This window comes from Rathayibacter rubneri (genome assembly GCF_023743255.1).
GTDB classification, from domain to species: Bacteria; Actinomycetota; Actinomycetes; order Actinomycetales; family Microbacteriaceae; genus Rathayibacter; species Rathayibacter rubneri.
On sequence record NZ_JAMRYM010000006.1, the window covers coordinates 1 to 56522 of the forward strand.

Sequence of the window (56522 nt, forward strand, 5' to 3'; positions counted from 1 at the left end):
GAGCGAGCCGCCGCTGCCTCCGCCCCCACCGCCCCGCCGGGAGCCGGTGCAGCCGGAGTGGGCCTCGCCCACCGCGGCGCCGTCTGCGGCGTCCGCCCCGCCGGCTCCGTCTGCCCTCGAGCGGATGCCGTCGGGGCTGGGCACTCCGTGGAAGGCGGCGCGCCTGCGCCGTCCGGTGCGCGTCTGGGACCTGGTGCTGACGATCGTGCTGCTGGCGGGCGAGTTCTTGCTGACCGCGCTGCTGTCGTACTTCGGGCTGTTCCTCGCGATGGCGAGCGACGCCTGCATGGGCGGCAACGACTGCGACTCCGGATTGATCGGCGGTGGAGTGCTCGTGGCTGCGGGCGGGGTCTGGATCGGGATGCTCGTCGCGCTGGTGGTCTCGATCGTGCTGCTGGCGCTGCGGAGGATCGCGTTCTGGGTGCCGATCGCCGGCACGGTGCTGTCGTTCGCCGCCACGATCATCGGGTCGTGGATGGCGATGGCCGGGACGGGGACGTGAGCGGAGCGGCGGCACCGCAGCGGCGCCCGGTGCGCGTGTGGGACCTCGTCCTCACGATCGTGCTGCTCCTGGCCGAGGTCTGCGCGACGCTGCTGCTGACCTACGTGGGCCTCTTCTCGAGCATGGCGAGCGACGGCTGCCTCGGCCGCGACGACTGCGACTTCACCCTGCTGAACTGGGGGGTCCTGATCGCGGCGGGCGGGGTCTGGATCGGGATGCTCGCCGCGCTCGTCGTGTCGATCCTGCTGCTGGTGCGGCGCCGGATCGCCTTCTGGGTGCCGATCGCCGGCACGGCGCTGTCGTTCGCCGCCACCGTGATCGGCATCTGGATGGTGACGGTCAGCACGGACTGATCGACGCTCAGTAGCTGTCCCAGCCGGGCTCCCAGTCGGGCTCCTCCGGCGGCACCCAGTCGTCCTCGGGCGGGGCGGAGGAGACGGGCGGGCCCGCGGTGCGCTCGGCGGAGCCGCCGGCGAACGCGGGGCGGGCGCCCTTGGCGGCGCCGGAGCGCGCGGTCTGGGCGCGGGCCGGACGCCGGGGGGCGGGCTCCTCCTGGTTCGCATCGGGCTCGGCGATCTCGGGCGTCTCGCCGGCGACGACGGCGAGCACCGCGGCTCCGTAGGTCACGAGCTTCTTCTGGCCGACGCCGCCGATGATGCTGAGCGCGTCGATCGTGGCGGGCTCGGCGGTGGCGATCTCGCGCAGGGTCGCGTCGTTGAAGACGATGTAGGCGGGGACCGACTGCGCGCGCGCCTGGGCGGCGCGCCACTCGCGGAGCCGCTCGAACAGCGGCTGCGCCTCGGTCGGAAGGTCGGACACGGTGGAGCGGCCGGAGCGCGACGAGCCGCTGGAGCGGGCGGGCTTCTCGGGCTCCTGGCGCAGCTCGACCGTGCGCTCGCCGCCGAGGACCGACCCGGACGCCGGGGTGATGACGAGCGTGCCGAAGCCGTCGTCGTTCACGCCGAGCAGTCCCTGCGCGAGGAGCTGGCGGGCGACTCCGCGCCACTGGGTGTCGCTCAGGTCGGCGCCGATGCCCCAGGTGGAGAGCGCGTCGTGGCCGTGCTGCGTGGTGCGCGGGGTGGTCTTGCCGCGGAGGATGTCGATGACGTGCCCGGCGCCGAACTGCTGGTTGCGCTCGCGCTTGAGCCGCACGACGGTCGAGAGGAACTTCTGCGCGGCGACCGTGCCGTCCCACGAGGCGGGCGGCTCGAGGCAGGTGTCGCAGTTGCCGCAGGCCGTGCTCTCCTGGCCGAAGTAGGCGAGCAGGTTCACCCGGCGGCACTGGACGGTCTCGGAGAGCGCCAGCATCGCGTCGAGGTGCGCGGACATCCGCCGACGGTGGGCGAGGTCGCCCGGCGACTCGTCGATCATGCGGCGCTGCTGCACGACGTCCTGCAGGCCGTAGGCGAGCCAGGCGGTGGACGGCAGGCCGTCGCGACCGGCGCGGCCCGTCTCCTGGTAGTAGCCCTCGACCGACTTGGGCAGGTCGATGTGCGCCACGAAGCGGACGTCGGGCTTGTCGATGCCCATGCCGAACGCGATGGTGGCGCAGACGATCACGCCCTCCTCGCGGAGGAAGCGCGACTGCGCGGCGGCGCGGACGCGGGCGTCGAGGCCCGCGTGGTACGCCACCGCGTCGAAGCCGGCGCCGCGCAGCGCCTCGGCCGTCGCCTCGACGCTCTTGCGCGACAGGGCGTAGACGATGCCCGCGTCGTCGGCGTGCTCGCGGCGCAGGAAGTCGATCAGCTGCTTCCGCGGCTCGACCTTGTTGACGATGCGGTACTGGATGTTGGGACGGTCGAAGCTCGAGACGAAGTGCCGGGCCGCGCCCATGTGCAGGCGGGTCGTGATCTCGCGGGGTGTCGCCTCGGTCGCGGTGGCGGTGAGCGCGATGCGCGGCACGTCGGGCCAGCGCTCGGCCAGTTCGCCGAGTGCGAGGTAGTCGGGGCGGAAGTCGTGGCCCCACTGGCTCACGCAGTGCGCCTCGTCGATCGCGAAGAGGGCGATGCGGCCGCGGGCGAGGAACTGCTTCATCCCCTCGTTGCCGAGCCGCTCGGGCGCGACGTAGAGCAGGTCGAGCTCGCCGTCGAGGTAGGCGCGCTCGACCCGCGCGCGCTCGCCCGAGTCCTGGGTGGAGTTGAGGAACTCGGCGCGGACGCCGTTGGCGCGCAGGGCGTCGACCTGGTCCTGCATGAGGGCGATGAGCGGCGAGACGACCACTCCGGTGCCCTCGCGGACGATCGAGGGGATCTGGTAGCAGAGCGACTTGCCGCCGCCGGTGGGCATCAGGACGACCGCGTCGCCGCCCTCGATGACCTGCTCGACGATCTGCTCCTGCTCGCCGCGGAAGGAGGAGTAGCCGAAGACGCGCTCGAGGATCTCCTGCGCGGGCGTCTGAGTACCGGGCTGCTCGGCGAGCGGGAGGGCGGTCGCGGTGGGCTCTGTCACCCGGGGAACTCTACCCGCCGCCTCCGACTCCGCCCCGGGCGACGGGGACGGCTGGGGACGGAGCGGGAGCACCTCGGGTGGGGAGGAGAGGTCAGAGCTCGGTGATCGTCTTCGTCTCGCCGTTCCAGAAGCGCACGGCCGAGAGGCCCACCGGGAACGGCTCGCCCAGCAGGGGCACGGCCGCACTCAGCTGCTCCGCGCGCAGGCGGCGCGAGACGCTCACGTGCGGGGTCCACGCCTCCGGGAGCGACGTGGGCACGCCGCCCGGGACCGCGGCGACGGTGCGCCGGTGCAACGCGTCGAGCGCGGGTGATCGGACGGCGCCCCAGGCGAGCACGAAGCGGCCCGCGTGCGGGAAGAGGAGGACGGCGCCGAGCTCGACGCTCGCGGGGAGCGGGCCGAGCGCACCGGGCTCCGGGCACTCGAGCTCGGGGCCGGCGACGAGGGTGATGTGCGGCCGGTTGCTCTCGGAGCGGTGCAGGGCGAGGCTCGGGACGCCGGCGGCCTCGAGCGCCTCCCACTGGCCGCGGACGCGCGCCTCGGACTCGGGGTCGAGGAGGAGTTCGACGCTGCGCATGCGTCCTATCCTCCCGCGGAGGGCGGAGGCGGGCTCGGACTGGCCGTTCCGCAGAAGTTGCGGTAGCCGCGCGCGCTCACCGCAACTTGAGGAGGACCGCGAGCCCGAGGACGGGCGACTCCGTCGAGTACGCAGAAGTTGTCGTACTCGAGCTCGAGTACGACGACTTTCGAGGAGTGGGGGCCGGGCGAGGCTCAGCCGACCGTCACCAGGGTGGCGAAGAGCTCGGGGGCGCGGCGGTCGACCAGGCGCCCGCCGAGGCGGATCCCGAGCACCGCGAACAGCCCGCCCAGCACGAGCGCGAGGGCCAGCGACACCGTTCCGAGGACCGGATCGCCGCCGACCAGGGAGATCGCGCCGACGACGATCGACGGCAGCGACAGCAGCGCGGTGGCGCCCATGCTGCCGAGCATCACGACGCTCGAGATCATGCCCGAGCCGGGCGGGGTCTTCAACGGGCTGTCACCGGGCGCCGGCACCGGGTAGACGACGAGCGCCGACGCGATGCTCGACACTCCGAAGCCGCTGAGGACCAGCGCGAGCGAGACGCCCAGGATCGCGGGGATCGCCTCCGGCTGCCCGGCGTAGAGGCAGGTGCCCACCGCGACGATCACGACGGCCGGGACGCCGACGATCGCGGCGGCGATGACGCGGCCGGCGCGGTCGGCCGCCCCCGTCACTCCGGAGCTGACGTGCGCGGCCCATGCGGTGCCGTCGAACGAGACGTCGGCGCAGAGCGTCACTCCGAAGATCAGCGCGATGAAGACCGCCGAGAAGGTGGCGAACGCGCTCCCGCCGCCGCCGAGAGCGCCGTAGAAGATCGTGAGGACGACGACCGCCGGGATCACGAGCAGGCCGCGGCTGTAGCGCGGGTCGCGCCACCAGTAGCCGAGGGCCCGCGCGGCGATCGCCCCGGTCGGGGTGCCGGGGAAACGGCCGAAGAGGCCGATGCCGGCCGATCCGGAGGCGGTGCCGGATGCGGACGCGGCGGGCTCGCGCAGGGCGCCGCGCAGCGCCCGCGACCAGGCCCGGACGACGACGGCCAGAGTGGCGACTCCGATCGCGAAGCGTGCGAGCGCGGCGAGCCACTCCCCCGCCACGATCGACCCGGGCACCGCCCAGATCGCGCCCAGCGGCGACCAGCCGAGGGCGGAGGCGACGACGGGGAGGACGTCGAGGCCCTCCTGGAGCACGCCCATCACCCCGATGAGCAGCGGTCCGAGCAGGATCATGACGACGAGGACCACTCCGCCGATCACCTCGCGGTAGCGGCGGCTCGAGCCCAGCCCGGTGGTGAGTGCGCCGATCAGGCGGGAGGCGACGACGCAGGTCGCGACGCCGATCACGGCGCAGACGAGCGCGGGGACGATGCCGATCGGCTGCCTCCACCAGGCGGCCGCGGTCGCGAGGGCGGCGAGGGAGCTGACGATGCCGGGGATGCCCGCGACGCCGGCGGCCGCGAGGCCCAGCATCAGCGTCCTCAGGGGGATCGGGAAGGTGGCGAGCGTCGAGAGGTCGAGGCTCTGATCCGAGCCCGACACGAAGATCGGGCCGAGCACCCAGCCCAGCAGAAGGACGGAGCCGCCGAGCACGATCGCGACGTTCACGAGCACGGGATCGGTGCCGCCGAGCGCGACGAGGCCGACGACGACCAGGCCGAGGACGAAGACCGCGTACAGCCCGCCGAGGATCACGCCGATCAGCTGCCAGACGTTGCGCGTGAGGGCGTTGCGCAGCAGCAGCAGGCGCAGCCTCAGGAGATGCGCAACCATGCCGGGCCCTCCTGGTGGGTGCGTCCGCCGACGAGCTCGACGAAGCGCTCCTCGAGGCTGGACCCCGCCCGCACCTCCGCGAGCGTGCCTGCGGCGAGGACGCGGCCGTCGGCGATGACGGCGACGCGGTCGCACATCCGCTCGACCAGGTCCATGGAGTGGCTCGAGACGATGACCGTGCCGCCGGAGGCGACGAAGCCGGTCAGGATGTCGCGGATGTTGGCCGCGGAGACGGGGTCGACCGACTCGAACGGCTCGTCGAGCACGAGGAGCCGCGGCGCGCGCACCAGGGCGCAGGCGAGCGCGATCTTCTTGGTCATGCCCGCGGAGTAGTCCACGACGAGGGTGCGGTCGGCCGGATCCAGGCCCAGCAGCGCCAGCAGGTCGCCGGCGCGCTCGAGCACGGTGGGGCGGTCGATGCCGCAGAGCAGGCCGTAGTAGGTGATGAGCTGGAGTCCGGTGAGCCGGTCGAACAGCTTGACGCCGTCGGCCAGGACGCCGATGAGGCGCTTGGCCTCGAGTGTGCGCGTCCAGACGTCGACCTCGTGGATCGTGACGACGCCCTCATCGGGGCGCAGCAGCGCGGTGGCCATCGAGAGCGTCGTGGTCTTGCCCGCGCCGTTCGGCCCGACGAGGCCGAAGAACGAGCCGGCGGGGACGTCGAGGTCGATGCCCTTGACCGCCTCCTTGTCGCCGAAGCGCTTGCGCAGACCGCGGAGGCGCAGGGCGATCTCGCCGGAGCGACCCGCCGCGTCCGGAGCGGCCCAGGCGGGCGCGGCGGCGGACCCGTCGGTCGCGGCGTCGCGCGCAGTGCCTGTGGTGGGGGTGACGCCGGGCGTGGCGCCGTTCGTCCCGTCCATGGGAGTCCCTTCGGTGCATGACCGCGGGCCGCGGTGGGCGGCCGCTCGCTCCACGGTAGCCAGGCCTCGCGGCGCGGGGCATCCGCCACGGGAGGGATCCGCGCCGCCTACGCTGACTCCATGCCCACGCTCCTCCTCGTCCGGCACGGGCGCACCACCGCGAACACCGCCGGGATCCTCGCCGGCCGCACCGCCGGGGTCCGGCTCGACGACGTGGGGCGCGCGCAGGCCGCGCGCGCGGCGGAGCGCCTGGCGGCGGTGCCGCTGGCCGCCCTCGTGACGAGCCCGCTCGAGCGCTGCCGGCAGACGTCGCGCGCGATCCTCGACCGGCAGGAGTCGCCTCCGGAGGCCGTCGTCGAGAAGGGCGTCACCGAGGCCGACTACGGGCAGTGGTCGGGCCGGCACCTGCGCGATCTGGCGAAGGAGCCGCTGTGGGCGACGGTGCAGAACCAGCCGTCGGCGGTGGTGTTCCCCGGCGGCGAGGGGCTCGCGGCGATGCAGGCCCGCGCCGTCGCGGCGATCCGGAGGCACGACGCGGCCGTCGCCGAGCAGCACGGCCCGGCCGCGGTGTGGGCCGCGGTCAGCCACGGCGACACGATCAAGGCGATCCTCGCCGATGCGCTCGGGATGCACCTCGACCTGTTCCAGCGGCTGTCGGTCGGACCGGCGTCGGTGTCGATCATCCGCTACGGCGCGGGACGGCCCGAGGTCGTCGCCACGAACACCGAGGCGGGGGACCTGGGCTGGCTGCGCGCGGCCCCGGCGCCCGAGGCCGATGCCGCTGTGGGCGGCGGAGCCGGTCACGAGTGAATCCGGGCGGCGGAGCCGGTCACGAGTAGGTCCACGCGAGGAGCCACCCTCCGGGACGCGGCTCGTACACTGGAGTCATGCCCATCGTCCACGCGTTCGACTGGCCCGACCGCGTCGTGGTCGGCACCGTCGGCTCGCCCGGCGCCCGCTCCTTCTACCTGCAGGCCCGCACGGGGCCCCGCGTCGTCAGCGTCGGGCTCGAGAAGCAGCAGTCGGCCCTGCTCGCCGAGAAGATCGACGAGATCCTCGATCAGCTGATGACCGCGGAGGGCAACCCCGCGAGCGTCCCCTCCGGCACCCCCGCGGAGCTCGTCGACAACGAGCCGCTCGACCAGCCGGTCGAGCCCGAGTTCCGCGTCGGCGGCCTCAGCCTCGGCTGGGATCCGACGACCGCCCAGATCGTCATCGAGGCGTACCCGCTGACCGAGGCCGAGGAGTCGGCCGAGGACGCGGAGCCCGAGGAGATGGTCGTGCTGCGGATCCCCGTCGGCACCGCGCGCGCGTTCGCCAAGCGGACCCTCGAGGTGGTCGGTGCGGGGCGTCCGCTCTGCCCGCGCTGCGGAGATCCGATGGACCCCGACGGGCACGACTGCCCGCTGGCATGAGCGAGGTCGCAGGGGAGTTCGACGACGGTCGGCTCATGAGCGGCGTCCTCGAGCTCACCGGCCGGATCACCACCGCCTCCAACGCCACGTTCCTCGCGCGGATCGGCGGCACCTCCGTCGTCTACAAGCCGGTGTCCGGCGAGAAGCCGCTCTGGGACTTCCCCGACGGCGATCTCGCGGGTCGGGAGGCGGCCGCGTACCTCGCCTCCGAGGCCCTGGGCTGGAACGTGGTGCCGCGGACGTGGCTCCGCGACGGACCGCTCGGTCCCGGGATGGTGCAGCTCTGGCAGGACATCGACCCCGAGCAGGACGCGGTGGACCTCGTGCCGTCGGCGGAGGTCGCCGAGGGCTGGCGGCACGTGCTCGACGGCAGCGACGAGGAGGACCGCGACGTCTCGCTCGTGCACGAGGACTCGGCGGCGCTGCGGCGGATGGCGGTCTTCGACGTGGTCGTCAACAACGCCGACCGCAAGGGCGGGCACGTGCTCGCCATGCCGGACGGGCACCGCTACGGCGTCGACCACGGGCTGACGTTCCACGTCGAGCACAAGCTGCGGACGGTGCTCTGGGGCTGGATCGGCGAGCCGCTGACGGCCGACGAGCTCGACGCGCTCGGGCGCCTCCGGAGCGCGATCGACGGGCCGCTCGGCGCGGCGCTGTCGGAGCTGCTGCTGGACGAGGAGATCGAGGTGCTGGGGCGCCGCTGCGACCGGCTGCGCTCGTCGGGCCGGTTCCCGGCACCGCGGGGCGGCATGCCCGCGGTGCCGTGGCCGCTGTTCTGACGCCGGCGCGGGCCTAGAAGGCCCAGCCGCGGCCGAACATCTCGTCGCCGGTCGCACGCCCTCCGTCGGAGCGGTCGCGCGAGCCGAGGTACGAGCTCACGACCGCGGCGCCCAGGTCGTCGGCCTCGGGGTTCACGACCGTGCCGCCGGCCCGCCTCGCGAGCGAGTCGAGGAACCGCGCGAGCCCGGGGTCCTCGCCCAGGCGGAAGAACGTGGTGTGCGCGCCGAGCCGGACGGAGGCGTCGAGCTCGCGCACCGAGACGGCGATGGTCACGGGATCGGGCGGGTAGTCGAAGAACACGTCGCCGGCGGGCTCGAGGTGCGCGGTCGGCTCGCCGTCGGTCACGATCAGCAGCACGGGCTGCGCCCCGGGGTGCTTGCGGAAGTGCCGGTTGGCCAGCAGCAGGGCGTGGTGCAGGTTCGTGCCCTTGTCCCACTCCGCATCGAGGCCGACGAGCTCCTCGATGCCCATCACCTCGGCCTGGCGGCCGAACGCGATCAGCTGGAGCTCGTCGCCGCGGAACCGGCTCGTGATGAGCGTGTGCAGCGCGAGAGCGGTGCGCTTCATCGGCACCCAGCGGCCGTCCATCGCCATCGAGAAGGAGGTGTCGACGAGCAGGGCGACGCAGGCCTGCGTGCGCGCCTCCGTCTCCTGCACCTCGACGTCGCCGATCTCGATGCGCACACCCGTCGCGGTGGACCGGCCCTCGCCGGCGGTCCGGGTGAGCGCGTTGGTGATCGTGCGCGGGAGGTCCCACGCCTCGGTGTCGCCGAACTCCCACGCGCGCGTCGCTCCGGAGCGCTCGCCCGCGGCGCCCGCCCGGCGCACGTCGCGCGGGCCCTGACGACCCGACATCGTCTCGGCGATGTCGCGCAGGAGGGACTTGCCGAGCTGGCGCATCGCCTTGGGGCTGAGGGCGAGAGAGCCGTCGGAGCCGCGGCGCAGGGTGCCGGAGTCGCGCAGCGCCCGCTCGAGCTGCTTCAGCGTCTGCGCGTCGACCGCCGCGTCGTCGCCGATCCGCTTCGCGAGCAGGTCGAGGTCGAGATCGTCGAGCTGCGAGCCGTTCTGCGACTGCGCGAGCTGCTCGGCGAGCGCGTCGAGGTCGGCGAGCTCCTGGAACACGCCGGTGCCGTCGCCGAGTCCGAGTCCCTGCTCGCCGTCCATCCGCTCGGAACCGCCCCAGTCCTCGCCGGGGCGCAGGCCCCGCAGGGTCTCGTCGAGCTTCCCGAGCGACTGCATGAGCTCGGGAGTGCCGAAGGCCTGCTGCGCCAGGGCGTCGAGCTCGTCGCGCTGCTCCCGGGTCATCGAGTTGCGCATCCGCTGCGCCGCAGCCGCCCGGGCGGCGAGGGCGTCGATCAGCTCGTCGACGCTCTCGGGGGCCTCGGGGAAGTACTCGCCGTGCTGCGCCATGAACGCGTCGAACTGCTCCGGGGTGTCCTCGCCGCGGGCGTGCGCCTCGAGCAGGTCGTTGAGGTCGCGGAGCATCGCGTCGATCGCGGCGCGGTCCTCGTCGCTCGCGTTCTCGAGGGCCTGCTTCATGCCGGCGAAGCGCTGCTCGAGCATCTCGGCGCCGAGGAGCTGCTTGATCCGCTCGAAGTCGGCCCGCGCCTCGGGGCTCCGCCAGGAGTAGTCGCCGAGCTCGGACACGGCGGCGGCCGCCGACGGCGGCAGGCTGTCGAGCTGGATCTCGGCGAGCGCGCGGTCGCCGTCGTCCATCTGCGTATCGCGGGCCAGCTGCTTGCGCTCGGCGAGGACCGCCCGATCGAGCAGCTCGCGGACCTCGCGGAGCGTGCCGTCGAGGTTGTGCTTCTGCGCGAGGTCGCGGCGGCGCTCGGCGACGCGGCGACCGAGATCGTCGAGGCCGAAGGTGTCCCGGCCGCCACGGCGGAGGAACTCGCGCAGCGCGCGCTCGGGCGAGGTGCCGGCCATGACGTCCTGGCCGATCGCCTCGAGGGCCTCGGCCAGGTCGACGGGCGGGGCGAGCGGATCCGGGCCGCCCCGGTACTCGGAGTAGCGCGCGTCGCGGTGCAGGCGGCGGTTGGTCCGGCGCCCCGGCTCAGCCATACACGGCCTCGCCGCCGCCGGTCTCCTTGCTGAGCCGGCGCGAGAGGTAGAGGCCCTCGAGCGCGAGCTCGACGGCTCCGGCGCGCTGGCCCTCGTTCGTCGCGCCCAGGCGCTCGGCGAGGTCCTCGTAGACGGTGGCCTCGCCCAGGATCGGCAGCCCGGCGAGGAACTCGCGCGCGGTCACCTGCTCGCCGGTGGTGATCATGGCGCCGTCCTCGACGGCGGTGACGAGCGGGCCGAGGTCGATGCCGCGCAGGTGCGCGCGCACCGTCTCGGCGGTCGCCTGGCGCAGGAGGTGCTCGAGGATCTCCTCCTCGCGCCCCTCCTCCCCCGACTCGAACTCGATCTTGCCGCCGAGCACGTCGACCGCGGTCTCGAGGTCGATCGGGCGGGCGACGGCCTCGGCCTCGCCGCGGCGGACGGCCCGGTGCAGGGCTGCGGCGGCGATGGTCTCGGCGCCGGCGATGGCGAAGCGGGCGCTCACCCCGCTGCGCTGGTCGACGGAGCTCGACTCGCGCAGAGCCCGGGTGAAGCGGGCGAGGATCTCGATGAGCGCGTCGGGCACGGCCGCGACGAGGTCCGCCTCCTGACGGATCACGGCGATCTCGTCGACGAGCTCGGTGGGGTAGTGCGTGCGGATCTCGGCGCCGAAGCGGTCCTTGAGCGGCGTGATGATGCGGCCGCGGTTGGTGTAGTCCTCGGGGTTCGCGCTGGCCACGACGAGCACGTCGAGCGGCAGGCGGAGGACGTAGCCGCGGATCTGGATGTCGCGCTCCTCCATCACGTTGAGCATCGCGACCTGGATGCGCTCGGCGAGGTCGGGCAGCTCGTTGATCGCGACGATGCCGCGGTGGCTGCGCGGGATGAGGCCGAAGTGGATGGTCTCGGGGTCGCCGAGGCTGCGGCCCTCGGCCACCTTCATGGGGTCCACGTCGCCGATCAGGTCGGCGACGCTGGTGTCGGGGGTGGCGAGCTTCTCGACGTAGCGCTCGTCCCGCGAGCGCCAGGCCACGGGCAGCTCGTCGCCGAGCTCCTCGGCGCGGCGGATGCTGACCGTCGTGATCGGCTCGTACGGGTGCTCGCCGAGCTCGGAGCCGGCGATCACCGGCGACCACTCGTCGAGCAGTCCGTTGAGCGTGCGGAGCAGCCGGGTCTTGCCCTGGCCGCGCTCGCCCAGCAGCACGATGTCGTGGCCGGCGATCACCGCGCGCTCGACCTGCGGGATCACGGTGTCGGCGAATCCGTGCAGCCCGGGCCACGGGTCGCGGCCCTCGCGCAGGGCGTCGAGCAGGTTGTCGCGGATCTCGGTGCGGAGGCTCTTCTGCACGTGCCCGGAGGCGCGGAGCTGGCCGAGGGTCTGGGTCGTCGGACGCATCACCTCGGCAACGCTACGCCCGGGTGCGGCCGCGTGGCGGAGGTCTGCGGAAGTCGGCAGGGAGCTCGCGGGGGACTCTCCTCCCGGGCGGTCGGCTCCTAGGCTCGAGGGCATGCGGACCCTCCCTGTGCGCCGGATCGAGCTGCACCGCGCCGCTCCCCCGCCCGACGGCTCCTGGCCCTTCACGATCCCCGCCGTGCGGCAGGTGCTCGACGACGGGCTCGACCTCGGCGCGATGACCGTGCTGGTGGGAGACAACGGCGCGGGCAAGTCGACGCTGGTCGAGGCGCTGGCGATCGCCTACGGACTGAACGCCGAGGGCGGGACGATCAGCGCCCGGCACACGACGCGGCCCTCGGAGTCGGTGCTCGGCGAGCACCTGCAGATCGTGCGGTCCGGCGGCGCCTCGAAGAAGGGCTTCTTCCTCCGGGCCGAGACCATGCACGGCCTCTTCACCTACCTGGAGGACCTGGGCGGCGAGAGCGTCTCGTACCACGACCGCTCCCACGGCGAGTCGTTCCTGGACGTCGTGCTGACCCGCTCACGGATCAGCGGCCTGTGGATCTTCGACGAGCCGGAGTCGGCCCTGTCGTTCTCGGGCTGCCTCGCGCTGCTCGGGCTGTTCCGGGACCTGCTCGCGAACGGGTCGCAGATCGTGCTCTCGACGCACTCGCCGATCCTCGCGGCGGCCACCGGGGCCGACCTCTACGAGATCGGCGAGTGGGGGCTGCGGAGGTGCGACTACGACGACCTCGATCTCGTGCGGAACTGGCGGGCGTTCCTCGAGGCTCCGGGGCGGTACACGCGGTTCCTCGACTGAGCCGGGGAGCACCCCTCAGACCTCGTCGAGGATCCAGTCGGCGATCTCGTCGGGCAGCCGCGGGCTCTGCCGCACCCAGGCGACATGAGGGTCGCGCAGGGGCCGCCCCTCGATGGGATGACGGCGGCGCGTGATCCGAGCACGCGGGACGGCCGCGCAGAGGTGGTCGACCGCGCGGCGGGAGGTCAAACGGTCACCGTCGATGTCGAACACGAGGACCGGGCGCTCGAGTCGGGCCAGGCTCTCGTCGTAGTCCTCGGCGGCACCCGGTGCGGCGAAGAGCCCGGTCCGGCTCTGGCGGGCGCAGTCGATCATCAGGCGCGTCGACTGGCGGTGGGCGAAGCCGAGCCTGTCGCCGGGGAAGTATCCGACGATGTGCGAGAGGAGCACGAACAACTGCGGCACGACGCGGTTGCGCGGTGCCCGCCAGCCGTCCTGCGCCCGGTGCCACGAGGACCCGGAGCCCACGAGCACGACACCGGCGAAACCGGCGTCCGCGGGAGCCTGCGCCGAGCTCGTCCGGGAGTCGGCGATGAGTCCGAGCTGTCCTCCGAGGCTGTGGCCGAGCAGCCAGATCCGCTCGGCACCCAGTTCGCGGCGCAGGTACGCCACCGACTCGGGGATGTCGCGCTCGACGATCTCGACGTAGCCGTGCGTCGTGCTGCGGCTCGCCGACGGGGTCGCCTCGCCCTCGCCCCGCAGGTCGGTCAGCACAACGGTGAAGCCGCGGGCCGAGAAGGAGTCGGCGAGCGCACGGTAGTAGCCGGAGCGGATGCCCATGGCCGGGAGGACGTACACGTGCTGCCCGGTGTCGGGACCGCTCGGCGGCACGACAGTCAGCACGATCCGGGTGCCGTCGCTGATCCGGACGGCGTGCGCGACGGCCGGATCGACCGCTCCCGCCGGGTCGACGAAGGGTGCGTCGGACGGGGGGACAGCGGCGATGCGGGGCATGGGATCCGTTCGAGGACGAGGACGGGGAGTGCGGGGCGGGGTCGCGGAAGGTCGAGGGCGACGGGATCACTGTCCCGGGTCCGGTCCCGGCGCCGCTGCCCCCACTTCATGCCGGACGCGCCCTGCCGGACGCCGGGACGGCCGGCGAGGCCGGCTCGCCCCCGGCTCAGACGCTGCCGGTGAACGCCGTGCGGCGGCCGACCAGCGTCAGGAGCAGCGCGGCGACTCCGAGGACCGCCATCAGGAGCGGGAGCACCGACGCGTCGAAGGAGCCGAGCAGAACGGCGCCCACGATCCCCGCGGCGAAGATCGCGAGATTGAACGCGACCGGGAGGAACGCGTTCGCGACGTCGGAGTCGGCTCCGCCCGCCTTCGTGAGCGCCGCCTGCAGCTGGGCGGACGCGCCGCCGAAGCCGATGCCCCAGAGCACGGCGCCGGCGACGATCGCCGCGGTCGAGTCTCCGGCGAGCAGGAGGATCACGGCGGCGACCACGAAGACGGCGACGCTGCCGTGCAGCAGCGGGCGCGAGAAGCGGTCGATCAGCACCGCGGTGAGCACGACTCCGATCACCGACGCGACGCCGTAGACGAGCAGGGTCGCATCGGCGCCGAAGCCCGATCCGGTTCCGCGGAGGTACGGGGCGATGTAGGTGTAGATCGTGTTGTGGGCGAGCATCCAGACGGCGATGACGGCGAGGACGATCGCGATGCCCGGCTTCGCGATCACCCGGCCGAGGGGAAGCCGCGAGGACGCCTCCTGACCCGGCGCATCGGGGACGACCAGCACGATGAGCACGAGCACGACGACGGCGAGCAGCGAGAGGCCGCCGAAGGACCAGCGCCAGTCGAACGCGGTGCCGAGCCACGCGCCCAGCGGAGTGCCGAGGGCGAAGCCGAGCGGGGCGCCGGTCGACACGATCGCCAGGGAGAGGCCGCCGCGGCTCTCGGGACTGATCCGGCGCCCGTACGCGGCGAGCATCCCCCAGATCACGCCGGTGAAGGCGCCGGCGACGAACCGGGACGCCAGCGAGAGGGCGACGTCGCCCGACAGCGCGGTGACGGTGTTGGCGAGAACGAGGCCGACGATCGCGGCGAGGATCAGCGGCTTCCTCCGGAACCCGCGGGTGAGGCTGATGGCGGGAACGGTGACGACGACGGTGCCGAGCGCCCAGACGCTGATGAACTGGCCGACGACGCCCTCACTGGTGCCCATCCCCTCGGCGATCACGGGCAGCAGGCCCGCGGGCATCGTCTCGGCGGCGACCAGGAGGAAGCCCATCGCGGCGAGGATCGCCAGGGCGGCCCAGGGCATGCGCTCGGTGCGGGAATCGGGCGTCCGGGTCGGGGCGGTGGCGGTCATGGCGTCCTCTCGGGGGCAGCACGAAGAGGCCCCGCGCGGGGGCGTCCAGGGGGAACGGGTGTCAGGAGGCGGTCGCGCGGGCGCGCTCGACGACGCCCTCCGTCGCGGCCCAGCTGGCCAGCAGGCGCAGTCCCTCGTCGGAGGGGCTGCCGGGGACCGCGGGGTAGACAGTGAGCGAGTGGCCGGGGTCCTCGACGAGCTCGACGGCCTGGAAGGTGAGCTCGAGGAGTCCGACGACGGGATGCCGGAACTGCTTGCGGCCGGCGTAGTGGCGGCGGACGTCGTGCGCGGCCCAGAGGGAGCGGAACTCCTCGCTCCGCATCGAGAGCTCGCCGACGAGCTCGGCGAGCTGTTTGTCGTGCGGGCTGCGTCCGGCGTCGCGACGGAGGATCGCGACGTTCACGTGCGCCGCGCGCTCCCAGTCGGGGTAGAAGTCGTGGGCGCGGGGGTCGAGGAAGATGAAGCGCGAGTGGTTCGCGGGTCGCTGCGGTCCGCGGTACATCTCGGAGTAGAGGGCGTATCCGAGCGCGTTGGCGGCCAGCATGTCCATCCGGTTGTTCGTGATGAACGCGGGGGCGCCGGTGACGGCGTCGAGCAGGTACTGCAGCTCGGGGCGGACGGTCGCCGCGACGGGGACGGCGCGCGTGCGGCGGGAGGCCGGAGCGGCGGTGCGGGCGAGGTCGTGGAGGTGATCGCGCTCGACGCGGTCGAGGACGAGCGCGCGGGCGATCGCGTCGAGGACGCTGTCGGAGACGCCCTCGAGGTTCCCGCGTTCGAGGCGGGTGTAGTAGTCGACGCTCACCCCGGCCAGGCGCGCGACCTCCTCGCGGCGCAGTCCGGGGACGCGCCGCCGCCCGCCGATCGGGTCCACGCCGGCCTGCTCGGGGCTGAGGCGCCCGCGGCGGGAGGCGAGGAACTCGCGGATCTCGGCTCGGTTGTCCATGCCGGGAACGCTACGGGGGCGAGCGGCAGGGGTGGGAGGGTCTGCTGGAACCCGTCTCGGTGGAGCCCTGGCTCCGGCGACCGGACGCGCCGTTGACTGAGGCCGTCCTCCTCCGGGACCCGCGCCGAGCACGGGAGCGCTCCGGAGGACCCCCGAGTGAAGGAGAACCATGCGCGCCACCCTGATGTACGGATCCGGCGACGTCCGCGTCGTCGAGGTCCCCGACCCCGAGATCCAGGAGCCGACCGACGCGATCCTCCGGGTCACGCACGCCTGCGTCTGCGGCTCCGATCTGCACCCCTACCACGACCTCGAGAGCGCCCCCGAGGGGCGGCGCATGGGCCACGAGGCCATCGGCGTCGTCGAGCAGGTCGGCTCCGACGTCGCCGTGCTGCAGGTCGGCGACACGGTCGTCGTGCCCTTCGCCTGGTCCGACGGCACCTGCGCGTTCTGCCGCGACGGCATCACCACCTCGTGCGTGCACGGAGGGTTCTTCGACGGCGCGGCCTCCGCGACCCAGGCCGAGAAGCTGCGGGTGCCCTTCGCCGACGCGACCGCCGTGGTGATCCCCGAGGGCACCGACGAGGCGCTCATGCCCTCGCTCCTGGCCCTCTCGGATGTCTACCTCACCGGTCACCACGCCGCTGTGCGCGGCGGGGTCCGCTCAGGGCTGACGGTCACGGTCATCGGAGACGGCGCGGTCGGGCTCTCGGCCGTGCTCGCATCGCAGCGCCTCGGCGCCGAGACGATCATCCTGATGGGCCGCCACACCGCCCGCACCGACCTCGGCCGCACGTTCGGAGCGACGCACGTCGTGGCCGCGCGCGGCGAGGAGGGCGTGGCGGAGGTGCTGGCGATCACGGGCGGCGAGGGTTCGCACGTGGTCCTCGAGGCCGTCGGACACCTGCCCGCCTACGAGCAGGCGTACGGCGTGGTCCGCCCCGGCGGCACGATCTCGAGGGTCGGAGTGCCGCAGTACGAGGACGCCCCGGTCGGCTTCGCCTCGCTCTTCGGCAAGAACGCGACGCTCACCGGAGGCCCGGCGACGGTGCGCGCGTACCTCGAGGCCGCGCTCCCCCAGGTGCTCGACGGCTCGATCGAGCCCGGTCGGGTGTTCGATCGGGAGCTGCCGCTGTCGGACATCGCCGAGGCGTACAGGCTGATGGACTCGCGCGAGGCGCTGAAGGTGCTGATCCGAACGTGATCCGGAGCTGAGCCATCGGTGATCCGCCGGGCGGGGCGGGAGCGCTGGGAGGACGACTCGCCGTGCACTTGCCGAAGCGGTCGCAGCGGAGTAGGTTCCTTGATGATCAAGCTACATCGCACGACTCGACGTCCTCCCCCTCGTCTGCTCCCGCTCCCTCAGCGCATCCGAAGCGCCTGCTGAAGCGAGACGACCGGCCCGAAACCGGTGGGACGATCTCGCGCACTCGCCCCCTCCTCGATCCGTCCACCCTGGAATCGGTCGGATCCTCCTACCCCGAAAAGAGATGCAGCCATGCCCGAGAACGCTGCCACCGAGACCCTGACCATCCTGCGCGACCTCCTCGGCGCGCTCGAGACGCCCGGCGCCCTGAACCCGGCGTTCGCCGCGCACCTGGGCGCGCAGGTGCGCACCGCCCTCGGCGATGCCGGCCACGCCGTGCTGATCGCGCGGGCCGCCTAGGTCCGAGCATTCCCGCGGGGCGCTGAGAACGCGGTCCGCGCCCCACCCTGTGGGAAGTCGGTCAGAACGGGGGCGGGTCGTCGAAGCGGGGACCCCTCTCGCTTCCGACCGTCCGACGTGGTGCGACGAGCGCCGGCGCGCGCGTACTGACCCGACGGCCGGTGGGAGTGGTCCAGTCGGCGGTGCCGTCGGGATGCAGGACGTAGGTCCAGCGGTCGCCGTGTCGGACATGGTGATGGCTCGTGCAGAGCGACGCCAGGTTGTCCAGTGCGGTCTCGCCTCCGTGGCGCCACTCGATCGTGTGGTCGGCCTCGGCGGTGGTGGCGGAGCGGGTGCAGCCGGGGAACCGGCACGTCCGGTCGCGCAGCTGGAGCGCCAGTCTCATCCGCGGCGGAGGCACCCTGCGGGTCCGACCGACCGAGACGACCGCACCCGACTCCGGGTCCGTCAGGACGCGCGTCAGGGAGGCGCCCTCGACGATCAGCTCACGGGCGAGCCCGGCGGGGACGAGGCCGTAGCCGTCGAGCACCGCCGGAGCGTCGTCGTGCCCGATCGCGGTGCTCGCGGCGAGCGTGAGTCGCACCTCCGCTCGCACTCCCGGCACGAACGTCGGAGTGACGGCGTCGCCGGCGTTTCCGACGGTGCGGTCGATGCCGTCGTCGACCCCGTCGGACGCGGAGCACGGTGGTGAGGGGGGCGGCGTACCGGTGACGTCCCCGTCGCACAGCAGATCGGCGCAGGCGTCGGCGCGGAGCTGCGCGAGCGTCCGCTGGTCGCCGGAGCCGGGACCCGCCCCCTCGGCGGCCCCGTCACGGAGGGATCGGGCGATGCGGTCGAGCCGGTGGTACGCGCCGAGTGCGGTGGTCGCCGGGAGCAGAGCGCAGAGGGTGGCCATGCCGTCGATCTCGGGGCTGACCCAGACGCCGCGATCCTCGCGGGCGCGGGCGTGCCGCTGGGCGAGCGGCTGCTCGTGCAGCTCGTCCCGCAGTCGGGCCACGACCCGCCTCAGCTGCGTCGGAGTCGTCGACGGGGCGGCCTCGGCCGCCCGCTCGTCGAACGACGCTCGGGACTCGGCGGGCAGGGTGCTCGCCGTCGCGCAGATCACCTCGCCCGACTCCCAGAGGATCCGGGCCTCCGCGAGCGCGGCGCGGGTGCGCGGGAGATGCTCGATGAGCAGCTGCGCGTGCTCGAGCATCCGGGTGGCGGCCCGCTCCGAGACGCCGAGGGCGACCGCGATCTCGGCGCGGACCGACCGCTCCACGAGGTCGCCCGCCTCACTGCGGGAGAGTCCTCCCCCGCGCGCGAACGACTCCGGCACCGCGAGCGCCGCTCGGTGGGCGGCGTGCAGCGCCGTGGCCCTCGCGAGGAGGATCGGGGCCGTGGAGCGGGCCAGACGTGCGGCGAGATCGGAGAGGGCGCGGACCGTGGCGGGCGCGACCGCCTCGGTGGGCGAGGGGGGAGGTGATGTCATGCGAGCAGTACAGCGGAGACCACTGACATTCGCTCATGTTCGAGGGATCGAGGCAGATCGCGGTCGGTGGAGGTGGGTGCGACGGTGCCGGCGTCGGCTCCGTCAGGGACGCGGGCGTGCGACGTCGGGAGTCCTCGGGTCTCGATACGCCCCTACGGGGCTACTCGACCAGCAGTAAGGCTCGACACGCCCCTGCGGGGCTACTCGACCGGCAAGGAGAGGCGGAGGGCGAGGAAGCACCGGGAGCGGCGGGTCTCGATACGCCCCTGCGGGGCTACTCGACCAGCAGGAACAGGCGGGGCCGCCCGACCAGCAGGAACAGGCGGGGCCGCCCGGCCGGGCGACCCCACAGGTGCGCTACTTGATCGAGCCGCGCATCACTCCGCTGACCACCCAGCGCTGGGCGAACAGGTAGACGATCAGCAGCGGCGCCATCGCCATGAGGTACGACGCGAAGGCGACCGTGTAGTTCGTGTTGAACTGCCCCTGGAACACGTACTCGGCGAGCGGGAGCGTGCGGGCGGCGGGGTCCGAGAGCACGACGAGCGGCAGGATGAAGTCGTTCCACGCCCAGACGCAGGTCAGGATGCCGACCGTCGCGTTCATCGGTCCGAGCAGCGGGAAGATCACCTGCCAGTAGGTGCGCCAGGTCGACGCTCCGTCGGTGCGCGCCGCCTCCTCGAGCTCGATCGGGATCGAGCGGATGAAGGCCGTGTAGATGAACGTGTTGATCGACAGGCCGAAGACCGCGTAGAGCAGGATCAGGCCGACCTGGTTGTCCAGGCCCAGCAGAGCCGTCTCCTTCACGACCGGCAGCATGATGATCGGGAACGGCACGAAGACCGCGGCGAGCAGGTAGAAGTAGACGCCCTTGAAGAACGGCTTGTCGAGGTTGCGGGCGACGGCGTAGGCGACCATCGAGTTCGAGAAGAGCGTCAGGACGACGGCTCCGACCGTGATCAGCGCCGTGTTCACGAACGCCTGCGGGAACCGGGTCGCGGTCCACGCCTCGGCGAAGTTGCCCCACGAGATCGAGGTGGGCAGCTCGAATCCGGTGCCGCCGAGCTGGTCCGGCGTCTTCAGCGCCGTCACGACGGCGAAGTAGAGCGGCAGGAGGATCGTGAGCGAGCAGACGGCGATCAGAGCGGTCGCCCACCAGTTGATCCGGTAGGTGTCGCGGGAGGGACGGCGCGTCCGCCGATCATCGTCCCGGCCGAGAGCGATGGCGGTGGTGGGAGTGACGGTGGCGGTCATCAGAACGACGCCTCTCTGCGGCTGAGGACCCGGAACTGGATCAGCGAGACCACGATGATGATGAGGAAGTAGAGGACGGCGTTGGCCGTCTGGTAGGCGTACTCGCCGCCCTGGAAGCCGCCGCGGTAGATGAGCAGCGTGATCGACTCCGTCGACGTGCCCGGTCCGCCGTTGGTCAGCGCCACGATGTGGTCGAAGACCTGCAGGAAGTTCTTCATCGAGATGACCATGTTGATGGTGAAGAACGAGGCGATCAGCGGGAACGTGATCGACGTGAACTGGCGCCAGGTCGACGCTCCGTCGAGCGAGGTCGCCTCGTACAGCTCCCCCGGGATCGTCTGCAGACCGGCGAGGTAGATGATGATCGAGAAGGCCGAGGCCTGCCAGACCGCCAGGACCACGATCGCGACCCACGCCCAGTCGGGGTTCGCGAGGATGTTCTCCCCGATGACGGGGATGCCTCCGAGGATCTGCGGCAGCGAGTTCGCGAAGAGGTACTGGAACACGTACCCGATGACCAGCGTCGAGAGCACGTACGGGATGAAGTAGATGCCCCGGAACGCGGTCTGGAACTTGATCTTCGCGTTCAGCGCGATCGCGATGGCCAGCGAGATCACGTTGACGAGGATCGTCGCCACGATCGCGAAGCCGAAGGTGAAGCCGTAGGCCTTCCAGACGCGGTCGTCCTGGAGGAGGGCGACGTAGTTGGAGAAGCCGATCAGGTCCCACGCGCCGTAGCCGGCGTAGTTCGTGAAGCTGAAGAAGATGCCGGTGAGCACCGGCACGGTGTGCAGCACGAAGAAGAGGAGGACCGCGGGGATCGTCATCCAGTAGAAGGTCTTCGAGGTGCGGCCGATCGTGCGCTTGCGCGGCGAGCGGGGCGGAGTGGTCGCGAGCGTCTGCGCGGGCGCCGTGGTGGTCGTGGTCATGGGCCGGTCACTTCCTGGTCGTGCGTGCCGCGACTTTGCGCCACTCACTGTCGAGGGTCCGGAGCGCCGCGTCGGCGTCCCCGTCGGCGAGGAACGCCTGGAGGGTGGGGTTGAGCGGGATGCTCGCGGGGATCTGGTGGTCGACGAAGCCGATCAGGCGTCCCTCGGCGAAGTAGGGCTGCAGCTCGGCGAGGGTCGGGTCGGCGTTGGGCGCGGCGTCGACGAGCGGCGAGTACGCGGCCTGGCTCGCGACGTACGGCTCGACGACCGCGGGGGTGAGCAGGAAGTCGACGAAGCGGCGCGCCGCCTCGAGCTTGGGGGTGCCGCGTCCGATCGCGATCGCGACGTCGACCCCGGAGGTCACGCGGGTCTGGGTGGGATCGTCGAGCACCGGGTAGGGGAAGACGCCGAGGTCGATGTCGGGGTTGTTCGTGCGGACCGGGTTGATCGCCCAGATGCCCTGCGCGTACATGGCGGCCTCGCCTGCGGCGAAGGCCTGGTTGCCGTCGTCGTAGCCGCGGCCGAAGGCACCCTCCTGGGTGTACGAGAAGAGGGTGCCGAGGCGCTCCATCGTGCTCGCGTAGTCCTTCGAGAACGAGACGGGAGAGTCGGGGCCGAGGCTCGCCCCCTCCTCCCGCAGCGCCTCGAAGAAGCCCTCGGGCTGGAGCTGCCCGCCGATGGCGTTGAAAGCGGGGGCGCCGGTCCAGTTGTCGAGGAGGGCGCCGTAGAACGGAGTGACCCCCGCGGCGACCAGCGCGTCGCAGACCGCGACCAGCTCGCTCCAGGTCGTCGGCACCTCGAGGCCGTTCTCGGCGAAGATCGTGCGGTTGTAGAGGATTCCGTCGGCGTTGTTCGCGAACGCGAGGGCGTTGATCTCGTCGCCCTCGAAGCTGCCGAGATCGGCGAGGATCTCGAGCGCCGCGGGGTTCACCCGGTCGACGAGCTCGTCGCCCGTGAAGTCGTGGAAGACGCCGGCCTTCGCGAGGTCCGCGTAGTAGCCGCTGCCGTTCAGGGTCAGCACGTCGGGGACCTTGTCCTTGACGAGGAGCGTGCGGATCGCGGTGTCCGGGTCGGGCACGTTGTTGGCGATCACGCGGATGTCGGGGTTCGCCGCCTCGAAGTCGCGGATGATGCGCGCGAAGTCCTCGACCGCCTCGGCCTTGAACTGGAAGAAGTCGAGGGTGGTGACTCCGCTCGAAGCGCCCGGCGAGGCGCAGGAGGCGAGGGCGGCCGCGGAGGCGGCGGCCAGGGGGACGGTGAGGAGGGTCCTGCGCGAGAGGTGTCGTCTCGCGAGGTCTGATCGGGGGGACATCGGCGTCTCCTTGCGGTGGAAGGGGTGTGGTGAGGGAGGGGTGGTGGGGGATCTCGAGACGCCCGCTGCGCGGGCTGCTGGATCAGCGGAGGCGGGTCAGACCGCGGTGAGCACGAGCACCACGAGCTGCTCCGGATCGAGGACGGGCGCCTGGACGCCGACCGTCGCGAGGACGCGGCCGCTGAGCACGGTCGCCCGACCGGCCCAGCCGAGCTCGGACTGCCCGGGTCCACCCAGCGGCGCACTGACCGGCGCGAGGGCCACCGAGTACGACCGCTCCGGGTCCAGACCAGGGAACGTCAGAGGTCCGGGCGGGTAGCTCTCGCTCGTGCGGAGGCGGGCGTAGACGAACAGGGCCCGGGCCCCGTCCGCCGCGACCACTCCCGAGAGCGAGGCGGAGTCGTCGGCGAGATCGGTCCGCACCGCGACGCCCGAGTGCAGCAGCGCGCGGTGCTCGCGGTGGAACGCGACCCAGCGGGCGAGCTCCTCCTCGACCTCCGGAGCGAGGTCGGACACGTCCCACTCGATGCCGAAGTGGCCGGTGAGCGCGGTGCCGGCGCGGAAGGACAGCGAGTGGGTGCGCGACGTCGAGTGCGACCGCGGCCCGCCCACGTGCTGGCCCATCAGCTCCGGCGGCACCACCAGCTGCGTGTAGGGCTGGATCGTCGCGCGCTCGAGCGGGTCGATGCAGTCGCTCGTCCAGATGCGGTCGGTGCGTGCGAGGATCCCGAGGTCGACCCGGGCCCCTCCGGAGGCGCAGGCCTCGATCTCGAGCCCGGGGTGGCGGGCGCGCAGCTCGTCGAGCAGGCGGTAGAGGGCGAGCACGTTCTCGTGCACGGCCGCGCGACCGGTGGCGGGCGAGACGGCCTCGAGCAGGTCGCGGTTGTGGTCCCACTTGAGGTACGCGATCGGGTACTCGACCAGCAGCGCGTCGAGAGCCGCGAGGACGTGGTCGTAGGCCCCCTGCTGCGAGAGGTCGAGGACCTGCTGCTGCCGGCCGGGGAGGGGGAGGTGGTCGGCGGGGCCGAGGATCCACTCCGGGTGCGCGCGGGCGAGATCGGAGTCGGGGCTGATCATCTCGGGCTCGACCCAGAGTCCGAACTGCATGCCCCGCGAGGTGACGGCGTCGATGATCGGAGTGAGCCCGTCGGGCCAGACGGAGCGGTCGACGCTCCAGTCGCCGAGCCCCGAGGTGTCGTCGCGGCGGCCGAGGAACCAGCCGTCGTCGAGCACGAACCGCTCGACGCCCAGGCGCGACGCCCGCTCGGCGAGGGCGGTGAGGCGCTCGAGGTCGTGGTCGAAGTAGACGGCCTCCCAGGTGTTGAGGGTCACCGGGCGCGGCGTCGACGGGTGCTGCGGGCGCGCCCGGACCGAGGCGTGGAAGCGGGCCTGCAGCTGGGACAGTCCGTCGCCCCAGGAGCCGGAGGCGATCGGCGTCTCGTAGCTCTCGCCCTGCGCCAGCTCGATCTCGGCGGGACGCAGCAGCTCACCGGCCGCGAGGAGCGAGACGCCCTCGGGGGTGCGCTCGGCGCGGATCGAGGTGTTGCCGCTCCAGCCCAGGTGCAGGCCGTGGACGAGGCCGCGCTCCCAGCCGAAGCCGGGGGTGCCGACGGCGAGCAGGAGGGTGGAGTCGGCGCCCGGGCGTCCTCGACGGCTGGAGCGCACGTGCTCGCCGATCGTCAGCTCGTGGCGCTGCGGGTGGCGCTCGCGGAGGTGGTGGCCGGTGGTGCCGAGGATCTCGCGGGCGGTGGCCGGCAGGGGGAAGCCGAGCTCGAGGCGCTCGAGGCGGAAGGGCCGCTCGTCGAGGTTCTCGACGCGGGCGCGCTGGGTGAGGAGTCCGGCGGAGTCGACCTCGACGTCGATCGTGACGCGGAGGCGGGCGCCGGCCGCGATCAGCCGGAGCGCGGATCCGAGGACCTCGACGCTCTCGACGGCGAAGCGCTCGCTCGCCGGCGCGCGGCCGTGGGTGCCCTCGAGGGTGGGAGCGTGCTGCCAGCCGTCGACCTCGACGGCCACGAGCCCGAACGGAGCGAAGGCGTCGAGCCCGCCCGAGACGCGCTGCGGAACGGCGGCGTCGGCGAGGGCGGATAGTTCAGCGGCGGAAAGATCACCGAGGTCGGCGCCCCAGTGCGTGATCGAGGGGAAGGTGTCGTTCCGGGCGTCGAGGACGACGCTCGTCCCTCCGTTGCGGAGGTGGAGGACCGCGCGATCCGCGGTGGGGCGGGTGGCGGGACTGCTCGTCTCTGCTGTGCTGCGCTGCATGCGTTCTTTCTACGGCAGAACTAATAGGGGTGTCAAGAGGCTCGACCGAGCTCGCTCCTGGTCGACGACGGGTAGATTGCTACCGGAGTGGAAAGAAGAGGCAGCATGGCCATCACCGACACCATCGCCCCCGAGGACACCGCGGGGACCTCCGCGGAGCTGCTCGCCCGCGAGGTCCTCATCCACGGTCCCATCTCCCGCAGCGAGCTCGGCCGGCGCCTCCGCCTCTCCCCCGCCAGCCTCACCCGGCTCGCGCGCCCCTTCATCGAGGGCGGGCTCTTCGTCGAGGGGCCCGAGCAGAGCACCGGAGTGGGACGCCCGGCCCGCCCGCTCGACATCCGCCCCGACTCCCTCCGCTTCGTCGGCGTCAAGGTGACGGGCACGCAGGTGCTCGCGGTGCGCACCGATCTGCGCGCCCGGACCGAGGTCGAGCTCGTCCGCGACCTCGCGGGCACCTCGCCCGCCGAGGTCGTCGCGGCGATCGTCGGAGTGGTCGAGGACCTCGGCGGGGCCGCCGCCTTCGCCGGTCTCGGAGTCACGATCGGCGGCAGCGTCGACGCGGCCGGCCGCGTGAGCCGCGCGCCGTTCCTCGGCTGGCGCGACGTCGATCTCGCGGGGCCGCTCTCGGAGGCGCTCGCCCTGCCGGTCGCACTCGAGAACGACGTGGTCGCGCTGACTGCGGCGGAGCACTGGTTCGGCCAGGGCCGCGGCGTGTCCCACTTCGCCGTGCTGACGGTGGGCGCGGGAGTGGGCTACGGACTGGTCGTGCACGACCGCGTGGTCGCGCCTCCCGCGGCGGGCCTCGGACTCGGCGGGCACTTCCCGCTCGACTCCGGCGGACCGGTCTGCGAGGCGGGGCATCGGGGCTGCTCCACCGCGATGCTCACGCTGCCGTCGCTGTCGCGGCAGCTCCTGGTGGCGACGGGACGCGCGCTGACGCTGGGCGAGGGGCTCTCGCTCGCGCGGTCGGGCGACCCGGGCGCCGCTCGGATCCTCGGGGACGCCGCCCGCGCGCTCGGCACGATGATCTCGGCGATCGCGAACCTGGCGATGGTCGACACGGTGATCCTGGCCGGCGAGGGAGTGGCGCTCTACTCGGAGCAGTCGGAGCTGGTCGACGCGACCATCGCGGCGACACGGGATCCAGATGCGGCCCCTCCGGCGCTGCTGGTCGACGACGGCGGGCTCATCGAGTGGGCGCGCGGAGCGGCGGCGACGGCGATCCAGCGGCTGCTTCCGCGGATCGCGGGGTCGCCCTCCGCGGCCGCGGAGTAGCGCGGGCGCGTTGCTCGCCCGCGTCTGCGTCTGCCGCGCAGCCGCCCCATCCTCGCTGGTCGAGCAGCCGCGCAGCCGACCCACCCGCTGCTCGAGCAGCCGCGCAGCCGCGCCACCCTCGCTGGTCCAGGAGCCGCGCAGCCGCGCCACCCTCGCTGGTCCAGGAGCCGCGCAGCGCCCACCCTTGCTGGTCGAGTAGCCGCGCAGCGGCGTATCGAGACCCCGCCACCAGGAGGGTGGATCTCGATACGCCCGCTCCGCGGGCTACTCGATCAACAGGGACGCGCCCGCGCCGCGGGTGGTCGATCAGCAGGGATGCGCCCGCTCCCCTGGCTACTCGATCAGCAGGGACGTGTTCATCCGCAGGCTGCGCGGTCGGCAGGGCGGCTCAGCCCTGGGCCGCGACGAGCTCGCGGAGGGCCTGCACGACGAGGGCGTGGTCGTCGAGGGAGGCGAGGCCCGAGACGGTCGCGGCAGCGACCACTCCGACCCCGCGCACGCGGACCGGCACCGAGCCGCCGGTGACGGCGTACTCGGGGCCGAGCCAGCCGCGGTCGGTCGGATCGGTGCCCGCTGCGACGAAGCGGGCGTCGGCGAGCGCGCTGCTCGTCTCCAGGCGGAGGACCACGGCGGACTTCCGGGCGATCCACGACTCCTGATCGGGCGTGCTCCCCGGCAGCGCGGCACGGAAGAGGATCAGGCCGGGGCGGCGGATGTCGACCGAGACGGCCGCTCGGGCCTCGCGCGCCAGCTCCGCGATGCGGCAGCCCAGCTCCCACGCGGTGGTGTGGTCGAAGGAGTCGAGCACGAGCTCGCGCTCCTGCTGCTCGAGTTCGGCGACGAGGGCGGTCGCGGCTCGGACCTGGTCGAGGGTGTCGTCGGTGGTGGTGCTGTCGATGCCGGTGCTGTCGGTCACGGTGTCCTTCCGGAGTGGTCCCCCGACGAAGCCGACCACCTCGGGGGGCTCCGGCGGCGGCGGCGCGCCGACGGAGGGGTCAGCGGCCCTCGTACTCGGCGTCGGTGACGTGCTCGGCCCAGAGGGTGCTCGCAGCGGGATCGTCCGCGCTCTCGAAGAGGGCGAGGTGCTCCATGAAGACACCGGGGGCGCTCGCGTGCCAGTGCTCCTCGCCGGGCGGCGTGTAGAGGGTCTGGCCCGCGTGGACCTCGAGGACCGTGCCGTCGCGGCTGCCGAAGCGGGCGACTCCGCTGGTCACGTGCAGGTACTGGCCGCGCGCGTGCGCGTGCCAGGCGGTGCGGGCGCCGGGGGCGAAGCGAACCCGGGCGAGAGTGGCGCGCTGATCGGCGTCGTGCGGGACCGCGATGAGGTCGAGCCAGACGTCGCCGGCGAACTGCTCGGGCGGGTTCTTGACGGTGGGAGCGGCGGGTTCGATGTTCACGAGGTCCTCTCGGCGGTGCAGAAGTGGCAGCGGTGGCAGCGATGGGAGCGATGGGAGCGGTGGCCGGTCACTCGGGGCTCCTCGGAGTGGTGGGCGGGGAGAGCCGCGCGGCCGGCGCGTCGCGGGTGGCGCCGGACGGCGCATCCCGCTGCCGCGTCGCCCACCACGAGGCGAGCAGGCTCAGCGCGTCGGCGCTCGGCGAGCCCGGCTCGGCGCTGTAGATCAGGAAGCTCAGCCCGGGCTCGCCCATCGGCTCGAACGCCTCGTAACCGAGATGCAGATCGCCGACGACCGGGTGGTGGAAGAACTTGGCGCCGCTGGCGTGGTGACGCACGTCGTGCGCGCCCCAACGCCGGCGGAAGTCGTCGCTCCGGGTCGAGAGCTCGCCGACGAGGGCCTGCAGCCCGGCGTCGTCGGGCGTGCGGCCCGCCTCTGTCCGCAGGATGCCGACGCTGATGTCGGCGGCGGCCGCCCAGTCGGGATGGAAGCGCTCGGAGAGGTCGCGGCGGAGGAAGGTGAAGCGGGCGAGGTTGACCGGGCGCTCCGGTCGCTCGTACTCGTCGGCGTAGAGGGCGCGGAACAGCTCGTTCTCGGCGAGGACGTCGAGCCGGCCGTTGCGGACGAAGGCGGGTGCCGAGGCGATCGACTCGACCGCCTGGCGGAGCGACGGGCGCACCTCGACGGCGCGGCGCGGGCGGCGGCGCACGGGCGAGGTTCCGGAGGCGCGGGCGAGATCGAAGAGGTGCGCGCGCTCGGCCTCGTCGAGCCTCAGCGCCGCGGCGAGCGCCTCGAGCACCGACTCGGACGCACCGCGGAGATCGCCGCGCTCGAGCCGGGAGTAGTACTCGATGCTCACGCCGGCCAGCTGGGCGACCTCGCTGCGGCGCAGGCCCGGCACGCGCCGGACACCGCCCGCGGGCAGGCCGACCAGGTCGGGCGAGAGTCGGGCGCGGCGGGAGACCAGGAAGTCCTTCACCTCGGGATCGTGGGGCATGGCTTCACGCTACGTCGAGGCTCCGATCGGCGGGGTGCCCTGGCGGAGCACCTCGGGACAGAACCTCCCTGGATCGTCCTGGGGAGGAGTTGTCTGGACCCGCGCGCTCCCGTCCCCGCGCCGCGAGAGGATCGCTCCATGCCCCGCACATCCGGCCGCACCGACGGCACCACCCCGCAGCCGCCCACCGGCATGACCCGGGGCCTCACGCTCCTCTTCGCGATCGCCGGCGGCGCCGCGGTCGGGAACCTGTACTGGGCGCAGCCGCTGCTGGGCCTCATCGGCGGGAGCTTCGGAGTCTCGCCGGGGGCCGCGGGACTGCTCGTGACGGTCACGCAGATCGGCTACGCCGCCGGGGTGTTCCTCCTGGTCCCGCTCGGCGACACGCTCGACCGGCGGCGGCTGATCCCCGCCCTGATGACCCTGGCAGCGGTGTTCCTGGCCGCCACGGCGCTGGCACCGGCGTTCCCGGTGCTGCTCGCGAGTCTCGCGCTGATCGGGGTGACGACCGTGGCCGGCCAGCTGCTCACTCCGCTGGCCGGCGACCTCGCCACCGACGAGCAGCGCGGACGGGTGCTCGGCACGGTCGCCTCCGGTCTGCTGCTGGGCCTGCTGATCTCGCGCGCGATCAGCGGGATCCTGGCCGATCTGCTCGGCTGGCGTGCGGTGTTCGGCATCGCCGCCGGGCTGATCCTGGTGCTCGCTCTCGTGATGGCCCGTCGTCTGCCGCACCTGCCTCCGCGCGCCCGGGTGCGGTACGGGAGCCTGCTCGCGTCGGTGCTGCGGACGGTCGGGAGCAGCCGCGCGGTGCGCGTGACGGTCCTGATCGGCGCCTCGGCGATGTGCGCGTTCACCCTGTTCTGGACCGGGCTCACCTTCCTGCTCGGCGCCGAGCCGTACTCCTACTCCGCCACCGCGATCGGGCTCGTGAGCCTCGTCGGCATCGCGGGTGCGGTCTCGGCGCAGCGGGTCGGGCGCCTCTACGACCGCGGGCTGTCACTGCCCGCGATGGGCGTCGGACTCGCGGTGGCGCTGCTCGGGCTCGTGATCGCGGGGATCGGCTCGGGCTCGATCGTGGTGGTGCTGATCGCGGTCGCCGTCTTCTCGATCGGGCTGCAGGGTGTGCAGGTACTCGCGCAGACGCGCATGCTGTCGATCGATCCGGGGGCCCGGAGCCGGCTGAACACGGTGTACATCGTGGGGAACTTCGCGGGCGGGGCGATCGGGTCGGCGCTCGCGGGCGTGCTGTGGCAGGCGGGCGGCTGGACGGCGCTGATGCTGGTGGCCGCGACGGTGCTGGGCTTCGGGTTGACGGTGTGGGCGGTGCAGCGGACGCGGGCGCTGGCGGGCTGAGCGCGGCGCGGGACGGAGCGGGCGTCCCGGCATCGCGAGTCGACTCGCAACGGGGCTCGAACCGAGAAACGCAGCCCGATCCGCGACCACTCGACGACCTGCACAGTCGCGAGTCGACTCGAAACGGGCCCCGACCGAGCAACCCACCCCGATCCGCGACCACTCGACGACCCCACGGCCGCGAGTCGACTCGGAACGGACCCTGACCGAGCAACCCACCCCGCTCCGCGACGACTCGAGGCCCGGGACCGCGCGCCGCGCGTCAGCGGCGGTCGAGTCGCGGCGCGTCGGCCAGCAGCCGCCGCGTGTACTCCGACGCCGGCGCCGTCAGCACCGACGCCGCCGGCCCCGACTCCACCACCCGCCCCTCGCGCATCACCGCGATGCGATCGCTCATGTGCGCGATCACCCCGAGATCGTGGGAGATGATCAGCAGCGCCAGGCCGTGCCTCCGCTGCAGGTCGTCGAGCAGATCGAGGATCTGCGCCTGCACCGAGACGTCCAGCGCCGACACCGGCTCGTCGCAGATCAGCACGTCGGGCCGGGTCGCCAGGGCGCGCGCGATCGACACCCGCTGGCGCTGGCCGCCCGACAGGGTCCGCGGCGAGCGCTGTGCGAGCGACGGAGCCAGGCCCACGCGGCCCAGCAGCTCGCCGACGTCCCCCGCCCCCGCGTCGCGCAGCAGGCGGCCGACGCTCCAGCGCGGGTCGAACGACGAGAGGCTGTCCTGGTAGACGGCTCCGATGCGCGGTCGCAGCGGGCGCCGGTCGCGTTCGCGCGCCGCCGACCACGGCCGGCCGAGGAACTCGACGCTCCCCTCCTGGGGTTGCCGCAGGGCCAGCAGGAGGCGCGCCACCGTGCTCTTGCCCGATCCGGATTCGCCGACCATCCCCAGGGTCTCGCCGCGCCGCAGCTCCAGGCCGACGTCGTCGACGGCGACCCGGGTCCCTCCGTCCGGGCGCGCGAAGCTCGTGCGCAGGCGCTCGGCGCGCAGCACCACGTCGCCCGGGGCCGGCGGAGCGACGACCTCGGCGCTCGAGGACGACAGCCGTGTGCCGCGCGGGCGCCCTGTCGGCACGGCGGCGACGAGGGTGCGGGCCTCACGGCTAAACGGAGCGCCCAGCACCTGCGCGGCGGGACCCTCCTCGACCACGCGGCCGTCGGCCAGCACGAGGATGCGATCGGCGAGCCCGGCGACGACCGCGAGGTCGTGCGAGACCAGCAGCAGCGCCCGTCCGCGCGCCTTCTGCTCGGCGAACAGCTCGAGCACGCGGGCCTGCACGGTCACGTCGAGCGCGGTCGTGGGCTCGTCGGCGACGAGCAGCGGAGGATCCAGGGCGATCGCCGAGGCCAGCAGCGCCCGCTGCCGGAGCCCGCCCGAGAGCTCGCCCGAGCGGTCGCGCATCCGCTCCGCCGCGTCGGGCATGCCGACGCTCGTCAGGGCCTCGGCCGCGCGGCGCGCACGCTCGGCCGCGGGCAGGCGTCCGTGCAGGCGCCAGGCGTCGCCGATCTCGCGTCCGATCGGCCGCAGCGGGTCGAGCGAGAGCAGGGCGTCCTGGGGCACGAAGCCGACGCCGGCCCCCCGGAGCCGCCGCAGCGTCCGCTCGCCCGCGCCGACGACCTCCGCGTCGCCCACGCGCACACTGCCCGAGACCGCGCCTCCGCTCAGCCCCAGCAACGCTCGCGCGGTGACGCTCTTGCCCGAGCCCGACTCCCCCACGATCGCGACGCACTCGCCCGGCTCGACGCGGAACGACACCCCGTGCACCACCTCGACGCCGTCGAACGCGACGCGCAGGCCGTCGACGACGGCGGCGCTCATCGCGCTCCCCTCAGCCGACCGCCGAGCACGGTGGTGGCGATCGTGGTCAGCACGATGACGAGTCCCGGGAACACCGTCAGCCACCACGCGCTCGCGAGGTAGGTGCGGCCCGCCGAGAGCATCGCGCCCCACTCCGGTGCGGGCGGCTCGGCCCCGAGTCCCAGGTAGCTGAGCGCCGACGCCCACACGATCGCCTGCCCCACGCCGAGCGTGGCGAGCACCGCGAGGGGCGCGAAGGTGTTGGGCAGCACGTGCCGCAGCAGGATGCGCGCGGGGCCGTGGCCGAGGACCCGCGCGGCCTCGACGTAGCCGGAGTCGCGGATGCCGAGCAGCTGCGTGCGCAGGATGCGGGCGTAGCCGGGTGCGGTGGACAGGCCGACCGCGATCGTGGCGGGGACCACTCCGGGGCCCGTCACCACGATCACCAGGAGCGCCAGGAGCAGCGCCGGGAACGCGAACAGCACCTCCAGGACGCGCCCGATCACCCCGTCGACGAACCGGCCGCCGAACGCGGCGATCACGCCGAGGACCGCGCCGAGGGCGAGGCCGATGGCGGTCGCGCTGACGCCGATCAGGAGGGACGCGCCCGCGCCGGCGATCACGCGGCTGAGCACGTCGCGACCGGACTCGTCGGTGCCGAGCGGATGCGTCGCGGACGGCGGCGAGAAGGCGTCGGCGGGAGCGATCGCGAGGGGGTCGAACGGGGCGAGGAGGCCGGGCGCGACCGCGGCGAGCAGCAGCACGGCGACGAAGGCGAGCGAGACGATCTCGCCGGGGCGCAGGCGCGCACCGCGACTGCGCACGGGTGCCGCGGAGGTGCGCAGCTCGAGCTCGCTCATGCGGCCGCCTCCTCGACGGGGCGAGCCCGGACGACCCGGGCGGGAGCGAGCCGGGGATCGACGAGGCGCGCCACGAGGTCGGTGGCGAACGTCACGAGGATGTAGGCGAGCGCGGTGACCAGGACGACGCCCGTGACCACGGGCACGTCGCGGACGGTCACCGCCGAGAGCAGCGTCCGCCCGAGCCCGGGCCGCGCGAAGATCGTCTCGACGACCACCGCGCCGCCGATGAGGTAGCCGAACGCCCAGCCCGAGAGCGCGATGCCGGGCAGCACCGCGTGGCGCAGGGCGTGGCGGAGGCGGAGTCCGAGCCCGCTCTCTCCGCGCGCGCGGGCCGCGAGGACGAACGGCGACTCCAGCGCGTCGAGGAGCGAGCGGCGCATCACCTGGCCGAGGAAGCCGGCGAGCGGGATCGCGAGGGTGAGCGCGGGCAGGACGAGGCCGTTCGGCGATCCGGTGCTCACCGGCGGCAGCCAGCGCAGGGTCGTGGCGAACACCGCGATGAGCACCGTGGCGAGCCAGAAGTGCGGGAGGGCGGCCGCGGTCAGCTCGAGACCCGCGCCGAGGGCGGCGGCGAGCCGTCCGCCGCGGGTGGACCACAGTGCGGTGCCGAGGGCCAGGATCCACGCCAGCGCGAGCGCGAGGACGGCCAGCAGCAGCGTGCCCGGCAGCTGCTGCCCGAGCAGCTCGACCACCGGGACGCGGAGGGAGTAGGACGTGCCGAGGTCGCCCTGCGCGAGTCGGCCCAGCTGGGTCAGGTACTGCAGGAGGAGCGGCTGGTCGAGTCCGTACTCCTCGCGAACCGCGGCGAGCGCCTCGGCCGAGGCCTGCGAGCCGGGTCCGCCGAGGATCGCCTGAGCCGGGTCGCCGGGGATCAGGCGGATGAGGAAGAAGACGGCGGTCGCGACGGCCCAGAGCACGACGACCGCGCCGCCGAGGCGGAGGAGGACGCGGCGGATCATGCGAGGTGCTCCTTCCGAGGGGGTCACGGGACCAGGATGCCTCGTGCTGACCGGACACGGAGCGCACCCTGCTGATCGAGTAGTCGGCGCAGCCGACGTATCGAGATCCGCGATCACCCGGCGTCCGGGAGGACGTGGATCTCGATACGCCCCTGCGGGGCTACTCGATCAGCAGGGTGTCAGACCCAGGCGTCCGCGAACCACGGCGTCGAGACCGTGGCGAGCGCCTCCACGCCCTGCACGGCGGACCGGTGCAGGTAGTGGTTCTGCTGGTCGTACAGCGGCAGGATCCAGTAGCCCGAGAGGACGATCTCCTGCGCCTGGCGGTACAGCTCGGCGCGCTCGTCCGCGTCCGTCGTCGCGCTGGCCTGCTCGAGCAGCGCGTCGAGCGCCGGGTCGGCGATCTGCGCGTGGTTGGCGAAGTAGCCGCTGGGCGCGGGGGTGATCCCCGAGGACGAGTACAGGATGCGCAGCACATCGGGTCCGACCTTCGTGTACGGCGCGCTGACCAGCTCGTACTCGTTCGCCGCGAGGGCCGCGTACCAGCTCGAGAGGTCCAGCAGGCTGATCCGCACGTCGAAGCCGGCGGTCTTCGCCGAGGCCTGGATCTGCTCGAACAGCGACTGCTCGGCCGGGATCGACTGGTTGGTGCTGACCGGGAAGCGCAGCGTGAGCGGCTTCCCGTCCTTCTCGCGGATGCCGTCGCCGTCCGAGTCGGTCCAGCCGGCGGTCTCGAGGAGCTCCTCGGCTGCGGCGACCTCGTCGTCCGATCCGGCGTCCTCGAAGAGCGAGGGGTCGGAGTAGGCGGTCGCCTCGCTGCTCGACAGCGGCGAGTAGGAGCGCTCGGCGGTGCCGAAGAAGAGGGAGTCGATGGCGTCGTTCACGCCGACGGCGCGGATGAAGGCCTCGCGCACGCCCTCGTCGTCGAAGGGCGACTGGCCGCCGTTCAGCTCGATGCGGTTGACCGAGCCGGGGCGCGGGGCGTCGAGCTCGACGAGGTCGGACGCGTCGGTGGCGGCCTGCAGCGTGTCGGGCTGCGCGTTGTCGATGACGTCCACCTCGCCCGCCTGGAGCGCCGCGTAGCGGGTGGCCGAGTCGGGCAGGAAGCGCCACTCGATGCTCGAGAGGTACGCGGGACCCTCGTGACCGTCGCCGGTGGGGCCGGTCGAGGCGTCGTAGGCGTCGTTGCGGGTGAGGGTCACGTGGTCCTGCTTGACCCACTCCGTCACCGTGAACGGGCCGGTGCCGACGGGCGCCTCGCAGTTGGCGGCCTCGCCGCGGGCGATGCCGGTCGGCGACTGGATCGCGGTCCAGGGCTGCGCGAGCGACTCGAGCAGCGCACTGTCGGGGGCGCTCAGGGTGAAGCGCGCGACGGTCGGCGAGACCGCGGTGACCGACTCGACCTTCGCGACGGCGAGGTAGCCGGTGGAGGACTTGGTGGCCGGGTCCTGCAGGTGCGCGATGTTCGCGGCGACGGCCTCGGCGTCCAGAGGCGTGCCGTCGGTGAACTCGACGCCCTCGCGCAGGGTGAAGTCGTAGCTGAGCGCGTCGTCGGACACGGTCCACGACTCCGCGAGCCACGGCGTGATCGTGCCGTCGGCATCGCGGGACACGAGCGACTCGAGGACCTGCGTCGCGAGGAGCGCCTGCGGGTAGTTGCCGCCGACGTGCGGGTCGAGGCAGGTGGGCTCCGCGTCGCCGGACGCGTAGGTGAGCACGCCGTCGGCGACCGGAGTCGCGGAGTCGCCTCCCGCGTCGGACTCGGCGGTGCAGCCGCTGAGCAGGAGGGCGCCCGCGGCGAGCGCGGCGGGGAGGAGGAGGGAGCGGCGCATGACGTCTTTCGTGGAGGGTCGGAGTGCCGTGTTTCTTGGACGCGGACCAGGAAACGCTAGCAGGAGGGGAGGGGGCGTGGGACGGGTCGCGCGGATCCACGCGCGCGAGATTAGCCTCGGAGCGTGTTCCTCAGTGCGCCCCAGGGCTTCCGCGATCGCTCCGCCGTCGATGCGCGTCGACTGATGCTGGAGGACGAGCCCTCGGTGCAGCCCCTGCGCGTGTACCGCGAGGAACTCCTCGCCCGGCGGACGCGGAGGAGTCCCGGAGCGGTCGTCCCCGACTTCGACCCCGCGGAGGCCGGGATCCGCGCCCGCGCCCTCCTCGTACTCGAGGCCCCCGGCCCCATGGCGGCCGGTCTCGCCGGGTCGGGCTTCGTGTCGGTCGACAACGACGATCAGACCGCCGCCACCACCTGGTCGCTGCGCGACGAGGTCGGTCTGCACGAGCGCACGCTGGTCTGGAACATCGTGCCCTGGCACCTCGGCGACGGCGCTCCCGACGCGGACGAGCTGCGGCAGGGCGCGATGGAGCTGCGCCGCCTGCTGACGCTGCTCCCCGATCTGCACGTCGTCGTCACCGCCGGCACCGCGCCGACGAAGGGCTGGGCGGCGAACATCGCTCCGTACGTGAGCGGCGGGCCGACCGTCATCGGCTCCTGGAGCCCCGGGCAGCGCGCGATGAGCCAGCCCCGCAAGCGCGACGAGCTCAAGCGGGCCTTCGAGCGGGCGGCGCAGCTGGTCGGCTGACCCGCGCGCAACGGCTCGGAGATCCGTCTCCGCGTTCACTCCGGCGTCGACGGCCGGCCCTCCCGCCTGGCGGCACCGAGCCCTAGGGTCGGAGGCGAGGGGGCATCGCGCCCCCGCCAGGGGGAACTCCATGCCACTGCTCTCGCGCGCCGCCGTCCGGCGCACACTCGCTCTCGCCGCCGCCGTCCTGGTCGCGGGCTCCGCGCTCGCCACGCCGGCGTACGCCGATGCCCCGGAGGGGACCGCCACGATCACGGGCCGGGTCCTGTTCGAGGGAGCGCCGGACGCGCCTCCGGCCGCCGGAACCGGGGTGCTCCTGCTCCCCGCGACGACCAGCGAGGTGGAGCCCGTCGTCCCGTCGGCCACGGCCGCGGACGGCTCCTTCGCCGCGAGCGTCGTGCCCGGCGTCGAGTACACGGTCCTCGCCACCGTCGAGGACGGCCTGCACGTTCTCCGCAGTCTCGGCGCGACCGGCCGCTTCGAGCGCGGCACGGTCTTCTCGGCCGACGCCGGAGAGACGCTGGCGCTGCCCGAGTACGTGATCCCGCTCGGAGCGACGATCAGCGGCCGCGTCACGACCGACGACGGCCTTCCCGTCCCGGTGTCCGCCTACCAGGGCCCCCTCGTCGGCTACACCGACACCGTGACCGACGCGAACGGCGACTACACCGTGCGCGGTCTCGACCCCGACCTCGGCGCCGTCACCGTCGCCTTCGGCTCGGACGGCGACGGCGGCGCCCAGGAGTGGTGGCGCGACAGCCCGACCCAGGACGGTGCCGAGACCATCGTCCTCACGAGCCTCGACGAGGCCGTGACGGGGATCGACGCCGATCTGCGCACGCGGACGAACCCGCTCGACACGGTCCCCTGCGTCGACGTCTCGACGCTGACGGTCTCGAAGGCGACGTCGGCCGTCCGCGCCCACCTCCGGAGCCACCACGACCTCGGTGCGCTGAAGGCGCTGACCCGCGCCGACGTGCTCCAGTACCTGGCCCGCTGCGCCTGACCTGCGACCGACCCGCTCCGGCCCGGCACCCGACCGGGGCGGGGGCGCGCGGTCGGCCTTCGTTCGAAGGGAGCCGCGTCAGCCGGCGGTCGACGCGCGCACGACCAGCTCGGGCTGGAAGAGCACCTGCCGCGGCTCGGGCTCGAGCAGCAGCTCGACCGCCGTCGCGCCGATGAGCGCGCTCGGCTGGCGGATGCTCGACAGCGGCACCACGGTGGCCGTCGCGAAGGCGATGTCGTCGTAGCCGATCAGCGCGATGTCCTCGGGGACGCGCACGTCTCCCAGCAGCATCAGGGCCTGCAGGACCCCGACAGCGAGCAGGTCGTTGGCGCAGAACACGGCGTCGGGGCGGTCAGAGGCGTCGCGGGCGGCGAGAGCGCGCCCCGCCTCGCGGCCGGCGAGCACCGACAGCGACTCCGTGGCGATCTCCTCCAGCACGGCGCCCTCGACCTCCCGCACCGCCGCGCGGGCCCCGGCGAGGCGGTCAGCGACCTGGCGGATCGACTCCGGGCCGCCGATGACCGCGAGACGGCGGCGGCCGAGACCCAGGAGGTGCTCCACGGCGAGGCGCCCGCCGGCCACGTCGTCGACGGCGACCGACGAGAGCGCGGAGTCGTGCGACTCCCGGTCGACGAGGACGCACGGGATGCCGTGCGAGCGGAGCCGGTCGAGCCGGGACGACTCCTCCCCCAGCGGCGAGATGAGGACACCGCTCACCCGCTGCTCTTCGAAGAGGTCGAGGTAGGCGGCCTCGCGGCCGGGGTCGTCGTCGGTGTTGCCGAGCAGGACGGCGAGGCCGGACTCGGCGGCGCGCGCCTCGGCTCCGCGGGCGAGGTCCGAGAAGAAGGGGTTGCCCGCGTCGAGCACGATGAGGCCGATGCTGCGGCTGCGGCCGGCGCGGAGCTGGCGCGCGGCGTCGTTGCGGACGAAGCCCAGCTCGGCGATCGCCTCCTGCACCCGGCGGACCGACTCTGCACCGACCTTCTCGGGGCGGTTCAGCACGTTCGAGACGGTGCCGACGGAGACGCCGGCTCGGGCGGCGACGTCGCGGACGCTCACGGACGGCACGGCGCCTCCTCGGGGTCGGGCCGCGGCGGGCGGCGGTCCCGGAAGTATGGCATCGGGCCGGGCGCGAGCTGCGGACGACTGGGGCGCTCGGCTCCGCGATGCCGTCTTTGACACGCTCCCGGGCCCCGCGATACGCTCGCCGAGCACCGTCGTGAAACGATTCACGAGTACCACGCACCCTCCATCCGAAGGAGCCGCTCGATGTCGAGTGACACCCCCCTCACCCGGGTCTGCTTCCAGCTCCAGGTGAAGCCCGACCGCCTCGAGGAGTACAAGGAGCGCCACGCGGCCGTCTGGCCCGACATGCTCCGCGCCCTCAAGGACACCGGCTGGAACAACTACTCCCTCTTCGTCCGCGAGGACGGACTGCTCATCGGCTACGTCGAGACCCCCTCGATCGTCGACGCGCAGGCCGCCATGGCGCGGACCGAGGTCAACGCCCGCTGGCAGGCCGAGATGGGCGAGTTCTTCGTCGACCTCGACGGCGCTCCGGACGAGGGCTTCCTCCCCCTGACCGAGGTCTTCCACCTGGAGGACCAGCTCGCGGCGCTCGACGCCGCTCCCACTCCCGCCACCACCGCAGAAGGACACGCCTCGTGACCGAACTCTCCCCCGACGTCCTCAGCCAGCTCGAGCAGCAGGCGATCGAACTGCCCTCGTGGGCGTTCGGCAACGCCGGCACCCGCTTCAAGGTCTTCACGACTCCGGGCACGCCCCGCACGATCGAGGAGAAGATCTCGGACGCGGCGACCGTGAACGAGCTCACCGGCCTCGCTCCGACCGTCGCGCTGCACATCCCGTGGGACAAGGTCGACGACTACTCGGCGCTCGGCGACTACGCCGCGTCGAAGGGCGTGGCTCTGGGGACCATCAACTCGAACACGTTCCAGGACGACGAGTACAAGTTCGGCTCGCTCACGCACTCCGACCCGGTGATCCGCCAGAAGGCGATCGACCACCACCTCGCCTGCATCGACATCATGGACGCGACCGGCTCGCGCGACCTCAAGATCTGGCTCGCCGACGGCTCCAACTACCCCGGCCAGCAGGACATCCGCGGCCGCCAGGACCGCCTCGCCGACTCCCTCGCGACCATCTACGAGCGCCTGGGCGCCGAGCAGCGGATGGTGCTCGAGTACAAGTTCTTCGAGCCCGCGTTCTACCACATGGATGTGCCGGACTGGGGCACCTCCTACGCCCACGTGGCCGCGCTGGGCGACCGCGCCCTGGTGTGCCTCGACACCGGCCACCACGCGCCGGGCACCAACATCGAGTTCATCGTCGCCCAGCTGCTGCGCCTCGGGAAGCTCGGCTCGTTCGACTTCAACTCGCGCTTCTACGCCGACGACGACCTGATCGTCGGCGCGGCCGACCCGTTCCAGCTGTTCCGGATCCTCTACGAGGTCGTCCGCGGAGGCGGCTACGGCCCCGACTCGCCGGTCGCCTTCATGCTCGACCAGTGCCACAACGTCGAGGACAAGATCCCCGGCCAGATCCGCTCGGTGCTCAACGTGCAGGAGATGACGGCGCGCGCGCTGCTCGTCGACCGCGCGGAGCTCGAGAAGGCTCAGCTCGCGGGCGACGTGCTCGGCGCGAACGGGATCCTGATGGACGCGTTCTACTCGGACGTCCGCCCCGCGCTCGCCGCCTGGCGCGAGACCCGCGGCCTGCCGGCCGACCCGATGACGGCCTACGCCGACTCCGGCCGCGCGCAGCAGCTCGCCGAGGAGCGCGTCGGCGGCACCCAGTCGAGCTGGGGCGCGTGACGCGTCGGCTGCTCGCCTCGCTGATCGAGCAGCCGCGCGACGCGCCTCTCCTTGCTGAGGGTGCAGTCCGCGCAACGGACCCCTTGCTGATCGAGTAGCCCGCGCAGCGGGCGTATCGAGATCCACCCCTCCCGGAGACGGCGGGTCTCGATACGCCGCTGCGCGGGTACTCGACCAGCAGGGCCGGCCTCCGGGCTGCTCGACCGGCAGGCCAAGCGCTCCGGGGCTGCTCGACCGGCAGAGAAGGGCCGGGTCAGCGGCCGAGGGTCGACGCGCGGGCCATCAGCTCCGGGGCGAAGACGCGGCGGCGGTCGGCGCCGTCCGACGGCGCGCCGATCACGTCCTGCAGCAGGTCGACGGCGGAGGCGCCGAACGACTCCTGCGGCGCGCGGACGGAGCTGAGCGGAACGAGGGACGCCTCGGCGTACTCGATGTCGTCGTAGCCGATCAGGGCGATGTCCTCGGGCACGCGGATGCCGCGGCTGACCAGGACCTGCTCGAGGCCGATCGCCAGCAGGTCGTTGACCGCGAAGACCGCGTCGGGGCGGGAGGCGGGATCGCGCGCCGCGATCGCCTCGCCGACCTCGTGGCCCTCCGCGATGACGCGGTGCTCGACGTCGATCATCTCGAGGGTCGCCCCCGGCACCTCGGCCACGGCGCGACTGGCGCCCGAGAGCCGCTCGCCCACCTGCTGGATCGACAGCGGTCCGCCCACGAACGCGAGTCGGCGGCGACCGAGCTCGAGCAGGTGCTGGGCGGCGAGGCGGCCGCCCGCGACGTCGTCGAGCGAGACCGAGGGCTGCACGTCGGAGCCGGCGCGGCGGCCGACCAGCACGGTCGGGGTGCCACGCGAGCGGACCGACGCGAGCCGGTCCTCGATGGCGCCGTGCGAGGCGACGAGCATGCCGCGGACGCCGTGCTCCTCGAAGAGCTCGAGGTAGGCGTCCTCGCGGGTGCGCTCACCGCCGGAGTTCGCGAGGAACAGCGACAGGCCGAGCTCGGCGGCGCGGCGCTCCGCCCCCTCGGCGATCATCGCGAAGAACGGGTTCGAGACGTCCGGAGCGATGTAGGCGATGGTCGAGCTCTGCCCGAGGCGGAGCTGGCGCCCGGCGTTGTTGCGGACGAATCCGAGCGACTCGATGGCCGCCTGGATCCGCTGCGCCTTCTCCTCCGACACCCGCGCGGGGTGGTTCAGGAAGTGCGAGACGGTGCCCATCGAGACGCCTGCGGCGGCGGCGACGTCGCGGATGCCGACCTTCGCCATCGCTGCCTCCCGGGTGTCGTGGTCGTGCCGGCGACGCGCCGGACGGGTCTCGATGCTCTCACGCGCGGCCGGATCACTCCGGCAGCAGCGGCTCCGGCAGGGCGACGCCGTGCGCCTCGAGGGCCTCGGAGACGACCTTCACCGCGTTCAGCGCGCGCGGGAACCCGACGTACTGCACCGTGTGGATGACCGCCTCGACGACCTCCTCCGCGGTGGCGCCGGTGTTGATCGCCGCACGGGTGTGCCCGCGCAGCTGCGCGTCGACGCCGCCGAGCGCGGTCAGCACCCCGAGCGTGATCAGCTCGCGCTCGCGCAGGGTCAGGCCGGGACGCGAGTTGACGTCGCCGAAGTTGAACTCGAGGCCGTAGCGGGCGAGGTCCTGGGCGCGGCCGCTCTGCAGCGCGATCAGGCCGTCGGCCTTCCCCTCGCCGTAGACGGCGTCGAAGGCGGCCTTGCCGCGCGCGAGGCGCTCGGGGTCGGGAGTGGTCACGTCGTTCCTCCTGGGATCGGGGCGTCAGATCGAGTGCCCGCCGTCCAGCGGCAGGATCACCCCGGTGATGTTGACGGCGGCGGGCGAGGCGAGGAACACGATGGTCTGCGCCAGGTGCTCCGGCTCGCCGAGCAGTCGCGACGGGATCTGCGCGAGCAGCGCCTCGCGTCGCTCCGGGGTGTCGTTGTCGCGGCCGGGGGTGCGCTGGGCGCCGGGCGCGAGCGCGTTGACCGTGACTCCCTGATCGGCGACCTCGATCGCGAGCGCCTTGGTCAGCCCGACCACGCCGGCCTTCGCGGCCGCGTAGGCGGTCGCGCCGCGCACGAGACGGCCACCGGCGACGGCGGCCACCGAGGCGATGTTCACGATCCGGCCCGAGCGCTGCTCGAGCATCGCGGGCAGCACCGCGCGGGTGACGGCGAAGACGGTGTCGAGATTGCGCTCGATCTGCGTGCGCCAGGTCTGCTCGGTCATCTCGTGGAAGAAGGAGACGGCACCGCCTCCCGCGCCGTTGACCAGGACGTCGATCGCGCCGTCCTCCTCGATGACCGCCCCGAGGGCCGTCTGCACCGCGTCGAAGTCGGTGAGGTCGACGGCGACGGCTCTCGCCGCGCGGCCCTGCTCGCGGACGCTGCGGGCCACCTCCTCGGCTCCCGCGCCGTCGAGATCGACGACGACGACGTCGGCTCCGGCGCGGGCGAGCTCCCGGCAGATGATCCGGCCGAGCGCCCCTGCGCCTCCGGTGACCAGTGCTCGTCGACCCGTCAGTTCCATGCGCGTGCTCTCCGATCTCGGCCTCGCCGCACCAGCGGCGGGCGCGGGCTGCTCCGCCCGTCCATCGACCCCATGGTGCGGGATTCTTTGAAACGTGTCAATCCGGAGCGGCCAGCACGCCCGCCCTGCGCGCGCTCCGCTCCCGCACTGCGCAGGTAATCGCTCCGCACTCGTTCTTGACACCGTCGATCAGCGTGGCTAGCCTCGCAAATTGTAACGTTTCAAACGTTCCCGCACCTTTCAAGGAGGAAATGTGTCCCGCACTTCACGCCCCCAGGAACGTGGCTCCCGCCGCGTCGTCCACGGTCTGATCGCCGGAACGGGAGCCGCCGTGCTGCTGCTCACCGGCTGCGCGTCCGGAGACGGCGAGGGCTCGTCCGAGTCCGCCGACGCCGGCTCCTTCTCGGTCCTCACTCCGGCCGAGAACGCGATCATCCGCGACGAGCTGACCACTCTCTCCGAGGGCGCCTGCGCCACCGAGAACGAGGCCATGCCGCTGGAGGACCAGACGGTCGCCCAGGCCGACGTCGTCCAGAAGATCACCCTGCTCGCCAGCCAGGACGCGCTGCCGACCGCCTTCGTCGCCGGCACCGCGCAGGTCCGCCCGGACGGCGACCTCGGCAAGAACGACCTCATCGTCGACTACGAGGAGAAGCTCACCGAGCTCGGAGTCTGGGACGACGTGCTCCCCGCCGCCAAGTCCACGATCACCTCGGTCTACGGCGGCATGGTCTCGCTCCCGTTCCAGTACAACGTCGAGGGCATCTGGTTCAACAAGCAGATCCTCAGCGAGAACGGCATCGCCGAGCCGCAGACCTGGGACGAGCTCGTCACCGCGCTCGAGACACTCAAGGGCGCCGGAGTGGTCCCGCTGACCGAGGCGGGCAGCCAGGGCTGGCCCCTCACCCGCCTGATCGGCAACTACCTCTTCCGCTCGATCGGCCCCGACGCCATGAAGGACGTCCAGTCCGGCGACGCGAAGCTCACCGACCCCGAGTACGTCGAGGGCGCGCAGGCGATCGCCGACCTCGGCTCCGCCGGCCTCTTCGGCGAGGGAGTCACCTCCCGCGACACCGACACCGCGAACACGCAGTTCCTCACGGGCGAGGCCGCGATGACCTACAACGGCTCCTGGTTCCTCGCGAACCTCAACGACCCGGCGCAGAATCGGATCGGCGAGGAGAACGTCGGATTCCTGCCGTTCCCGGACGTCGAGGGCGGCGAGGGCGACCGCAGCCAGTGGCCCGCGAACGCCGGAGCCGCGACCGCGATGTCGGCGAAGGCCTACACCGACGGCGTCGGCGACTGGCTCTCGTGCATCGCCGAGAACTACGGCTCGAGCGCGCTGCAGAACCAGGGCGTCATCTCGGGCTTCGCGCTCAACGAGGAGGTCTCCGACGTTCCCGCGCTGACCACCGTCGTGCAGGAGTACGTCAACGAGGCCGACGAGACCGTGCTCTGGTTCGAGGCGCTCTTCGACGCCAAGACCACCTCGGACGCGCAGACCAACGTCTCGCTCCTCGTCTCGGGCGGCATGAGCGCCGAGGACTACATGGCGGCCCTGCAGGCCGACCTCGACCAGGCCCAGTAGGCCCGATCGACCCGAGGCCGCGCCCCGCCGGGCCGGCCTCGGACAGCGACCGGGGCGGGGCTCATCCCTCCCCGCCCCGGTCGCTCCCCTCTTCTCCCCCGCGTGCGTGCCCCGCGCGCACGTCGAAAGGACTCCCGTGAACAGCGTTCTGGGTGACAAGAAGGCGATCCTGATCCTTCTCGGACCGGCACTCGCCGTCTACACGCTCATCAAGCTCGTCCCGGTGCTCTGGTCGCTCGGACTCACCTTCTTCACCGGCAACCCGCTCGGCGGCTTCGAGTTCGCGGGCGGTGCCAACTTCGTGCGCTTCGTCCAGGATCCGCAGGCGCTCGAGGCGCTGTGGTTCACGGTCCGCTACTCGATCGTGATCACCGTCGGGCAGGTCGTGCTGGGCTACTCGCTCGCGCTGCTCTACGTGTTCGTCCTCAAGAACTCGTCCTCGTTCGTCCGCACGGTCGTGTTCTTCCCGACCGTGCTGCCGACGGTCGCCGTGGCGCTGCTGTTCAAGAGCATGTTCGCGGTCGGGAGTCAGGAGGGGCCGGTGAACGCCGGTCTGGGCGTCTTCGGCCTCGACGGCATCGACTGGTTCGCCACCGCCGAGGGCACCTTCGCCGTGGCGGTCGGCATGGAGCTCTGGCGCTCGATGGGCTTCTTCGCGATCCTGCTCTACGCCGGACTCGTGGACATCCCCGAGGAGACGCTCGAGTCGGCCCGCCTGGACGGCGCGACCGGGTGGCGCCTCGTGCGCTCGATCGTCATCCCGCTCTCGCTGCCGGTGCTGCTCTCCTCCGTCATCTTCAGCTTCAACAACACGCTCAAGGTGTTCGACACCCTCCTGGCGCTGAACAACGGCGGACCGGGCAGCTCGACCACTCCGCTGACGCTCTACATGTACCGGACCGTCTTCAGCTACTCCGACTACGGGTACGGCTCGACGATCGCCCTCGTGCTGACGATCATGTGCTTCCTCGTCACCCTCTTCATCTTCCGATCGTCGCGCCGCGACAACACGAAGGAGGCCTGAGGTGTCCACCGGAACCCTCCCGCGCCCCGCCGCCCGCGTCCGCCCCTCCGTCCCCGCGGGTCCGCACCGTCAGGCCCGCCGCCTCGGCCGGGGCACGCGCCGCTGGATCGGCCGCGCGCTGATCGCTCTGCTCGTCGTCGTCGAGGCGTATCCGATCTTCTGGATCGTGATGGGCTCGTTCAAGACGCAGAACGAGTTCTTCGCGAACCCGACCTGGGCCCTGCCCGAGAGCCTCGACTTCTCGAACTACGTCTCGGCGCTGACCGAGGGCGACCTCGCGACGAACCTGCGCAACAGCGTCCTGGTCACGGTGCCCTCGCTGGCGCTGATGATCGCGCTCGGAGTCGCGGCCGCCTACGCCCTCGAGGTGCTCGTGTGGAAGGGCCGCAACACGGTCCTGCTGCTGTTCATCGCGGGCATCATGATCCCGGGGCAGATGATCCTGGTCCCGCTGTTCACGGTGTACTTCCGCACCGGGCTGACGAACTCGCTCTGGCCGCTGATCATCACCTACACGGTGATGGGACTGCCGCTGACGGTGTTCCTGATGACCGCCTACTTCCGCGCGATCCCCCGCGAGATCTTCGAGGCGGCGGCGATCGACGGCGCGAGCATGATCACCGCGTTCTTCCGCGTGGGCGTGCCCATGATGCGCAACGCCATCATCACCATCGCGCTGGTCGAGTTCTTCGCGGTCTGGAACGACCTGCTGATCGCGCTGACCTTCACCACGAACGACGAGCTCGCCACGGTGCAGGTCGGGCTGCTGAACTTCAGCGACGAGTACGGATCGACGCAGTACGGCCCGCTGTTCGCGTCGATCAGCATCAACATCCTCGGGATGCTCGTGCTCTACCTGTTCCTGAACAAGCAGATCATGGCGGGGCTGGCGGCCGGATCGGTGAAGGGCTGACGGATGGGCCCTGCTCCGGGATGTGCCCGGCGAGATGCCACTTCGGTACACGACACGCCGGTGGAGGCGTACCGGAGAGGCATCTCGCGGCGGGGGACGACGTGAGCGCCTACTGGGAGGAGACGGCGCCGGGAAGCGGGCGGCGCCGGCCCCGCGCGGACGTGCTGAGCGACGCCCCCCGCCTCCGGTTCGACGGGGAGTGGCGGTTCCGGCTCGCGCCGACCGCCGCGGGCACCGGGCCGCGTTTCGCGGACGTCGACCTCGACGACTCCGGCTGGGACCTGCTCCGCATCCCGTCGCACTGGGTGCTCGAGGGACACGGCGACCCGCTCTACACGAACACCGCCTACCCGTTCCCGCTCGATCCGCCGCATCTGCCGGACGAGAACCCGACGGGCGACCACCGCCTCCGCTTCGACCTCCCGGCCGATTGGCCCGAGGGCGGCCGCACCGTCCTGCGGTTCCAGGGCGTCGACTCCTGCGGCGCCGCGGTGCTGAACGGAGTCGAGCTCGGCTGGTCGACCGGCAGCCGCCTGCCGTTCGAGTTCGACGTCACCTCGTCGCTGCGCCGCGGATCGAATCTGCTCGCCGTGCGGGTGCAGCGCTGGTCGGCCGGCAGCTACCTCGAGGACCAGGACATGTGGTGGCTCCCCGGGATCTTCCGCGAGGTCGAGCTGCTCTGGCGCCCCGACGGCGCTGCCGACGACGTGGTCGTGACGGCCGACTGGCACGACGGCACGGGCACCCTGCTCGTGCGCGCCCTCGACGCCGACGGCGAGCCGGTGGCCGGAGTGGTGCGGGTGCCGGAGCTCGGGATCGAGACGACGGCGGGCGAGGCCGTGTCGGTCGCGGCCGAGCCGTGGAGTGCGGAGTCGCCGCGCCTGTACCGCGGCACGCTGGAGGCCGCGGGCGAGCGGATCGAGCTGAGCATCGGCTTCCGCACCGTGCTGATCCGCGACGGGGTCTTCACCGTGAACGGAGTGCCGGTGCGGCTGCGCGGGGTCAACCGGCACGAGCACGACCCGGACCGCGGCCGGGCGCTCGACGAGGCCACGATGCGCCTCGACATCGAGCTGATGAAGCGCGCGAACGTCAACGCCGTCCGCACCTCGCACTACCCGCCGCACCCCGCCTTCCTCCGCCTCTGCGACGAGCTCGGCCTCTGGGTGCTCGAGGAGTGCGACATCGAGACCCACGGCTTCATCTACGCGGGGTGGGAGGGGAACCCGCCGACGGATCCGCGGTGGCGCGACGCGCTCGTGGACCGCGTGACGCGCATGGTCGCCCGCGACCGGAGCCGCCCGAGCATCGTGATGTGGTCGCTCGCGAACGAGAGCATGGTCGGCGAGGCCTTCGACGAGCTGCGGCGGGTCGCGCTGGAGCTCGATGCGACCCGGCCGATCCACTACGAGCGCGATCCGAGCTACCGCGACTCGGACGTGTACTCGGTGATGTACCCGTCCCTGACCGATCTCGAGGCGATCGCGGAGCGCCGGGAGCCGACTCCCGAGGGGGTCTCCCCGGGGTCGTTCGACGACGTGCGGCGCCGCCGCCTGCCGTTCGTGCTCTGCGAGTACGGGCACGCGATGGGCAACGGGCCGGGGTCGCTCGACGAGTACCAGCGGATCCTCGAGTCGTCGTCGCGGATGGTCGGCGGCTTCGTCTGGGAGTGGATCGACCACGGCTTCCGCGCCGCGGAGGGCTTCCGCCACGGCGGTGACATCGACTTCTCGCCCAACGGCGGCAGCTACTGCATCGACGGACTGCTCTTCCCCGATCGGACGCCGTCGCCCGGCCTCGCCTCACTGGCGCGCGCCTACGCTCCCGTCGTGATCGAGGTGACGGCCGCGGCGATCCTCGTGCGCAGTCGGCAGGACGTCGTCGACACCTCCGCGCTGCTGTTCCGGTGGAGCATCGCGGACGACGGAGCGACGGTGGCGGGAGGCGTGCTCGACGTGCCGCCGGTGCCCGCCCGGGGCTGCGTGTCGATCGCGGCGCCGGATGCCCCGGAGGGGGCCGGCGAGCGGGTGCTGACGGTGACGGCGGAGCTGGCGCGCGCTGAGTCCTGGGCCCCGGGCGGGCACGAGGTCGCGTGGGGGCAGGCGGTGCTGGTCGCCGAGCCCGCCGCTGAGCGGGGAGTCCCGCTCCCGGTCGTCGTCGGCGAGCGCCTGCAGGTCGGCGCCGCCTCGCTCGACGCCCGGACCGGCGCCCTGCTGGAGCTCGCGGGCGTGCTCGTCGACGGGCCCCGCCTCGATCTGTGGCGAGCCCCGACCGAGAACGACCGCGGCCAGGGCGTGCTGAACGCCCTCGCCGCCGACTGGACCGCCGCCGGGCTCGACCGGATCGTGCACCGCACCCTCGAGGTGACGGCGAGCGTCGACTCCGTCACGGTCGTGACGCGCAGCGGCCCGGCGACGCGGACGCTGGCCGTGGTCAGCACGCTGACCTGGACGGCCGACGGCGACGCCGTGCACCTCGACGCGCACTTCTCGTTCCGGGGCGACTGGAGCGACACCGCCTACGGCCACCTGTCCGTCACTCCGCCGCGCCTGGGTCTGCGGATGGGGCTGCCGGGCTACGCGGACGTGGACTGGCGCGGCCACGGACCCGGGGAGTCCTACGTGGACACCGTGGGCGCCTCCCGGCTCGGTCTCTGGCGCTCGAGCATCGACGCGCTGCAGACGCCCTACGTGGTGCCGCAGGAGAACGGCAACCACGTGGGCACGCGGCGGCTGGCGCTCTCGGGCGCGGGCCTGCCGTCGCTCGAGGTGTCGGGGCTGTTCGACTTCACCGCCCGGCGCTGGTCGAGCGAGGACCTCGCCGCGGCGGCGCACCCGCACGAGCTGCGCGACTCGGGGCGCGTGCTGCTGAACCTCGACGTGCGGCAGCAGGGCGTCGGCAGCGCCTCGTGCGGGCCGGCGCTGCCCGAGCGGTACCGCGTGCCGCTGGAGGACGCGGCGCTGTCGCTGACGTTCCGGGTGCGGGCGCCGGGCTGACGCTCGACGCCACTCAGGGAGGCTTCTCCCTGCAGCCACGACGGTCCGCGCCACCCCTCCCCGGAACCAGGGGCCTCTGGTAGCGTGACGACCAATCGACCCCCTTCCAAGCCTCTCCACGATGCTCACATGGGAGGGGCCTTTTCTTTTGCGCAAGGGCGTCAGGATGACCGTCAAACCCAGCCTCTCGCCGGAGCAGCAGGTCGAACTGCTCCGCGACCGCGGGCTCGACGTCGCCGATGTTCATGCTGCATCCACTTCCTCACCGCACAGAACTACTACCGTTTGTCCGGCTACCTGCGCTATTTCCAGGTGGCACCTCACGACGGTGACGACGCTTTCCACCGCGGAGCCTCGTTCGAGTCGATCCGATCGATCTACGACGCCGACGCGCTCCTCCGCGAGGTGCTCACTGCTCACCTGGCGCGAGCAGAACTCCTCCTCCGAACCCATACGGCTCGAGCGATCGCTGAGACCTCAGGGCCGTACGGCGAGTACCTCGAATCCGGCTTCTACACCGATGCCGCGACCGCGGAGCCGACGGTCGAGTCCTGCCTTCGTGACATCGAGCGCAGCAGGGAACGGCACATCCTCCGCTACGCCGCCCCGGCAGGAGCATCCGGAGCCTCGCGGTTCGAGGAACTCCCGGTCTGGTCGGCCGTGGAGGCGTGGTCGTTCGGAACCCTCTCGAGATGCATCGAACGCGGAGCGACGGGATCGCTGTCCGATGCAGTGGCGGGGAGTCTGAGGGTGGCGCGGTCCGGCTTCGGTTACCGCGTGCGGGCTCTGGTCTATCTGCGCAACAGGTGCGCCCATCACAGCAGGATCTGGAATCACTCGTTGATCGACGCGGGGCCTACTCCCAACAACGTCCGCGCGAAGGCGAAGCGCCTCGCCGGACAGTTCGATGCGCGCTCGGCGCTGGACGCGATCGCGTCGCTCGACGACATCCTCGTCAGGGGAACGGGTGAAGCACCGATTCTGCCCGGGCTGGTCGCACGGCATTCCTCGGACGCCACGTTCTGGCGAGGCCTCTCAGCGCCGAAGAATCCGCGCGATCACCGGCCGGACGTGCCGCCGACCGCGTCCTGAACGGCGGCGCTGTCGCTGACGTTCCGGGTGCGGGCGCCGGGCTGACGCTCGACGTCGCCGGCGATCGGACCGCACGACTGAGGCTGGGACTGCCGATCGGAGCGGATCGCACCCGGATCGCGCCGCTCAGCCTCACTTCTGCGGATCGCCCCGCCGCACCGCGCGGCTCAGCCCCTCGATCAGGTCGTGCTGCGCGTGGTGGCCCGCCCGCGTCGGCACCAGCGGGTACACGTGCAGCTGCCCGACGGCCTCGTGCAGCTCGAACGGCACTCCCGCCGCGGACGCCTTCTCGGCGAGCAGGTGCACGTCGGGATTCAGCACGTCGCGGGTGCCGGTGAAGACGGTCAGCGGCCCCAGCCCCGCGAACTCGCCGAACAGCGGGCTGACGGCCGGGTCGAGCAGGTCGAGGTCGCCGCGCCAGTGCTCCGCGAGCACGCGCCCGCCGGGAGTGCCGAGCCACGGATCCGTCGGCTGCACGAGCGGGATGCGCGGGTTGCTCCACGACAGATCGAGGGCGGGCGAGATCAGCACGGTCCGCGGCAGCACCACGCCCTCGTCGCGCAGCGCGAGCGCCGTCGACAGAGCGATCTGACCGCCCGCGGAGTCGCCCGCGAGGCAGGTCGGGCCGTACCGGTCGAGGCTCCGACGCACCAGGGCGAGCACCCCGTCGCGGGCCTCGCGCGCCGTGCCGAACGGCACGAGCGGGTAGATCGGCAGGGTCACGGCGATCGACGCGTCCGCCGCGATGCGGGCCGCGAGCCGCCAGTGCTGCGGATGGATCTCGTTCACCCAGCCGCCGCCGTGCGCGTACACCGCGCCTCCGAGCGCGCAGCCGCGCGGGCGCAGCGTGTACACCGGCCAGCCGTCCACGTGCTCGACATCGACGCGGATCCCGGAGGCGAGGCGCGCCGGTGGCCCGTACGGAGCGGGTCGCAGCTCCGCCTCGCGGATGCGCCGCCTCGCCCCCTCCTCCGTCACGAAGGTGCGGTTCGCGCGGGCGAGCCGCAGCGCGAGCGGGACGAGGGCGTCGGGCACCGAGAGGGTCATGCCGCGAGCATCGCCGACGGCGGTAGGGGGACGCTGGGGAGCCTCAGTGCCCCTCCTCCTCGAGCAGTATGCCGACGGAGGTGGCGCACGCGTCGCCGCGCCACGCCTCGATCCCCTCGCGCACCGCGAAGACGACGATCACGAGTCCGGCCACGGCGTCGGCCCACCACCAGCCGAGCAGGGCGTTGAGCGCCAGCCCGATCAGGACCGCCGCCGACAGCCACGTGCAGACGAGGGTCTGCTTCGAGTCGGCGACCGCGGTGGCGGAGCCGAGCTCCTGCCCCGCGCGCCGCTCGGCGAGCGAGAGGAACGGCATCACGACCACGCTCAGCGCGGTGATCGCGAGCCCGAGCGGGCTGATCGCGGGCTCGCTGCCCCCCGCCAGCGACAGGATCGACGACACGGCCACGTAGGCGGCGAGCGCGAAGAACGCCACGGCGATCACGCGCAGCGTCCCCCGCTCGTAGCGCTCGGGATCGCGGCGCGAGAACTGCCACGCGACCGCCGCGGCCGAGAGCACCTCGATGCCGGAGTCGAGCCCGAAGCCGATCAGCGCGGTCGACGACGCGGCAGCTCCGGCGCCGAGGGCGACGACCGCCTCGACGAGGTTGTAGCCGATCGTCACGGCGACGATCAGGCGGACGCGGCGCAGCAGCAGCGCGCGGCGGGGCTCGGCGATCGCGGTCACGAGCAGGTGCACCCGTCGCCGGAGCAGCAGTCGGGCTCGACGTACAGCACGACCCGCAGCAGGTCGTCGAGGGCGTCCGCGAGGTGCGGATCGGCCAGCCGGTACCAGGTGCGACGCCCCTCCGGGACCGCCTCGACCAGCCCGCAGCCGCGGAGGCACGCGAGGTGGTTCGACATCGACTGCCGCGAGACGCCGAGCGCCTCGGCGAGGTCGGAGGGGAACGCCGGCGCCTCCCGCAGCGTCAGCAGGATGCTCGCGCGGGTCGGATCCGACAGCGCCGAGCCCAGCCGGGCCAAGGCGGCGGTGTGGGTGAGGGTCGCCGTGCTCATGCGGCGACAGTACACGATCGGCTGTACTGTCGCCCTCCGAGCATCAGCCGCCGTTCGACTGCGGCACCCCCTCCGCCAGCGCCTCGAACGAGTGCACGAAGCCGCCGTCCGCTCCGCTCACCGTCGCGAACGCCTCCGTCGTGCCCGGTCTGATCGCGATGTTGGTCGCCGAGCTCACGCCCGGCTCCGCGACGGTCACCGTCTGGAGCAGGCTGCCGGACGTGTCGTAGACGAGGATCTCGGGCCGGCTGTGCAGGCCGACGTAGAGATTGCCGTCGGCGTCGACCGCGATCGAGTCGAGCTGACCGACACCGGGCGAGGCGTGGATGGCGGGGAACGCGGTGGCGACCGCGCTGCCGTCCTCGGTCAGCGTGAGGCGGTCGATCCGGTTGCCCGTGTTCAGGCTCACCCAGAGCTCGCCGTGGTCGGGCGAGAAGGCGACCCCGTTGGGCGAGGGCAGCTCGTCGGCGAGCACCGACGCCGCCCCGGTCGCGGGATCGACGCGGATCACGCGGCCCGACGCCTCCCAGTACGGGTCCTGCGCCCCGGCGGCGTCGGTGACGTAGAGCGCGCCGTCGGCGCCGAACGCGAGGTCGTCCGGCTGCATCGGCACCCCGTCGACGAGCCCGCCGGCCACCTCCCGCACGTCCTCGCCGTCGGCCGTCATGCTCCGGATCGCGCCGCCGAGGAAGTCGGTCACGTAGAGGCGTCCGTCGGCCGCGAACTGCGCCGAGGTGAGCGCGGAGGAGTCGTCGCTCCACACCGGCTCGACGCTCTCGTCCTCGAGGTCGATCCGCAGCACCTTGCCCTCGCCGGGCGGGGCGGTGACGTCGACCACGTAGAGGCCGCCGTCGGGGCCGAACGTCGGGCCCTCGAGCAGCGTCATGCCGGTCGCCTCGTGCACCTCGGTCACCTGCAGGACCCGCTCGGCGGTCACGACCGACGGAGGCGCACCCCGACCCGCGGTTTCCCCCGTGTCCGTGCATCCCGCGAGAGCCCCGGCGAGCAGCACCGGCACCGCGATCGCGCGCCGCCTCATCGCGACGCCCCCACTCCGGCGCCGACGAGCACGTCGCTCATGCCCTCCTCGCGCCACGCGCGCAGCAGGCGGTGGAACGCGATCGGGCCGGGGCTGTAGGTGGCGCCGCCGATGGAGCGGGTGCCCTCGCCGTTGTAGTAGCCGGGCGTGCACTCGGCCTGGAACGCGCGGGTGTCGGCCGCGGTCTCGTGCACGGTCCGCACCCACGCCTCCTCGGCCTCGGCGCTGGGCTCGAGGTACCGGGCGCCGACCTCGCGGCCGCGGGCGATCACGGCGGCGATGTGCTCGGCCTGCTCGAGCAGGATGTGCGCGAAGTTCACCGAGTTGGCGTTCTGGATGCCGCTGAGGTGGAACAGGTTCGGGAACCCGTGCGATGAGAAGCCGTGCAGGGTGCGCGGGCCGCGCGCCCACGCCTCCAGGAGCGTCCGCCCGCCCCGGCCGACGACCGGCAGCGTGCCCGACATCACCCCCGAGATCCCGACCTCGAAGCCGGTCGCGAAGATCACGCAGTCGACCTCGTACGCGGTGTCGCCGACGACGACCTCCGTCTCGGTCATCCGGGTGATGCCTCCGGTGTCGGCCGTGTCGACGAGGCGGACGTTCGGCCGGTTGAAGGTGGGGAGGTACGTGTCGCTGAAGCCGGGGCGCTTGCACATGTAGCGGTACCAGGGCTTCAGCGCCGCGGCGGTCGCGGGATCCTCGACGACGGAGTCGACGCGGGCGCGGAGGCGGTCCATCGTGTCGAGGTCGGCCAGCTCGTCGCGCAGCTCGCGCTCCTGGGGCGGGAGCGACGTGTCGACCGCACCCGAGAGGATCTGCCGCTGCAGCTCGACGGTCTTCGTCCAGCCGTCCTGCACGAGGGACTCGTCCACCGGCTCGCCGGCGAGGACCGCGAGGAAGTTCTCCATCCGCTCGCGCTGCCAGCCGGGGCGGAGCGACGCCGCCCACTCGGGATCCGTCGGCCGGTTGTCGCGGACATCGACGGTGGACGGTGTGCGCTGGAACACGATCAGCTCCTTGGCGTCCGCGCCGACGTGCGGGATCACCTGGAGTCCGGTCGCACCGGTGCCCACGACGGCCACGCGCTTGTCGGCGAGCCCGGCCAGGCCGCCGTCGGGCGTGCCGCCGGTGTAGCCGTAGTCCCAGCGCGAGGTGTGGAAGGTGTGGCCGCGGAAGGTCTCGATGCCCGGGATGCCGGGCAGCTTGGGCTGGGTCAGGGTTCCGGAGGAGGTGACCACGAACCGCGCGCGGAACCGGTCGCCGCGATCGGTCTCGACGACCCACTCCTCCGCCTCCTCGTCCCAGGTGAGCGCGGTGGCGCGGGTCTGGAAGAGCGCGTCGCGGTACAGGCCGTAGTGCTCGGCGATCGCGACCGCGTGCCGGCGGATCTCCTCCCCCGGGGCGTAGCGCTCGGACGGCATCGCACCGACCTCCTCGAGCAGCGGAAGGTAGACGGACGACTCGATGTCGCAGCGCACCCCCGGGTAGCGGTTCCAGTACCAGGTGCCGCCGACGTCGCCGGCCTCGTCCATCAGGCGGAGGGAGTCGACACCCGCCTCGCGCAGCCGGGACGCGGTGAGCAGCCCGCCGAAGCCGGCCCCGATCACGAGCGCCTCGACCCGGTCGGCCACCGGCTCGCGCTCGACGCGCTCGGTGTACGGGTCCTTGGCGTAGTAGCCGAACTCGCCCGCCGCGCGGCGGTACTGCGTCGCGGCATCGGGGCGGGCGCGGCGGTCGCGCTCAGCGCGGTACCTCGCGCGGGCGGCCTCGAGGCGGCGCTGGTCGTCGGCGGCGAGGGTCTCGGTGGTGGCGGTGGTCTCGGTGGTGGTGCTCTCGGTCATGGGGGCGTCTCGCTCTCGTCACGCGGATCGGCGCGACGACGGAGCCCGGGGCCGGGGCGGCGGCGGGAGGTCCCGCGAGCGCCGACACGACTCCGGATCGGTTCCGAGGACGACGGGCGCCCTCGTCGAAAAGGTTAGCTTCAATCTAAGCAATTGCCCTGGGCATCGCCTGAGTCCTACGGTGGGCGGATGGATCCCCGCACCCGCGTCGTCTCGGACATCGAGGCGCTCTCGATCGCGATCACCGTGCGCTCGATCCCCCGCGTGCTCGCCCCGCTGCTGACGACCGACCTGACGATCCAGCAGCTGAAGGCGCTGTCGGTGGTCGTCACCACCGAGGAGGGCGCGACCGGAGCAGGTCTCGCCCAGAGCTTCGGCGTCTCGATGCCGTCGATGTCGAAGCTCGTCGACCGGCTCGTCGCCCAGGGCCTCGTCGAGCGCGAGACGGACCGGCTCGACCAGCGCGTGCGGCGCATCCACGCCACCGACCTCGGCCGCGCGGTCGTCCGCGAGCTGATGGCCGCCCGCCCCGAGCTCGGCGAGGACGTGCTGTCGGGCCTCTCGCTCAAGGAGCTCGAGGCTCTCGAGACCGGGCTGCGGGCGATCAGCCGCGAGCTGCGGAGCACTCGCAGCTGATCGCCCCGGCCGCTACTGCACCGACCAGCCGCCGTCCGAGGCGAGCACGATCCCGTTCACGTTCGCCGAGTCGTCGCTCAGCAGCCAGGTGATCGACGCGGCCATCGTGTCGGCCTCGACCACCGGCGGGATCAGCGCGAAGAACGGTGCGAGCCGCTCGCGCGCGAAGTCGCTCGACATCGTGCCCTCGATCGCCGTCGCAGTGGGGCCGGGAGCGACGGCGTTGGTGCGGATGCCGGAGGGACCGTAGAGGAACGCGGAGCTCTTCGTGATGCCCACGACCGCGTGCTTGGACGCCGTGTAGGCGGTGCCGGCCGCGTTGCCGCGCAGCGACGCCTCCGACGCCACGTTCACGATCGCCCCGCGACCGGCCTCGAGCATCGCCGGCAGCACCGCGCGGCTGAGCGCGAACGTGCCGTCGACGTTGACCGAGAACACCCGGCGCCAGAGCGCGTCCTCGGTCTCGTGCAGCGGAGTCATCCCGTCCATGATCCCCGCGATGTTCGCGAGGCCGTCGATCCGCTCCCCCGCCGCGGACACGATCGACGCGACCCCGTCGGCCGACGTGATGTCGGCGGTGACCGTGACGATCGAGCCCTCGGGCGAGGCCGCGGCGAGCGCCTCGATCCCGGTCGGCACGACGTCGACCGCGATCACCCGACCGCCCTCGCGCACGATCCGGCGCGCCGTCGCGCGGCCGATGCCGGACCCGGCGCCGGTGACGATCACCGCCTTCCCCACGAACCGGCCGGAGCCGTCCTGCGCCTCCTCCTCCGCCTCCTCGGGCGGGACCACTCCGCCGTTCGCCTGCTTCACCAGCGTGTCGACGAGCTCCTGCGGGAACGCGCCGCCGCCGAGCTCGACCATCGCGCGCAGGGACAGGCTCGCCGCGGGGCGCAGCGCCTCCTCCGACTGACCGCCCTGGGCGAGGATCCCGCGGAGGATCGGACCGCCGACGGCGTCGTCGAGC

The 56522-nt window shown here is 72.8% G+C and carries 51 protein-coding genes (1 of these 51 running past the window's edge); 20 read left to right on the top strand and 31 right to left on the bottom strand.

Features of this window, described 5'->3' with window-relative positions:
• Together NB037_RS03350 and NB037_RS03355 are read left to right on the top strand one after the other, a co-directional pair.
• A partial coding sequence (locus NB037_RS03350) for a DUF6264 family protein (protein WP_251943648.1) occupies positions 1 to 502 on the top strand: 502 nt, incomplete at its 5' end.
• Positions 472 to 855 carry a DUF6264 family protein gene (locus NB037_RS03355; RefSeq protein WP_251943650.1) on the top strand — a complete coding sequence of 128 codons (384 nt, stop codon included), beginning with the start codon at positions 472 to 474 and terminating at the stop codon, positions 853 to 855. The genes NB037_RS03350 and NB037_RS03355, both read left to right, overlap by 31 nt.
• A 7-nt stretch (positions 856 to 862) precedes the next feature.
• On the opposite strand, the gene recQ is transcribed toward NB037_RS03355, so the two are convergent.
• The 4 genes from recQ to NB037_RS03375 all read right to left on the bottom strand — a co-directional run bounded on the left by recQ (position 863) and on the right by NB037_RS03375 (position 6159).
• Positions 863 to 2950, bottom strand: coding sequence for a DNA helicase RecQ (recQ, locus tag NB037_RS03360; RefSeq protein WP_372490688.1), 2088 nt, complete (start codon positions 2948 to 2950; stop codon positions 863 to 865).
• Positions 2951 to 3041: 91 nt separating this feature from the next.
• Complete coding sequence (locus tag NB037_RS03365; RefSeq protein ID WP_251943652.1) at positions 3042 to 3527, bottom strand: 2'-5' RNA ligase family protein; 486 nt, start codon at positions 3525 to 3527, stop codon at positions 3042 to 3044.
• A gap of 194 nt (positions 3528 to 3721) precedes the next feature.
• Positions 3722 to 5299 (bottom strand): transporter, encoded by a 1578-nt coding sequence (locus NB037_RS03370; protein ID WP_251943654.1) that lies wholly within the window; start codon positions 5297 to 5299, stop codon positions 3722 to 3724.
• Entirely contained in the window at positions 5281 to 6159 is an 879-nt protein-coding gene (locus NB037_RS03375; RefSeq protein WP_251943655.1) for an ABC transporter ATP-binding protein, read from the bottom strand. The genes NB037_RS03370 and NB037_RS03375 overlap by 19 nt, the downstream gene beginning before the upstream one ends.
• A 120-nt stretch (positions 6160 to 6279) precedes the next feature.
• Between NB037_RS03375 and NB037_RS03380 the strand changes: the two genes are divergently transcribed.
• The 3 genes from NB037_RS03380 to NB037_RS03390 all read left to right on the top strand — a co-directional run bounded on the left by NB037_RS03380 (position 6280) and on the right by NB037_RS03390 (position 8356).
• Complete coding sequence (locus NB037_RS03380; RefSeq protein WP_251943657.1) at positions 6280 to 6969, top strand: MSMEG_4193 family putative phosphomutase; 690 nt, start codon at positions 6280 to 6282, stop codon at positions 6967 to 6969.
• A gap of 77 nt (positions 6970 to 7046) precedes the next feature.
• Positions 7047 to 7574 (top strand): DUF3090 domain-containing protein, encoded by a 528-nt coding sequence (locus NB037_RS03385; RefSeq protein WP_207406657.1) that lies wholly within the window; start codon positions 7047 to 7049, stop codon positions 7572 to 7574.
• A complete protein-coding gene (locus NB037_RS03390) occupies positions 7571 to 8356 on the top strand; it encodes an SCO1664 family protein (RefSeq protein WP_251943659.1) in 786 nt (261 codons plus the stop codon). Before NB037_RS03385 ends, NB037_RS03390 begins: the two co-directional genes overlap by 4 nt.
• A gap of 13 nt (positions 8357 to 8369) precedes the next feature.
• On the opposite strand, the gene NB037_RS03395 is transcribed toward NB037_RS03390, so the two are convergent.
• Together NB037_RS03395 and NB037_RS03400 are read right to left on the bottom strand one after the other, a co-directional pair.
• On the bottom strand, positions 8370 to 10421 hold the full coding sequence (locus tag NB037_RS03395) for a vWA domain-containing protein (RefSeq protein ID WP_251943661.1): 2052 nt from the start codon (positions 10419 to 10421) through the stop codon (positions 8370 to 8372).
• Positions 10414 to 11796 carry a magnesium chelatase ATPase subunit I gene (locus NB037_RS03400; RefSeq protein WP_251943772.1) on the bottom strand — a complete coding sequence of 461 codons (1383 nt, stop codon included), beginning with the start codon at positions 11794 to 11796 and terminating at the stop codon, positions 10414 to 10416. The genes NB037_RS03395 and NB037_RS03400 overlap by 8 nt, the downstream gene beginning before the upstream one ends.
• Positions 11797 to 11908: 112 nt before the next feature.
• On the opposite strand from NB037_RS03400, the gene NB037_RS03405 reads away from it, so the two are divergent.
• Entirely contained in the window at positions 11909 to 12616 is a 708-nt protein-coding gene (locus tag NB037_RS03405; RefSeq protein ID WP_251943663.1) for an AAA family ATPase, read from the top strand.
• A 15-nt stretch (positions 12617 to 12631) separates the two neighbouring features.
• Here NB037_RS03405 and NB037_RS03410 read toward each other — a convergent pair whose 3' ends face one another.
• The 3 genes from NB037_RS03410 to NB037_RS03420 all read right to left on the bottom strand — a co-directional run bounded on the left by NB037_RS03410 (position 12632) and on the right by NB037_RS03420 (position 15873).
• Positions 12632 to 13570 carry an alpha/beta hydrolase family protein gene (locus NB037_RS03410; RefSeq protein WP_251943665.1) on the bottom strand — a complete coding sequence of 313 codons (939 nt, stop codon included), beginning with the start codon at positions 13568 to 13570 and terminating at the stop codon, positions 12632 to 12634.
• A 166-nt stretch (positions 13571 to 13736) separates the two neighbouring features.
• Entirely contained in the window at positions 13737 to 14930 is a 1194-nt protein-coding gene (locus NB037_RS03415) for an MFS transporter (RefSeq protein ID WP_251943667.1), read from the bottom strand.
• A 61-nt stretch (positions 14931 to 14991) separates the two neighbouring features.
• On the bottom strand, positions 14992 to 15873 hold the full coding sequence (locus NB037_RS03420) for a helix-turn-helix transcriptional regulator (protein WP_251943669.1): 882 nt from the start codon (positions 15871 to 15873) through the stop codon (positions 14992 to 14994).
• 169 nt (positions 15874 to 16042) lie between these two features.
• Between NB037_RS03420 and NB037_RS03425 the strand changes: the two genes are divergently transcribed.
• Entirely contained in the window at positions 16043 to 17077 is a 1035-nt protein-coding gene (locus tag NB037_RS03425) for a zinc-binding dehydrogenase (RefSeq protein WP_251943671.1), read from the top strand.
• Between the two features lie 294 nt (positions 17078 to 17371).
• Positions 17372 to 17539 (top strand): hypothetical protein, encoded by a 168-nt coding sequence (locus NB037_RS03430; protein WP_251943673.1) that lies wholly within the window; start codon positions 17372 to 17374, stop codon positions 17537 to 17539.
• A gap of 61 nt (positions 17540 to 17600) precedes the next feature.
• Here NB037_RS03430 and NB037_RS03435 read toward each other — a convergent pair whose 3' ends face one another.
• The 5 genes from NB037_RS03435 to NB037_RS03455 form a co-directional block, all read right to left on the bottom strand.
• Complete coding sequence (locus NB037_RS03435; protein WP_251943675.1) at positions 17601 to 19010, bottom strand: HNH endonuclease signature motif containing protein; 1410 nt, start codon at positions 19008 to 19010, stop codon at positions 17601 to 17603.
• Between the two features lie 357 nt (positions 19011 to 19367).
• Complete coding sequence (locus tag NB037_RS03440; protein WP_251943677.1) at positions 19368 to 20264, bottom strand: carbohydrate ABC transporter permease; 897 nt, start codon at positions 20262 to 20264, stop codon at positions 19368 to 19370.
• On the bottom strand, positions 20264 to 21193 hold the full coding sequence (locus NB037_RS03445; RefSeq protein ID WP_107574274.1) for a carbohydrate ABC transporter permease: 930 nt from the start codon (positions 21191 to 21193) through the stop codon (positions 20264 to 20266). Before NB037_RS03445 ends, NB037_RS03440 begins: the two co-directional genes overlap by 1 nt.
• Positions 21194 to 21200: 7 nt before the next feature.
• On the bottom strand, positions 21201 to 22505 hold the full coding sequence (locus NB037_RS03450; RefSeq protein WP_251943679.1) for an ABC transporter substrate-binding protein: 1305 nt from the start codon (positions 22503 to 22505) through the stop codon (positions 21201 to 21203).
• A 96-nt stretch (positions 22506 to 22601) separates the two neighbouring features.
• Positions 22602 to 24767, bottom strand: a complete 2166-nt coding sequence (locus NB037_RS03455; protein WP_251943681.1) for an alpha-galactosidase — start codon at positions 24765 to 24767, stop codon at positions 22602 to 22604.
• Positions 24768 to 24872: 105 nt separating this feature from the next.
• On the opposite strand from NB037_RS03455, the gene NB037_RS03460 reads away from it, so the two are divergent.
• Positions 24873 to 26042, top strand: coding sequence for an ROK family protein (locus NB037_RS03460; RefSeq protein ID WP_251943683.1), 1170 nt, complete (start codon positions 24873 to 24875; stop codon positions 26040 to 26042).
• Between the two features lie 388 nt (positions 26043 to 26430).
• On the opposite strand, the gene NB037_RS03465 is transcribed toward NB037_RS03460, so the two are convergent.
• From NB037_RS03465 to NB037_RS03475, 3 genes are all read right to left on the bottom strand, one after another.
• Positions 26431 to 26958 (bottom strand): heme-degrading domain-containing protein, encoded by a 528-nt coding sequence (locus NB037_RS03465; RefSeq protein ID WP_251943685.1) that lies wholly within the window; start codon positions 26956 to 26958, stop codon positions 26431 to 26433.
• Positions 26959 to 27037: 79 nt separating this feature from the next.
• Entirely contained in the window at positions 27038 to 27439 is a 402-nt protein-coding gene (locus NB037_RS03470) for a (R)-mandelonitrile lyase (RefSeq protein WP_251943687.1), read from the bottom strand.
• Positions 27440 to 27506: 67 nt separating this feature from the next.
• A complete protein-coding gene (locus tag NB037_RS03475; RefSeq protein WP_251943688.1) occupies positions 27507 to 28433 on the bottom strand; it encodes a helix-turn-helix domain-containing protein in 927 nt (308 codons plus the stop codon).
• 138 nt (positions 28434 to 28571) lie between these two features.
• Between NB037_RS03475 and NB037_RS03480 the strand changes: the two genes are divergently transcribed.
• A complete protein-coding gene (locus tag NB037_RS03480; protein WP_251943690.1) occupies positions 28572 to 29786 on the top strand; it encodes an MFS transporter in 1215 nt (404 codons plus the stop codon).
• A gap of 262 nt (positions 29787 to 30048) precedes the next feature.
• Here the strand turns inward: NB037_RS03480 and NB037_RS03485 are convergent, their stop codons facing one another.
• The 4 genes from NB037_RS03485 to NB037_RS03500 form a co-directional block, all read right to left on the bottom strand.
• Positions 30049 to 31608 carry an ATP-binding cassette domain-containing protein gene (locus NB037_RS03485; protein ID WP_251943692.1) on the bottom strand — a complete coding sequence of 520 codons (1560 nt, stop codon included), beginning with the start codon at positions 31606 to 31608 and terminating at the stop codon, positions 30049 to 30051.
• On the bottom strand, positions 31605 to 32447 hold the full coding sequence (locus NB037_RS03490; RefSeq protein WP_251943694.1) for an ABC transporter permease: 843 nt from the start codon (positions 32445 to 32447) through the stop codon (positions 31605 to 31607). Before NB037_RS03490 ends, NB037_RS03485 begins: the two co-directional genes overlap by 4 nt.
• Complete coding sequence (locus tag NB037_RS03495; RefSeq protein ID WP_251943695.1) at positions 32444 to 33409, bottom strand: ABC transporter permease; 966 nt, start codon at positions 33407 to 33409, stop codon at positions 32444 to 32446. Before NB037_RS03495 ends, NB037_RS03490 begins: the two co-directional genes overlap by 4 nt.
• A 179-nt stretch (positions 33410 to 33588) precedes the next feature.
• A complete protein-coding gene (locus NB037_RS03500) occupies positions 33589 to 35241 on the bottom strand; it encodes an ABC transporter substrate-binding protein (protein WP_251943697.1) in 1653 nt (550 codons plus the stop codon).
• Positions 35242 to 35364: 123 nt separating this feature from the next.
• On the opposite strand from NB037_RS03500, the gene NB037_RS03505 reads away from it, so the two are divergent.
• Together NB037_RS03505 and NB037_RS03510 are read left to right on the top strand one after the other, a co-directional pair.
• Entirely contained in the window at positions 35365 to 35988 is a 624-nt protein-coding gene (locus NB037_RS03505; RefSeq protein WP_251943699.1) for a uracil-DNA glycosylase, read from the top strand.
• A 130-nt stretch (positions 35989 to 36118) separates the two neighbouring features.
• On the top strand, positions 36119 to 36994 hold the full coding sequence (locus NB037_RS03510; protein ID WP_251943701.1) for a carboxypeptidase-like regulatory domain-containing protein: 876 nt from the start codon (positions 36119 to 36121) through the stop codon (positions 36992 to 36994).
• A gap of 78 nt (positions 36995 to 37072) precedes the next feature.
• On the opposite strand, the gene NB037_RS03515 is transcribed toward NB037_RS03510, so the two are convergent.
• Positions 37073 to 38062, bottom strand: coding sequence for a LacI family DNA-binding transcriptional regulator (locus NB037_RS03515; RefSeq protein ID WP_251943703.1), 990 nt, complete (start codon positions 38060 to 38062; stop codon positions 37073 to 37075).
• 201 nt (positions 38063 to 38263) lie between these two features.
• Between NB037_RS03515 and NB037_RS03520 the strand changes: the two genes are divergently transcribed.
• Together NB037_RS03520 and rhaI are read left to right on the top strand one after the other, a co-directional pair.
• Positions 38264 to 38662, top strand: coding sequence for an L-rhamnose mutarotase (locus NB037_RS03520; protein ID WP_251943705.1), 399 nt, complete (start codon positions 38264 to 38266; stop codon positions 38660 to 38662).
• Positions 38659 to 39828 (top strand): L-rhamnose isomerase, encoded by a 1170-nt coding sequence (gene rhaI / locus NB037_RS03525; protein WP_251943707.1) that lies wholly within the window; start codon positions 38659 to 38661, stop codon positions 39826 to 39828. Before NB037_RS03520 ends, rhaI begins: the two co-directional genes overlap by 4 nt.
• A gap of 253 nt (positions 39829 to 40081) precedes the next feature.
• Here rhaI and NB037_RS03530 read toward each other — a convergent pair whose 3' ends face one another.
• The 3 genes from NB037_RS03530 to NB037_RS03540 form a co-directional block, all read right to left on the bottom strand.
• The gene (locus NB037_RS03530) at positions 40082 to 41092 is read right to left on the bottom strand and encodes a LacI family DNA-binding transcriptional regulator (protein ID WP_251943709.1); all 1011 of its coding nucleotides are present in this window, start codon (positions 41090 to 41092) and stop codon (positions 40082 to 40084) included.
• A 73-nt stretch (positions 41093 to 41165) separates the two neighbouring features.
• Positions 41166 to 41582: a carboxymuconolactone decarboxylase family protein gene (locus tag NB037_RS03535; RefSeq protein WP_207407299.1), complete on the bottom strand. Its 417-nt coding sequence runs from the start codon at positions 41580 to 41582 to the stop codon at positions 41166 to 41168.
• 24 nt (positions 41583 to 41606) lie between these two features.
• Positions 41607 to 42356, bottom strand: a complete 750-nt coding sequence (locus tag NB037_RS03540) for an SDR family oxidoreductase (protein WP_251943711.1) — start codon at positions 42354 to 42356, stop codon at positions 41607 to 41609.
• Positions 42357 to 42609: 253 nt separating this feature from the next.
• On the opposite strand from NB037_RS03540, the gene NB037_RS03545 reads away from it, so the two are divergent.
• The 5 genes from NB037_RS03545 to NB037_RS03565 all read left to right on the top strand — a co-directional run bounded on the left by NB037_RS03545 (position 42610) and on the right by NB037_RS03565 (position 49972).
• Complete coding sequence (locus tag NB037_RS03545) at positions 42610 to 43947, top strand: ABC transporter substrate-binding protein (RefSeq protein ID WP_251943713.1); 1338 nt, start codon at positions 42610 to 42612, stop codon at positions 43945 to 43947.
• Positions 43948 to 44083: 136 nt separating this feature from the next.
• Positions 44084 to 44971 (top strand): carbohydrate ABC transporter permease, encoded by an 888-nt coding sequence (locus NB037_RS03550; protein ID WP_207407013.1) that lies wholly within the window; start codon positions 44084 to 44086, stop codon positions 44969 to 44971.
• A 1-nt stretch (position 44972) separates the two neighbouring features.
• A complete protein-coding gene (locus NB037_RS19790; RefSeq protein ID WP_251943715.1) occupies positions 44973 to 45884 on the top strand; it encodes a carbohydrate ABC transporter permease in 912 nt (303 codons plus the stop codon).
• 101 nt (positions 45885 to 45985) lie between these two features.
• On the top strand, positions 45986 to 48880 hold the full coding sequence (locus NB037_RS03560; protein ID WP_251943717.1) for a glycoside hydrolase family 2 TIM barrel-domain containing protein: 2895 nt from the start codon (positions 45986 to 45988) through the stop codon (positions 48878 to 48880).
• A gap of 285 nt (positions 48881 to 49165) precedes the next feature.
• Positions 49166 to 49972, top strand: coding sequence for an Abi family protein (locus NB037_RS03565; protein WP_251943719.1), 807 nt, complete (start codon positions 49166 to 49168; stop codon positions 49970 to 49972).
• Between the two features lie 132 nt (positions 49973 to 50104).
• Here the strand turns inward: NB037_RS03565 and NB037_RS03570 are convergent, their stop codons facing one another.
• The 5 genes from NB037_RS03570 to NB037_RS03590 form a co-directional block, all read right to left on the bottom strand.
• Positions 50105 to 51019, bottom strand: coding sequence for an alpha/beta hydrolase fold domain-containing protein (locus NB037_RS03570; protein ID WP_251943721.1), 915 nt, complete (start codon positions 51017 to 51019; stop codon positions 50105 to 50107).
• A gap of 43 nt (positions 51020 to 51062) precedes the next feature.
• On the bottom strand, positions 51063 to 51707 hold the full coding sequence (locus NB037_RS03575; protein WP_251943723.1) for a cation efflux transmembrane domain-containing protein: 645 nt from the start codon (positions 51705 to 51707) through the stop codon (positions 51063 to 51065).
• The gene (locus NB037_RS03580) at positions 51704 to 52036 is read right to left on the bottom strand and encodes an ArsR/SmtB family transcription factor (RefSeq protein ID WP_251943724.1); all 333 of its coding nucleotides are present in this window, start codon (positions 52034 to 52036) and stop codon (positions 51704 to 51706) included. Before NB037_RS03580 ends, NB037_RS03575 begins: the two co-directional genes overlap by 4 nt.
• A 43-nt stretch (positions 52037 to 52079) precedes the next feature.
• Positions 52080 to 52973, bottom strand: coding sequence for an SMP-30/gluconolactonase/LRE family protein (locus tag NB037_RS03585; protein WP_251943725.1), 894 nt, complete (start codon positions 52971 to 52973; stop codon positions 52080 to 52082).
• Between the two features lie 98 nt (positions 52974 to 53071).
• On the bottom strand, positions 53072 to 54916 hold the full coding sequence (locus NB037_RS03590) for a flavin-containing monooxygenase (RefSeq protein WP_251943728.1): 1845 nt from the start codon (positions 54914 to 54916) through the stop codon (positions 53072 to 53074).
• Positions 54917 to 55105: 189 nt separating this feature from the next.
• Between NB037_RS03590 and NB037_RS03595 the strand changes: the two genes are divergently transcribed.
• On the top strand, positions 55106 to 55552 hold the full coding sequence (locus NB037_RS03595; RefSeq protein ID WP_251943730.1) for a MarR family winged helix-turn-helix transcriptional regulator: 447 nt from the start codon (positions 55106 to 55108) through the stop codon (positions 55550 to 55552).
• Between the two features lie 12 nt (positions 55553 to 55564).
• Here the strand turns inward: NB037_RS03595 and NB037_RS03600 are convergent, their stop codons facing one another.
• Positions 55565 to 56522: the 3' portion of an SDR family NAD(P)-dependent oxidoreductase gene (locus NB037_RS03600; protein WP_251943731.1), read on the bottom strand. Its footprint extends 35 nt past the window's final position; only the last 958 of its 993 coding nucleotides appear in the window; the start codon falls outside the window, past its right edge — the gene reads right to left on this strand; the stop codon is at positions 55565 to 55567.

Coding starts and splice junctions, on each gene's coding strand:
- NB037_RS03475 (WP_251943688.1), bottom strand. CDS start 28,433: ATGCCCCACGATCCCGAGGTGAAGGACTTCCTGGTCTCCCGCCGCGCC.
- NB037_RS03480 (WP_251943690.1), top strand. CDS start 28,572: ATGCCCCGCACATCCGGCCGCACCGACGGCACCACCCCGCAGCCGCCC.
- NB037_RS03445 (WP_107574274.1), bottom strand. CDS start 21,193: ATGACCACGACCACCACGGCGCCCGCGCAGACGCTCGCGACCACTCCG.
- NB037_RS03435 (WP_251943675.1), bottom strand. CDS start 19,010: ATGACATCACCTCCCCCCTCGCCCACCGAGGCGGTCGCGCCCGCCACG.
- NB037_RS03405 (WP_251943663.1), top strand. CDS start 11,909: ATGCGGACCCTCCCTGTGCGCCGGATCGAGCTGCACCGCGCCGCTCCC.
- NB037_RS03425 (WP_251943671.1), top strand. CDS start 16,043: ATGCGCGCCACCCTGATGTACGGATCCGGCGACGTCCGCGTCGTCGAG.
- NB037_RS03570 (WP_251943721.1), bottom strand. CDS start 51,019: ATGACCCTCTCGGTGCCCGACGCCCTCGTCCCGCTCGCGCTGCGGCTC.
- NB037_RS03490 (WP_251943694.1), bottom strand. CDS start 32,447: ATGAGCGAGCTCGAGCTGCGCACCTCCGCGGCACCCGTGCGCAGTCGC.
- NB037_RS03415 (WP_251943667.1), bottom strand. CDS start 14,930: ATGACCGCCACCGCCCCGACCCGGACGCCCGATTCCCGCACCGAGCGC.
- NB037_RS03590 (WP_251943728.1), bottom strand. CDS start 54,916: ATGACCGAGAGCACCACCACCGAGACCACCGCCACCACCGAGACCCTC.
- NB037_RS03520 (WP_251943705.1), top strand. CDS start 38,264: ATGTCGAGTGACACCCCCCTCACCCGGGTCTGCTTCCAGCTCCAGGTG.
- NB037_RS03530 (WP_251943709.1), bottom strand. CDS start 41,092: ATGGCGAAGGTCGGCATCCGCGACGTCGCCGCCGCCGCAGGCGTCTCG.
- NB037_RS03440 (WP_251943677.1), bottom strand. CDS start 20,264: ATGACCGCCACCGTCACTCCCACCACCGCCATCGCTCTCGGCCGGGAC.
- NB037_RS03430 (WP_251943673.1), top strand. CDS start 17,372: ATGCCCGAGAACGCTGCCACCGAGACCCTGACCATCCTGCGCGACCTC.
- NB037_RS03510 (WP_251943701.1), top strand. CDS start 36,119: ATGCCACTGCTCTCGCGCGCCGCCGTCCGGCGCACACTCGCTCTCGCC.
- NB037_RS03500 (WP_251943697.1), bottom strand. CDS start 35,241: ATGCGCCGCTCCCTCCTCCTCCCCGCCGCGCTCGCCGCGGGCGCCCTC.
- NB037_RS03420 (WP_251943669.1), bottom strand. CDS start 15,873: ATGGACAACCGAGCCGAGATCCGCGAGTTCCTCGCCTCCCGCCGCGGG.
- NB037_RS03380 (WP_251943657.1), top strand. CDS start 6,280: ATGCCCACGCTCCTCCTCGTCCGGCACGGGCGCACCACCGCGAACACC.
- NB037_RS03395 (WP_251943661.1), bottom strand. CDS start 10,421: ATGGCTGAGCCGGGGCGCCGGACCAACCGCCGCCTGCACCGCGACGCG.
- NB037_RS03400 (WP_251943772.1), bottom strand. CDS start 11,796: ATGCGTCCGACGACCCAGACCCTCGGCCAGCTCCGCGCCTCCGGGCAC.
- NB037_RS03460 (WP_251943683.1), top strand. CDS start 24,873: ATGGCCATCACCGACACCATCGCCCCCGAGGACACCGCGGGGACCTCC.
- NB037_RS03385 (WP_207406657.1), top strand. CDS start 7,047: ATGCCCATCGTCCACGCGTTCGACTGGCCCGACCGCGTCGTGGTCGGC.
- NB037_RS03485 (WP_251943692.1), bottom strand. CDS start 31,608: ATGAGCGCCGCCGTCGTCGACGGCCTGCGCGTCGCGTTCGACGGCGTC.
- NB037_RS03455 (WP_251943681.1), bottom strand. CDS start 24,767: ATGCAGCGCAGCACAGCAGAGACGAGCAGTCCCGCCACCCGCCCCACC.
- NB037_RS03370 (WP_251943654.1), bottom strand. CDS start 5,299: ATGGTTGCGCATCTCCTGAGGCTGCGCCTGCTGCTGCTGCGCAACGCC.
- NB037_RS03450 (WP_251943679.1), bottom strand. CDS start 22,505: ATGTCCCCCCGATCAGACCTCGCGAGACGACACCTCTCGCGCAGGACC.
- NB037_RS03595 (WP_251943730.1), top strand. CDS start 55,106: ATGGATCCCCGCACCCGCGTCGTCTCGGACATCGAGGCGCTCTCGATC.
- NB037_RS03390 (WP_251943659.1), top strand. CDS start 7,571: ATGAGCGAGGTCGCAGGGGAGTTCGACGACGGTCGGCTCATGAGCGGC.
- NB037_RS03410 (WP_251943665.1), bottom strand. CDS start 13,570: ATGCCCCGCATCGCCGCTGTCCCCCCGTCCGACGCACCCTTCGTCGAC.
- NB037_RS03540 (WP_251943711.1), bottom strand. CDS start 42,356: ATGGAACTGACGGGTCGACGAGCACTGGTCACCGGAGGCGCAGGGGCG.
- NB037_RS03495 (WP_251943695.1), bottom strand. CDS start 33,409: ATGATCCGCCGCGTCCTCCTCCGCCTCGGCGGCGCGGTCGTCGTGCTC.
- NB037_RS03365 (WP_251943652.1), bottom strand. CDS start 3,527: ATGCGCAGCGTCGAACTCCTCCTCGACCCCGAGTCCGAGGCGCGCGTC.
- NB037_RS03580 (WP_251943724.1), bottom strand. CDS start 52,036: ATGAGCACGGCGACCCTCACCCACACCGCCGCCTTGGCCCGGCTGGGC.
- NB037_RS03375 (WP_251943655.1), bottom strand. CDS start 6,159: ATGGACGGGACGAACGGCGCCACGCCCGGCGTCACCCCCACCACAGGC.